This window comes from Streptomyces sp. NPDC033221 (assembly GCF_055577005.1).
This window is the reverse complement of sequence record NZ_JBVIQN010000021.1, coordinates 1-54957: the sequence shown is the minus strand read 5'-3', so window position 1 is coordinate 54957 and position 54957 is coordinate 1. Positions and strand designations below refer to the sequence as shown.

The window sequence follows — 54957 nt, the reverse complement described above, 5'->3', positions numbered from 1 at the left end:
AGCCCTCCGTGGGGGGACCGGCCGGCGGCTCCGGTGGGGGAGTGGTGCCGGTCGGCTGGATGTTGCTCGTGGTGTCCGAACTCAACGGTCTTCCTTTGCGGCGCGTTCCAGTGCCTGCTCCAGGTCGGCCACGAGGTCGGCCGGATCTTCGAGCCCGATGGACAGGCGGATCATGTCCTTCGGGGAGGTGCTGCCCGGCCCCTCGAAGGTGTAGCGGTGTTCGACCAGACTTTCCACCCCGCCCAGGGACGTGGCCCGGATGAAGAGTTCGCAGTTCTGCGCCGTACGCAGGGACCGCTGCCAGTCCCCGGCGACGTGCAGGGACAGCATCCCACTGAAGCCTCCGCTCATCTGCCGGGCCGCGACCGGGTGGCCGGGATCGCTCGGCAGCCCCGGGTACGCCACCCGGCTGACGTGCGGATGGTCGGCGAAGTGCTCGGCCAGCGCCTGCGCGGTGGCCGATATCTGCCGCATCCGCGGGAAGAGCGTACGGATGCCGCGCATCAGCAGGTACGTCTCCAGCGGACCGAGGATCGGGCCGGTGAGCCTGCGGTGCAGCCGCAGCCGCTCCCACAGCGCCTCGCGGGCCTCGGCCGCGGCGTCGTCCGCCCCCTCCGGCTCCGGCGCGGCGACGAGGAAGCCGGCCACCACGTCGGTGTGGCCGTTGAGGTACTTGGTGCCCGAGTGCATGATCAGGTCGGCGCCGAGCGTGAACGGCCGGGCGTGCACCGGCGTCGGCACGGTGTTGTCCACGGCAAACAGCGCCCCGGCACGGTGCGCGATCTCGGCACAGGCCGCGAGGTCGGTCACCAGCCAGGTCGGGTTCGCCGGGGACTCCGCCCACAGCAGCGCGGTCGGCGCCGCCGCCACCGCCGCGGCCACCGCGTCCAGGTCGTCCATCGGTACCCGTACGACCTCCAGGCCGCGCGGACCCCCGAACTCGGCGAGCCACTTGGTGAGCCCGAAGTACATGGTCTGCGGCACCACGACCCGCGCCCCGGCCGGCAGCACCTGGAACACCGCGGTCGCGGCGGCCATCCCGGAGGAGAACACCAGCGCGTCCCGGCCCCCTTCGAGTCCCGCCAGCACCTGCTCCACCTGCTCGTATCCGGGAGTGCCCTGGTCGCGAAGGTAGGCCAGACCGGCCGGCGAGCGGTACTGCTCGTCCCGCGCGAACGTCGCCCCCAGCTCGATGGGCGGCGGTATCGATCCGGTGGCCGGCGAGCGCCAGCCGTCGCCCTGGGCGGCGCGGGTCGCCGGGCGGTACTCCTGCCGCCAGGGGGTGAAGGTGTCACGGACGTTCATCAGGGCCTCGCAGTCAGAGGGTCGAGAGCGGTACGCAGGGCGAGTTCGGCGTCCATCAGCGCGCGCGAAGGAGCGCCGGGGGACGGAACGTAGTGGTTGTAGTAGCTGGAGCCCTCGGTGTGCGGACCGAGGAAATACAGCCTGGGCTGCACGGTTCCCGCGGGGTCGATGCCGCGGCCGTCCCGGGTGACGTGCAGGCCCGTGGCGCTGCCGCCGTGCCGGGCGAGGGTGGCGACCCGGCCGGCCGCGACGAGCGTGCCGAGCAGCGAGCCGGGCACCTGGTCGGCGGGCGGTTCGGCGACATGCGCCGCCACCACGTGGTCGACCTCGACGGTCTCGGGCCGCTCCAGGCAGGTCGACTCCAGACGCCACGACGCGGCGTTGCCGGACGGCGCGAGCACCTTGGGCCGCGGCCCGGGCCCCAGCCGCAGCACGCCCGCGTCGAGCAGCGAGAGCAGTTCGGCGGAGCGGTCCAGCTGCGGTCCGATGACCAGGCGGTTGACGGTGGAGGTGAACGCACCGAAAAACCGGTCCAGCGAAGCCTCGTCGAGGCCCGGCGGATCGACGGCCGCCCGCAGCACGTCCCGGTGGTCGCGCAGCACCTCCAGGGCTTCCTTGCGGGGGCTGCGGCCCAGTCCCGTACGCGCGTCGTCGAGATCCTCCGCGACCCGGTCCGCGAACCAGTCCGCGTACTCCTGAAGTCCCGCCCACTGACGCTCCGCCACCGGCCCGTCGAGCACACCGCGCAACGGGTACGGTCCATGGCGCTCGCGGGACTCGGCGAGCAGCGCCCGCCAGCCGACCTGCCCGGCGCGGCGCGCGAACTCGGCGCCCGCGGCGCCGAAGTCGTCCACCTCCCCGCCCAGCACCGCACGGTAATAGGCGAGTTCCATCTCCGCCTCGACGAGCGGCAGCACGTCCGCGCCGAAATCCAGCCGCCCGCCGGGACGGACGGCACGCCGCGCGTCCAGCTCTTCCACGGTCAGCGCGAGCGGTACGAACCGCAGCCGGCCGGGATTCAGGTACGGGCGGCTGCAGGACGGCAGACCCGTACGGTTCGCGAGCACGATCACCGGCTCACGCCCGCCGGCCACATACCGCAGCCGCCCGCCGCGCACCCCGTCACCCGCGCCCCCGCTCCCGTCCTCGGCCACCCGCTCGTGCCGGCCACCGCGCCCCAGCGTCAGCGACGCGATGACGTCCATGGCGGTCAGGCCCATGCCCAGAACGGCGACCCGCTCACCGGGCGCGATGCCGTCCAGCACATCGGGCAGCGGGTACGGCCGGGAAACCAGGCGCGGTTCCGCGATGGCCTGTTCCGGCTGGTACAGGGAGTGGTGCCCCACGGTGACGAAGACCGCGTCGGCGTCGATGACCGTACCGTCCGCGAGCAGCACACTCTCCCGCTCCGCGGCGCTCGGCCACACGTCCTGAGCCGGGGACCGGTGCCACACCAGCCGCATCCCGTCCGGCGCCGCGGCACGGATCCGGTCGGTGGCCCAGGCGAGGTAGTCGTGCAGCAGCCGCCGGGGCAGATAGTCGTTCGGTTCGATCTCCCGGCCCTCGCCCGCCCGTACGGTGTAACCGTCGGCGCCGATGCGCAGGTCCCGCGAGCGGCACCACTCGTGCAGACCGGGACCGGTCAGCACGGTCGGGCCGTCCACCATCCGCGGGTCGGCGAACGCGGTGACCTGCGCGCACACCGTGTTCAGCAGGAGATGGTCGGGCTGGTCGGCGAGATGGAAACCCGGGCCGGGCGGCCGCGGATCGACCAGGTGGACGGTGACCGGGAACGGCCGCGCCGCGCAGTGGCTGACGAGACGTTCCAGGACACCCAGCCCGCGCGGGCCGACACCGACGACCACGAGGACGGGCGGGCGGCTCGGATGCTCGTGGCTCACCATCGGCGGGTCTCCCCGAAGAAGTTGGGCACGCTGACGGCCGTACCGTCGGCGCGTGCCTGCTGGAGGGCGAACGCGCCCACGGCCAGATCGAGCACGCCGAGACCGAACGGCGAGAAGATCACCGGGCGGTCCGCGGTGAGCCGCACCTCCTCGTTCAGCACCCCGGCCAGCGTCCCGGACACGAAGTCGCGGTTGCCGGTGAGCTGTTCGGCCAGGTGGGGTGAGGTGTTGGCCTTCATGCAGTGCTCCACGTCGTCGAGCACGTTCTGCGCGCCCAGCACCACTTCGGGAGCGAGGTCGCGCAAGGAGACGTTCAGCACCACCTGGCCGGCCTCGAACTGCCGGAACACATACGGCTCCAGAGCGGTCGTGGCGAACACCACCGTCTCCGCCTCCAGCGCCGCACCCAGGTCGCCGGTGACGCTCGCGGGACGCTGCTGGGTGTCGCGCACATGCGCGGCGAGCGCCTGCGCCGACGGTTCGTGCAGGTCGTGGACGACGTACGCGTCCGGCGCGCAGCCCGCGGCGTGCAGATAGTCGCAGATGTTCCGGGCGATGACGCCGCCACCGACCACGGCGATACGACTGCCCGCGTAGCCGCCCGGACGCAGGGCCGTCGCCGCCACCGCGGCGGAGGCGGCGGTCCTGGCGGCGCTGATGTTCGCCGCCTCCAGGACCGCGATCGGATAACCCGTCTCGTAATCGTTGAGGACGAGCACGGCCGAGGCGCGTGGCACCCCGTTCCCGGTGTTGCGCGGAAAGCTGGAAATCCATTTGATGCCGGCCAGTTGGACATCCGCTCCGATGAAGGCGGGCAGCGCGATGATCCGGGAATCCGGCTTCTCGGGAAAGCGCAGGAAATAGCTGTCCGGGTTGACCGTCTCGCCGGCCTCGTGGCTGCGGTAGGTCCGGGCGACGATGTCCAGGACATCGCCGCGCCGGCTCTGCAGCGTCTTGAGTACGGAGTCGCCCGGCACCACGTCGAATGTGAACATGCTGAAGGTCCTGTTCTCAGGCACGCGCCTGGTCCATTTCCGGTTCCGGGCCGATGAGATGCGGCCAGCGTTCGGCCACCCACGCGTCGTCGTAGATGCTCTCCAGATACCGCTCCCCGAAATCCGGGGAGAGGGCCGCCACGACGCTGCCATCCGGAATGTCTTTCGCCGCGTTCCGTACCGCGGCCAGCACGGTTCCGGTGGAACCGCCGAGCAGCAGTCCGCGCTCCTCGGCGAGCACCCGGCACATTTCCACGGCATCGGCCTCCGGGACGAGCACGACGTCGTCCACATACGCCTCGTCCAGGATTTCCGGACGGCGGCTCGTGCCCAGCCCCGGAATGTGCCGACGGGACGGCGGCCCCCCGAAGGTGACCGAGCCGAGCGCGTCGACGGCGATAATCCGCGTCGCCGGACTGTGCTCCCGCAGGAACCCGGCGCAGCCCATCAGCGTCCCGGTCGTCCCGGCGCCGATGAACACGTAGTCGATGTGGCCGAGCGCCTCGACCAGGGCCCGGCCGGTACGCTCCCGGTGCGCCCGCGGCCCCGCCGGATTGGCGTACTGGTTCAGCCAGTACGTGTTCCGCTCACGGCGCAGGCGTTCGCGGATGTAGTTGATGCGGGACTGCAGATAGCCGCCATTGCCGTCCCGTACATCGATCACCACGACCTCGGCGCCGAGCGCCTCCATGAGCCGTATGGACTGGGAGTTGGCGTTCGGATCGGTCACACACGTCAGCGGATAACCCTTCGCCGCGCACACCATGGCGAGCGCCACCCCGAGATTTCCGGAGGTCGACTCGATGAGCCGGGTGGCGGGAAAAGGGCGTCCGGTGTTCTCCGCCTCGGCAACCAGCGCCACGGCCGTCTTGAGTTTCACCGAACCCGCGGGATTGAGGCCCTCGATCTTCAGGAAGACAGAGCTTCCAGGGACCAGTTGGTCGGCCCGGATGAAGAGATCATCCAGGATGAGGTCGTACACTTCTTCTGCTATCACTGGAATCCAAGGTGATGGAAAGTGGGCATACGCAGTGACCGGATCCGTCCGGCGACAAGGTATGCGGAGTCGAGTCACACGCGGTGATCAAGGCACGCAGAAGAGATGAGAAGTTCCCCCGTTCGTATCCCCCGTTGGCCGCCTCGTAGTCCCCCGTAGAACCGTGACGGCGATGCCTGCTCGGAAAGATACCCGTTGGGACAAGATCCTTCCAGCATCCACGGTATGTGAAAGCTCAACAGAGCTGAACTCCCGCCCCGGAATTATCCGTTCAGCCGGGGAGGGGAGCCCCCGCTTCCCACCCCGGCAACAAGCGGAAGTCCCCGTCCGGCACCGGAAAACACCGGGTTCCGCCACCCCACGGGCCGCACCCGTACTGCAGCGGCGGCCCCGGCCGCGGACGGCGGAACTCGGCCAGATTCTTTGCATGTTGTTGACACACCCGCGCCGGTCGTATCCGCACGGGCGGCGGCCACGGGCGGCGGCTACACTGGCCGGGAGCCGCGGAACCGCCGGAGCAGTTCACGGGCGGGAGGGCTGTCCGGATCGAAGCCCTGGATCCCGCCCTGCCCGGCGGGAACGTCCGGGCCCCACAGGCGGGCGCCGTGGCAGTCGTAGCAGAAGGCCACCTGGAAGAGCAGGCCGGTGGCGCCATGCGCTCTGATGCCCCAACCCGGGACGAAACAGCGGTACACGTCGCCGTGCGGCAACGCCTCGATCAGCGCCACGGCTTGGGCCACCTGGTCCGCCTCCCAGATGGCCACCTCGTCGCCCAGCAGATCCTCCGCGCTGATGTGCCGCGCCGGGTCGGTGATGCGGACGACTTCGATCAGCGCGGCCTTCTGGGCCTGGGGGAGCAGCATGCGCACAGGGTCGCAGCTCAAAGCGCCCGGGCGGGCTGTGGGAGCGGCGGAGTGGCCGGGAAGGCCGCCGAGGGATATCCGTGGCCGTGGTCGGTGTACGGATGGCTGCCGGGCGGGAACCCCGAGGCGGGGGCCTTGAGAGCCTGTGCTGCTGGCCGAGGACCTGGCCGGGTTCGTGGCGGCGATGCGGAGCGTCACCGTGCCGGGCGCGCCGCGGGCCCACCGCGGCGGGCCGATCGCCGCGCTCGATGCGGAGACCCGGTCGGAGATCGGGGAGCTGCGCGGCATCTCGGAGGAAGGCGTCGACTGTGATGCGGTGACCGCCGTGTGGGAGGACGCGTTGTCGGCACCGGACTGGGAAGAGGGGCCCGGAGCGGGCGGTGGGCGGATCGGCGTTTGCCTCGCCCGTCCGTCGCGGCCCCCGGCGGACGATGCCCGCGGGCGGGGGACGGCGTGCGTGGACGGGCAAGGCCGAGCGGCTGTGCCGGAACCGCTACGGGGTCAGCAGCTCAGGTTGCCGCCCGTGGACGTGCCCAGGATCTGGGTGAACGCCTTGAAGCTGTTGATCCGGCTCTGCACCTGGCCGGGGTTGTTTCCGTTGCACTCCATGCTGCCGTTGATGCTGCGGATCGTCTCGCCGAAGCCGCGGTCGTTGACGATCGCCTCGTGCGGCGTCATCGTGCCGGGGCCGCGCTGGGTGTTCCAGTACCACAGGCCGGTCTTCCAGGCCACGGCCGAGTCGTTCTGCACCAGGTTCGGGTTGTGCAGCAGGTCGATGCCGAGGGCGTCGCCCGCCGCCTTGTAGTTGTAGTTCCAGCTGAGCTGGATCGGCCCGCGCCCGTAGTACGCGGCCTGGCCCGCGGGACAGCCGTAGGGCCGGTTCCGGTCGCAGTAGTGCGGGTAGTTGTTCGTGTCCTGCTCCACGACGTGGACCAGGCCGCCGGTCTCGTGACCGACGTTGGCGAGGAAGGCGGCGGCCTCCCGCTTCTTGATGGTGTCACTGCCCGTGTTGGCGAACCCGGGGTACGCGCTGAGCGCCGCCTTGAGACCGCTGTACGTGTAGAACCGGTTTCTGTTCGGGAACATCTGGTTGAACTGCGCCTCGCTCACGACGAAACCGGAGGGGTTGGTGCCGCCACCGCAGTTGTACGGCTCCCAGAACCAGGTGCTGATGACCGGGTCGTAGCCCGGGTTGTCGTGCGTGGCGCGGTAGTACTGGCCGTTCGTGTACTTGACGATGTCCCCCGTGCGGTACGCCTTGCCGGCGGTCCACACGGTGAAGTTGCAGCTCGCGGCGGGTGCCGCGGTGCCGGAGGAGGGGGCGGCCGTGGCCGGCGGCGCCGTGACGGTGAGAGTCGCGGCGCAGGCGGCGGCCGAGAGCACGGCGGCTATCCGCTGCTTCAGCATCATGTGATCACTCCTCAGTGCGGCTGGGCCGCGTTCGATCGGCGACGGACCGTCCGGCGCGCGACGAGCACCACGGACCGCGCTCCGGTTCGCAAGCGCGATCACAGGTTGGGGGTACTCAACTCGCCTGGTCTGTACCAGTCAAGAGGGCATCGGTCCAGATTCCGGAACGGTCAGCAAGCGGTCACCGTCGCACGCGAAACGGGCAGTCGGGGCGATATGTTCGGCCCGCCTCGACCAGTCGCCGGGCCCTTCGGGCGGCGGAGTCAGGTGAGGAGGCGGAACAGGTGCGCGCACGCCGCCGCTTCGGTCGGGTGCCGGCTGATGACGTGCCGGGCGCCGCGCTCGTACGCACCGGTCTCCCACGCCCCGTCCGGCGCCCGGCGCAGGAACAGGAAGTCCGGGGGCGTGGGGGCCGGTTCGTGAACACCTTCGATACGGTAGTGGCCGTCGGCCACCCCCGCTGTGCGCAGCGCGGCCCGCAGCGCGCGGCGGTCCGAGGGCGCGTCGAGGGGGAGGGGCATGGGGTGCAGACTGCCACAGACTGCCATGCCGACCAGATCGTCATGGTGACCGCGGTGTGATGGCGGTCAGATCGTCATGGCGGTCACATGCCCGGACTTCACGTCGTCACGCTGTTCACGACGTCGTCACGGCGTTCCCGCCCTCACGGCCCTCACGTGGCCACCGGCGTCAGGAAACCTTGCTCCACGAGCCACTTGACGTTCAGCCGCCGGCCCTGCCCCGGGTCCAGGAACACCGCGTCCAGCTTGATCTGCTGCCCGCCGCCGGGCTGCTCGAACCACGGGGCGATGCTGCCCTGCCACACCCAGAACGGCTTCGCGACCTTGTACACGTGGTAGTCGCACGGCGCGGTGGCCTCGCGGGTGTTGAGGTTCTGCGGGGGCAGCGACCGCTCGGCGTACGCGTCGCCCGCCGGTGCCAGGAACCCGCCGAACTCGGAGCCGAACCGGTCGAGCCGCTGGCCCGGGCGCAGCTTGGCGGGTTCCTTGTCCACCGTGCCGTTGACCTCGCCGAAACCGTCGTTGGGCGGGTACTTCCAGCCGCCCGAGTCGGCGGGCCCGTCCCAGTACTTCTTCAGGAAGGCGGAGGCCGGCAGTTTCCCCGTCCGCCGGTAGCCGTTGAGCAGCGGGCCGACGGGTGCCTGCTGCTTCTCGGGCAGCCACTTCGGGCCGAGCCGGGCGTCACCGTGGAACTTTCCGGTGCACGGTTCGTGCCGCGCGGCCGCGGCCGGTACGGGGCCGGTCCGGTCGTCCGGCTGCGGTGCGGCGCTGGCGGCCGGGGCCGCCAGCAGACCGGCGGCGAGGCCGAGGGCGGCACATACGGTACGTATTCGGTTCACGTGGGAGTCCCTTCACCTGCTGATGACCCACCAGGACGGTCCGCACAGTAGACGTACGGTCTCGGGAGGTGACATGAGCACCTCCCCTTCCGGCCACTTTCGGACAGGGTGGGCAGCCGGCGGCTACGCGCCGGACTCCGGGGCGAAGGCATGGTCCAGGAGGCCGGGTTCAGGGTCGTCAGTGGTCATCGCGCGCTGTTCCGCTCCGCGCTGATGGCCCGCAGCACCTGCTGGGTCAGCTCCCACAGCGCGTGATACACGGTCGTCTGCGCTTCCTGCACGCGGTGGACCGAGGAGGAGGGGATGGCGAACAGGTGGCCGAGCCCGCCGAGTCCGGCCAGCCGGCCGCTGTCGTGGCCCGCGAGCGCCACCGTGACCATGCCGCGCCGGTCCGCCTCCTCCAGCGCCTGGACGACGTTGGCGGGCCCGCCGCTGGTCGACAGGCCCACCGCGATGTCGCCACGCCGCCCGAACGCGGCGAGCTGACGGGCGAAGACCACGTCGAAGCCGACATCGTTGGACAGCGCCGTGACCACCGCCGTGTCGCTGGTCAGCGACAGCGCGGGCAGCGGTACGGCCTCGGGCAGCACCCCGGCGGGTGGCTGCAGGAACGTGGTGACCAGGCCCTGCGCATCCGTCGAGCTGCCCCCGTTGCCGAAGGCGAACAGCCGGCCGCCGGCCGCGAAGCACTCCGCCATGCGCACGGCGCAGCCGGCGATCCGCGATGCGTACTGCTCCGCGACCCGCTGCCGCAGTCCGGTCGTCTCCGCGACCTTGTCCCGGGTGGACCGGACCACCTCGTCGGCCAGGTCGTCCCCGGACGCCCGGCCCGCCGCCGCGTACGGGAACGGGTACGGATACGGAGCCCGTACACCCTCCGGTACGTCAGCCATCGGCGTCTGCCGTCGCGGTCGGCGGCGCCGGCGCGATCGCCTCTCCGGCGTGCACCAGGACGAGGTCGCCGGGAGCGGCCCCGACGAGCGCCACACTGATCTCCACGTCGCGGCCGCCCGCGCCACCGCTCTCCTCGCGGGCCAGCGCCAGGCCGCCCGGCAGCAGCCGCCGCACCCGCATCGGCCGTGCCGCGTCGGAGCAGGTCGCGCACGCCGCACCGTGGACCGGGGACTCCTCGCGCCCGCCGCGCCACGGGCCGAGCCGGTCGAGGAAGACCTGCGTCAGCTCCCACACCAGGTGGTACGCCGTCACATGCACCTCCTTGGCGACCAGCGGGTCCGTACCGCCGAGCACCAGCACGTGGTCCGCCGGCGGCGCGTCCGCGCGGGCGCCGCCGCACAGGACGAGGGTGAGCAGCCCCGACTCCCGCGCCTGGGCCAGCGCCCGGCGCACATTGGGGCAGCGGCCGTCCGGCGAGACGCCCAGCGCGATGTCCCCGGGACCGGCGAACGCCCGCAGCTGATGGGCGAAGACCTCGTCGAAGCCCTGCCGGGCACCGACACCGCTGAGCGTCGCCGAGTCGTTGCCGAGCGCCAGCGCCGGAAGCGCCCGCCTGCCCGCCACGACCGGGTGCATGAACTCCACGGCCATATGGCTCGCGCCCACCCCGGACGCGCCGTTGCCGAACACGATCAGCTTGCCGCCGACGGCGAACCGCCGGGCCATGTCCTGGCAGGCCGCGGCCACCCGCCCGGCCGCCCCGGCGAGGTCGCGGGCGGCCGGGACGCGGCGGGCGAAGACCTCGCGTACGGCGCTCTCGCCGATGACCGGGTGGCTCATCGGCACGCCCCCGGCGGGCTGCCGGACGGCAGGTTGACGGGCATCGTGTTCAACTCCCCACGTGGAGGACGATGACGCAGGTGTCGTCCTCCGGATTGGTGTGCAGGACGGACAGCAGTGTCCGCAGGTGTTCCTCGGGACTGCCGGCGGCTCCGCGGCGGGCGGTGGACAGCAGCAGGTCCTCGCGGTCGCCGGCCCGGTCCGCGCGGCGTTCGACCAGGCCGTCGGTGTAGAGGATCACGCGGTCGCCGAGGCGCAGGGGCAGCGTCTTGCAGACGTACCCCGGGTCCAGGCTCGCGCCGAGGGTGGTCCCGTCGTCGTTGACCAGTTCGGTGGACCGGCCGCCCCGTACCAGCACGGGCGGCGGATGGCCGGCGCGGGCCCAGGACAGCGTGCGTCGCCGCGGGTCGAAGTGCCCGACGAGGGCGGTCGCCGTCAGCGACTCGTCGTGGCCGTGGAAGGCGACGAGGTTGAGGCAGTCGAGGATGCGGGCCGCGTCGGCGCCGGTGTACGCGATGCCGAGCAGCGCGTTGCGCAACTGCGCCATGCCCGCGGCGGCCTGGAGCCCGTGTCCGAGCACGTCGCCGATGGCGATCAGTACCCGGCCGTCGGGCAGCGGGGTGGCCTCGAACCAGTCGCCTCCGACGCGGGCGCAGTTCTCGGCGGGCTGGTAGCGGATGGCCGCCCGCAGGCCCGGCAGGGCGGTGTGCACCCGCGGCAGCAGGGCCAGTTGCAGCTCCTCCGCCATGCGCAGCTGCCGGCGTTCGGCCTCCCGCCGGGACGCGTCCAGCGCCGCCTCCATCCGCCGTACGCGGGTGACGTCCTGGACGACACCGCGCAGCGCCACCAGGTTGCCGAGACTGTCGCGGTGCAGTTCGGCGTTGACGCTCACGTGGCGCGCTTCGCCGGCGGCACGCGTACGGACCTCGAACCACACCGGGCCGTGGTTGCGGGCGAGTGACTGCACGGCCCGGACGACGAGGGGCAGGTCCTCCTCGGCGACGTGCTCGGACAGCGTCTCCAGCGGCAACGGCCCGCCGTGCGGGTCGATGCCGAGGATGTCGTACATCCGCCGCGACCAGGTGGCCTCGCCGGTGGCCAGGTCCCACTCCGCCCAGCCCAGGTCGACCAGCCGCTCGGCGTCGTCGATCCGGGCCGTCAGCCGGGCCTGCTCGTCGTGGAACTGCCAGCTCACCAGCAGTCCGCCGCCCACCCGCCGGGCGCGCACGCTCAGCACGGCCGATTGCAGCACGCCCCGTAGCGGCTCCTCGTACGAGGACGGCCCCCGGTCCAGCGGGACACCGGTCTCCAGGACCGTCACACAGGCGTCGAAGATCCCGGAGAGGATCATGCCGGGGAAGGTGTCGAGCAGACGGCCGCCGGTGAGCTGCTCGGGCGTACGGCCCAGGAGGTCGGTGGCGTGCGGGTTGCAGCGGTCGATGATGAACTCGACCACCCGGCCCAGCGGGCCGCGCACCGGGAAGAGCAGCGCGGCCGGTACGGGAATGGCGTCGACGACCGCGCCCAGCCAGGCCGCCCGTACGTCGTCGTCCGGCAGCCCCAGGGCGGCCAGACCGCGCAGCCGCTGTCCGGCACCTGCGGTCAGGGCCTCCAGGCGGCCCCGGGCCGCGGGGGCCTGCGGCGGGAGACCTGACCAGATGACGGTGACCACGCACACCACGGCATCGGCGCCGGACCCTGCCTCGGCTCCGCCGGCGGACTCCGGGGCGCCGGCGGGGCGGGGCGCGCCCGGCGCGTCGCTCCTGGCCGAGATCCAGGTGAGCGCCCGGTCACCGGCCTCGTCGTCGAGCCACACCTGCCGGTCCGTCTCGGCCGTGCGGGCGAGCGGGAGTACGCGGTGGAGAGGGATCTGCGGCCAGTCGCCGGCCGTCTGTGCCGCGGAGCCGGCGACTCCGCTCATCCGGAGTACGCCATCCATGTCCAGGACCGCCAGCAGTACCGCCGTGGCGCCCGTGGACCCGACCTGCTCGTAGAGCCGTTGCGCCAGCTCCACCGGGCTGCGGGCGGTGGTCAGCGCCATGGCGCTGTCGGAGGGGCCGGGGCCGTGCGGGGCCGATACGGCACGGCGGTCCGGCCCGGCGGTCCGTGTGGCGCGTTCTTCGGCACCGCCGGTCAGGCTGCCGGCGCCGTACACCGTTCCGGCGGGGGCGGAGGTTCCTTCCCCGGGCGTGCCGTTCCCGGACCTGCCGGGGGTACCGAGGCTTCCCGCCAGGGGCACCGGCAGGCCGGGGACGGCCGCTGCGGGGGCCCCCGCTCCGCCAGGCCCCAGCAGCCCGTGCGCGCAGGCGCGGGCCTGCGCCGTGTCGCAGCCGAGATGCCTGATGAGAAGCTCTTCGACGCGTGCGGCACTCATCGCGGTCCCCGTCGTCGGCCCGGGCCCCTGCCGGGGACCGCCCTCCTCCGGCCGGGGACCGGCAACACCGCTGTCGCACCGGACCATGGCACCTCGTCGCCTCTTCGAAGGCACCTGTGCCCGCCCACGGGTTCTCCGGGCGGCGCACGGAAGGCGTACGCGCGCGGCCGGTCGGGGGAGCCTGCCTCATGACGGACGATATCTAACAGTGGCCACTCGATCACCGTGAGAAGTGGCCGGTAGTGCCCGAAGCCTTTGCCGCACTGCTTTCCAAAGCAAGAAGACGAGCGGTGGCTGATCGTTACTGATCGGCACGGAGTGCTGCCGGAAGAGGCGGTCACGGCCGTGGATCTTTCGGTCGGGCGGAGGTCCGGAGGTCGGGACGCCGGCGCGGCGACTCGCTCTGCGCCCCAGCGACATCACGCAATATGTGTTAACAATGCTGGGAACTTCTGCTAACAATGCTGCCTGCTGACCACCGTCATCCACCCGATGACGCCCGCCGATCCCGAGGGACGCCCGCCCATGCCCGCTCCACTGCCCGCCCACGTACCCGCGACCATGCGCGCCGCCGTACTGCACGCGCCGAAGGACCTGCGGATCGAGGAGCGGCCCGTGCCGGCCCCCGGCCCCGGGCAGGTACTGGTCCGCGTCGAAGCCGTCGGCATCTGCGGCTCCGACGTGCACTACTACGAGCACGGGCGGATCGGCGACTTCGTCGTCCGCGCCCCGATGGTGCTCGGCCACGAGCCCGGCGGCACGGTCGTCGCCCTCGGCCCCGGCGCCACCCGCCACCGGACGGGACAGCTGGTCTCCCTCGAACCGGGCGTCCCGTGCGGCACGTGTACGCAGTGCCGCCACGGCCGCTACAACCTGTGCCCCGACGTGACCTTCTACGCGACCCCGCCGGTCGACGGCGCCCTGTGCGAGTACGTCGCCATCGACGAGCACTTCGCCCACGCCGTCCCGGACACGCTGACCGCCGAGACCGCGGCCCTGCTGGAGCCGCTGTCCGTCGGCGTGTGGGCGGCGCGCAAGGGACGGATCGGCACCGGCTCGCGGGTGCTGGTCACCGGCGCCGGGCCGATCGGGCTGGTCGCCGTCCAGACGGCCCGCGCCTTCGGCGCCACCGAGGTCGTCGTCACCGACATCGCACCCGAGCGGCTCGATCTGGCACGCGCGTTGGGGGCCACCGCCACCGTGGACGTCCGAACCACCCGGCTCGCCGACGCCGGGTACGTCCCCGACGTACTCCTGGAGTGCTCCGGCGTCCCGGCCGTCGCCGACGAGGCGATCCGGACCGTCGGCCGCGCCGGACGGGCGGTGCTGGTGGGGATGGGCGGCGACACCGTGCCGCTGCCGCTGGCCCATGTGCAAAACTTCGAGATCGAGGTCACCGGCACCTTCCGGTACGCCAACACCTGGCCGGCCGCCATCGCGCTGGCCGCCTCGGGAGACGTGCGGCTCGACCCGCTGGTCTCCCACCGGTACGGCCTGGAGGAGGCGGAGCAGGCGCTCACCGCGGCCGCCCGTGACCGTACGACCATCAAGCCCGTGGTCCGTCCGCTGCCCAGCTGACCGCCCCGGGCGCGCAGGGGAAGGAACGCCGGATGCCCGCCAAGGCACGGCTGTCGCAGGCCGCCGTCGAAGAACGGCGGCAGGCCGTCCTGGCGTACGTCGCCGACCGGGGCGCCCTGCGCATCGACGCGCTCGCCGACCGCTTCGGCGTCAGCCTGATGACGATGCACCGCGACCTCGACGACCTCGCCGGACGCCATCTGCTCCGCAAGGAGCGGGGGCGGGCCGTCGCCTTCCCTGCGCTGACCATGGAGACCGCCACCCGCTTCCGGGAGAGCGCCGGACTGGCGGCCAAGACCGCGCTGTGCGCCGCGGTGGCCGGCCGGATCACGCCGGGCAGCACCCTGCTGATGGACGACTCCACCACCCTCTACCCGCTGGCCGGCCTGCTGGCCGGGCAGGACCGGGACGCGCGGCTCACCGTGGTCACCAACTCCATCGGCCTGGCGCAGCGGCTGGGCGGAGCGCCCGGAGTGGACGTCACCCTGCTCGGCGGCCGGTATCAGAGCGAGTTCAACTCCTGCACCGGCCCGGAGGTCACCCGCGGTCTCGCCCGGCTGCACGCCGACCTGGTGCTGATGTCCGCCACCGCCGTCCTGGACGGGCGGCTCTTCCACCCGCTGCGGGAGTACGCCGAGGTCAAGGAAGCCATGCTGGCCGCCGCCGACGAAGCCGTGCTGGTCGTGGACCGTGCCAAGTTCGGCAAGCGGGCCACGTACGAGTACGGCACCACCGCCCGCTACGGGACGGTCGTCACCGAGACCGCCACCCCCGCCGCGGAACTCGCGGCCCTGCGGGCGACGGGCGCCGCCGTCCAGGTCGTCGAGCCCGGCGCGGACTGAGCGGGGCGCCCGGTCAGACGCCGTCCGGGGGCAGGGCGGCGACCGTGTCGAGGAGCCGGTTGACGTCGGCCAGGGCCTGTCGGCCGGTGTCGGAGTCGCGCTGCCCGGGGTCGTCGAGGACGTCGGCGGTACAGGCCAGCAGCTGGTACATGGCGCCGATGGGCTTCAGGCCCCAGGAGGCGCTGAGCAGGATGTGGGTGATGACGGCGCCGGTGAGCCGGCCGCCGTTGTCGTCCCGGGCGAGGACCAGCGCCAGGGCCAGGTTGCGGTCGGCGTCGTCCGGCTGCCACGGCCCGCCGAGGTCGCGGGCGAGGGTGGTGGCCTGGGACCGGATGTCGGATGCCGCGTTCATGGTCCGACGGTGCCACACCGCGCCCCGCTTCCGGCGGGGGCGCCACCGGGCACGGCGGGCACGCTTCGTGTGCGCCCGCGGCTGCGTCACTCCGCCGGGTGAAGACGGCCGCCGTCCGGCGTACGGCGGCGCGGTACCGGGCAGTTCCCTGGCGCGCAGGGCCCGGCGGCACCGAAGCGGTCGGGAAGCCGGGACCGCCGCGCGGAGAGGGGAACACCATGGAAGCGGACACCGGGTACGAACCACCCGTGGTGCAGGAGGTCGGTGACTTCGCCGAGCTGACGCTGGGTTCGAACGCCGGCACGTTCTTCGAGGGCGGCTATGCCCCCTGGTACTGGCAGATCCCGCCGACGGGCTGACCGGACTTGACCGGAGAAGTGTGGTTCGCGGTCCTTCCCGACGGCGAGAGCGGACTGGCCGCGGCGAGCGTGCTGCGGTCCGGCGCGACCGAGGTGGTCTCCCACCACTCCGGCCGCCCGTGGCTGGTGGGCAGCTGGCCGGCCGGCCAGGTGGTGACCGCCGCGGCGGGGGACGCGCGGCTGGCGGTGATCGGGCGGTGCCCGGTCGCCGCCGACGCGCTCACGGACCGGTTGCGCCGGCTCCGGGACGTCACCGCGGCCGAGGACGCGCTCGCCGGGCTGGCGGGGAGCTTCCACGCCGTGGTCTCCGCGGGTGGCCGGGTCCGGGTGCGCGGCAGCGCCTCGGCCGTACGCCGGGTCTTCCACGCCCGGATCGGCGGGGTGACGGTGGCGGCGAGCCGGGCCGACATCCTGGCGTCGGCGCTCGACGCGTCCGTGGACGAACGGCAGTTGGCGCTCCGCCTGCTGGCGTCGCCCCCGCCGTACCCGCTCGCCGACGGCGGCTGCCTGTGGCGTGGCGTCCATGCCGTACCCGATGGGCACAGCCTGCTCCTGGAGGCGGACGGGCGGGCCACGGCCCGGCGGTGGTGGACCCCGCCGCGCCCCGAACTCCCGCTGGCGCAGGGGGCGGACGCGGTACGGCAGGCACTCACCGCCGCGGTGGACACCTGCACCGCCGACCGCAAGACCGTCAGCTCGGACCTCTCCGGCGGGATGGACTCCACGAGCCTGTGCTTCCTCGCCGCGCGCGGCCCGGCCCGGCTGGTCACCTTCCGCTGGGAGAGCGTGGACCCGTCGAACGATGACGCCACCTGGGCGGCGCGGGCGATCGCCCGGCTTCCCGGTGCCGAGCACGTCCTGCCCGACCGCGCCGGCGCGCCCCTCTGGTTCAGCGGTATGAGCAGCCGGCGGTCGGCCGGGGACGAGCCGGGCGTCTGGGTCCGGGACAGCGCCAAACTCGCCACGCTCGCCGGGCTGATGACCGCGCGCGGATCGGCACTGCACCTGTCGGGAGGCGGCGGGGACGAACTGTTCGCCGCGCTGCCTCCGTACCTCCACGACGTCGTGCGCAGCCACCCGAGGGCCGTGCCCGGCCGCGTACGCAGGCAGCGGGCGGCTCAACGCCGGCCCCTGCTGCCGCTGCTGCGCGGGCTGGCCGACCGCAGCACCTTCAGCCGGTGGCTGACCGCCTGGGCCGACCACCTCACCCCTGACCCGGCGAAACCGCCGCCGGCCCGCTTCACGGCCGCGACGGCCTGGGGGACGTTCTCGCCCATGCCGCCGTGGGCCACCCCCGCGGCGGTCCGCGCGGCCCGTACCGTCCTGCGTGCAGCGGCCGCCGAAGCTCCGGAGGCGCTGGCGGCGCAGCGGGGCCAGCACGCCGCGCTGGCCGGAGTGCAGATGTGCGGCCGTGCGTTCCGGCAGGTCGACCAGGCCGCATCCGGTCTGGGACTGCCGTACGCCGCACCGTTCCTGGACGACAGCGTGCTGGAAGCCGCACTGTCCGTACGGATCGCCGACCGCGGCGCCCCCGGCCGCTACAAGCCGGTCCTCGCCACCGCCATGCGGGGAGTCGTCCCCGAGACGCTGTTGTCGCGGACCACGAAGGGCGAGTACACCGCCGACTTCTACTTCGCGCTGCGCCGCAACCGGGCCGCCCTCGCGGACCTGTTCAACGAGTCACGCCTGGCCCGCGCCGGGCTCCTGGACACCGCGGTCCTCGCGGCCAACCTGGCCCGCCCGCATCTGCCGCCGGACGTGATACGGGCCCTCGACAACACCCTGGCCTGCGAGGTGTGGCTGCGTTCCGCGATCAGGCCGGCCGGCGGCTGACCGCACCGGCGCGCGCCCGTGGCGCCCGCCGGTGCGGCATCGCGGGTTACGGCTTGGGCAGGACGCAGCCCGGCCGGCCCAGGTCGAGCTTGTTGCCGGTGCCGAAGCACTTGGGTATCTCGTACGTCTCCTGCGCGTAGCCGATGCCCCGGCGGACGCTCACCTTGCCGTTGGTGTCCACCTCGCACGGGTTGTTCATCGTGCAGCGCTGGCCGCTCTCATTGATCGTGTTGTTGACGGCCGCCACCTTGCCGGAGGCCACGTCGATCACCGGCGACCCGGAGGTGCCGCCGATGACCTTGCACGGGGAGGTGTAGCGGACCGAGTCCTTCCAGGTCCAGTCACCCTCCTTCAGCCGGTGCGCGAAACCGTCCACGTTGCAGTTGTAGGTCTTCTTCCAGTAACCGGAGACGACGCTGATCGCGGCGCCCTTCACCGGGTGCGTGGTGGCCATGTCCAGCGCCTTGATGCCGTAGCGCTGCTTTATCTGGGCGTAGGTGGAGGAGAGTTCGTAGAGCGAGACATCGGTGTCGGTCATCGTGCCGTAGACGACCTTGGTGGCACGGACCGTGCCGAGGTTGCCCGCCGAGGCGCTGAGCACGGTGAAGCTGCGGCTGGAGGGCTTGTCGACGATCACCTCGCCCGCACCGGGCATGCCGCTTTCCAGGCAGTGTCCGTTGGACAGGACCAGCGCGGGATCGTTGTCGGTCGAAGTGGGCATCCGCACGATCGATCCGGAGCAGTTGCTGAGCGCCACCGTACCGGCGAAGGACACCGCCCGGGGAGCCGCCGCATCGGCTCCGGCAAGCGTGGTGTCCGCCGTGCGCTGGAGCGAGGGCGCCGTGGTCTGCACGGCGGCGTCCGGTGGCGTGGCGGCACCGGCGGTTCCGGCGGCGCCCACGAGGGCCGCGGTACCCAGGACGGCCGTGGCCAGGGCACCGACGAGAGGGCTTCTCATGTGGGGGTCCTCTCAGGATCTGTGGCCGAAGTTCCTTCGGCTTTGACGTGCGCATTGTTGGTGCAATCGAGGCTGCTGGCAACAACTTCGCCACAACCGGCGGAAAGTTGGTCGGATCTTGGCAAGAGTGAGCAGCGGGGCCGGGGCCGGCCGCGGTCCGGAGCGGGCGCCGACCGGTCACCCGGGGGCGGACCTGGCGCGGCGAGACATTTCCCGGCCGTCCGGTTGGCCGATGTGCCGGTTTCTCATGCGTTTCTCACAAAAGCGGACCCGGCTGTCCCGCCATAAGCCGTTGGCCTGCACCGCAGCCGATTTGGGGAGATTCCGTGCACCGTGTGGACATGGGGCCGGTGAGGTGTCGTACGCTAAACTCCGCGATCCGTTCGCGCATTTTCCGCTGTTTACGTAAAACTCGGACACGTTGCCGTCGCACCGTCGTTAAGGAACCGGATGCTTTACGCTGCGCCCCCACACCCTCCTGGCCCGCAGGAAGAGGTGCGGCGGCCCAGACTCCGTGTCCTCGACGGACTGCGGCTGCTGGCCGCCCTGATGGTGCTGGCGTATCACTACATCACGCTGCGCGACGGCTGGGGGGACGATCCGCAGGCGTTCTCCCCGCTCGTCTACCACCTGTCGGAGTACGGCTGGCTGGGCGTCGAGGTCTTTTTCCTGATCAGCGGTTTCGTCATCTGTATGAGCGCGTGGGGACGCTCCCTCGGCGATTTCGTGACCTCCCGCGTCTCCCGGCTCTATCCGGCCTACTGGGTCGCCGTACTGCTGACCGCGGTGGTCCTGACGGTGTGGCCGAACGTCCGCAACGCGGACAACTGGGAAACGGTTCTGACGAACCTCACCATGCTCCAGCAGGGGCTCGGCGTGCCCGATGTGGACGACGCCTACTGGACGCTGTTCATCGAGCTGAAGTTCTACCTGCTGTTCGCGATCGTGGTCTTCCGCGGGGTCACCTACCGCCGGTGCGTGCTCTTCTGCGGCCTGTGGACCGTGGCCGGGGTGGTCGCGCTCAAGGCCAACAGCGACCTGCTCTCGGTGTGGGCGATCGCGCCGTACTCCCCGTACTTCATCGCGGGCATCGCCTTCTACCTCATGCACCGCTTCCGGCCCACCGTCCTGTTGTGGGCGATCGTCGCGGTGTCCTTCCTCCTGGCCCAGCACTATCTGCGCGGCCGGCTGGTGATGAACATCGGCGCGAAGGCGGACGGCGCGGCCGGCTGGCCGGTGCGGCTGGCCGTCCTGGTGGCCTTCGCGCTGATGGCCGCCATCGCGCTCGGGTGGTTCGACAAGCTCCAGTGGCGCTGGCTGTCCACGGCCGGATCGCTCACCTATCCGCTCTACCTTCTCCATATGTATGTCGGTTTCACCCTGATCGACCTGCTGCGCAGCCGGGTGCCCGCACTCGTGCTCCTGCCGGCGATCGTGGTCTTCATGCTGGCCCTTTCCTGGGTGGTGCACCGTTACGTGGAACGGCCGCTGGGCAAGAAACTCCGGGTGTCCATGCAGAAAAGCGTGGAGGAAATGCGATTCCACTCGCGAGGGAAAGTGAATGCTTCGTCCCACGTGCCGACGGAAAAGCGCAGAGAAATCGTGCGGGAGGAACGAAAGCCGGATCCGGAATTGCTGCACTGACGGTCCGGCGTTCCGGCGCGACCCGCGGAAGACTCCCGCCCCACCCACCCCGTACGCCTTCCAGGCCCCTGCCGCACCCTTGCCCTGTCTCCATTCCCCGCCACCGTTTCGCTTTCTCCGGCCGCTCGTTGAAGTGGGTGCGGGCCGTACCGGACGAAGAATGCCGGTGCCGGCCGGCATTCCCCGCGCGACGGAGGGAAGACGTCAGGGATGAGCGGTGAGATGTGGGCGATCGTGGTGATCCTGGCGGTGCTGCTCGCGGCGATGGCCGGCGCCGCGATCGTCCTGCTGGTCAAGGTGGTTCGCGCGCGCCACGCCCTGCGGGACGCGGGCGTACCGATGGAGAACAAGATCGCGTACTGGGGCGCGCTGCTCTACGTGATCTCCCCGATCGACCTGCTGCCGGACCCGGTCCTGCTCGACGACATCGGGGTGCTCCTGCTGGCCCTGCGCTCACTGCAGGCGGCGGCCGACGCCTCGGGCGTAGGCAGGGGGAAGCGGTCCACGGGGTCGCCGGAGGTCGAGGCGGGGGCGTGACATCGTCCGGCGTATGAGGTCTCCGGCACGGACGTGAAGCCGTCCGGCGCATGAGGGGCCCGGGTGTCACCTCATGCGGTGGCCCGCCGCGCGTACACCTCGATCTCGATCTTCATCCGGGGGTCGGCCAGACCGCAGACGAGCATCGTGGCCGCCGGCCGGACCTCGCCGAAGGCGCGGCGCAGAACCGGCCAGCAGGGCTCGAAGTCGGACCGGTCGGGCAGCAGATAGCGCACCCGCACCACATCGGCGAACGAGCACTCCGCTTCGGTCAGCGCGGCCTCGATGTTGCGCAGGCACTGCGCGGCCTGCTCCACCACGTCGTCGGAGATCGTCATGGTGGCATAGTCGAATCCGGTTGTACCGGACACATGCACCCAGGTGCCGTCGACCACGGCACGGGCGTAACCGATCTGCTCCTCGAACGTCGAGCCGCTGAGGATCGCGCGTCGCTCTGTCATGGGCCGGACGCTAAGTGATCAGCGCGGAGGGGCGCAAGGCGGATGCCGGGCCGGGCGGAAGCCCGGGTACGGCGAGCCGTCGTGGACGCCGCGCGGGCCCGGCCGGGCTCAGTGCGCGGTGAGTCCGCCGTCGACCACGAGTTCCGAGCCGGTGACGAACGAGGAGTCGTCACAGGCGAGGAAGAGCATCGCGGCCGCGATCTCGTCGGCGCGGCCGGCCCGGCGCATCGGGGTGCGCCGGATGTCCGGCTGCTGGTCACCCTGCTCGTCCAGCAGGTCCTGGATCATCGGCGTGGCGATCACCCCGGGGTGCACCGAGTTGACCCGTACCCCCTGCCGCGCGTACTCGACCGCGGCGGTCTTGCTCAGCAGGCGCACCGCGCCCTTCGACGCCTGGTAGGCCGCCGCCGCGCCGCTGCCCACGAGCCCGAGCACCGAGGACGTATTGACCACCGAAGCGTTGCCGCTCGCCCGCAGCAGCGGCATCGCCGCCCGCATCCCCAGCCAGGTGCCCTTCTGGTTCACGTCGATGACGCGGTCCCACGCCTCCTCGCGGGTGTCCTCGATGCCCGGCCAGTCCACGATGCCGGCGAGGTTCACGAGCACGTCCAGGGCCCCGAACCGGTCGCGTACGACGCCGATCACCTCGTCCCACTCCCGCGCCGAGGAGACGTCGAGCCGGGCGGCGACGGCCTCCGAGCCGTCTGCCCCGACCCGGCGGGCCAGGTCCCGCAGGGGTCCTTCGGCGACATCGGTGAGCACCAGCCGGGCGCCCTCCCGGGCGAAGAGTCCGGCGGTCGCCGTGCCGATGCCGCCGGTCGCGCCGGTGATCAGCGCGACCTTGCCGTCGAGTCGTCCTGTTGTCATCGAAGTGCCCTCGCTACTCGGTGTTCTGTGGATGTACGCGCAGGTTTCTGCAGACGTACGCAGGCCGGGCACGCGGCGCCGAGTCGCTCCTGGCCGCAGCACCCCCCGCTTTCCATTCGGTACGGCTTCGCCCTGCCCACCGAGTCTGTGCAGGTCACCGGCCACCCGGCCAGGACGTCTGCTGCCTGGGTGCACCACACCCAGGCAGCGCTCCGGGCCGCCGCCTAGCCTGAGCCCATGGACGACAACCACCTGGGAGACTTCCTCCGCGCCCGCCGCGCCGGACTGCGACCGGAGGACGTGGGCATGGCGAGCTACGGGACCCGCAGGGTCGCCGGACTGCGCCGCGAGGAGGTCGCCGTCCTGGCCGGCATGAACGCCGATTACTACACCCGCCTGGAACAAGGACGTGAGCGCAACCCCTCACCGCAGGTGATCGACGCCCTCAGCCGCGCGCTGCGCCTCGACGCGGACGCCCGTACGCACCTGTACCGGCTGGCCGGGGCGACACCGAACGACCAGCCTTCCGCCCGCTCTGTCGAACAGGTCAGCCCCGCGCTGCGTCAGTTGCTGGACGGATACCCGAACACCCCGGCATTCGTCCTCAGCCCGACCCTGGACTTCCTTGCCTCCAACGCCCTGGCCGACGCCCTCTTCGCCCCGTTCGCCCCGGCGGACAACCTGGCCCGCATGGTCTTCGCCGACCCCGCGGGACGGCAGTTCTACGCGGACTGGGACCGGGCGGCCGAGGCCACCGTCGCCAACCTGCGCCAGGCCGCCGGGGCCGGCCCGGACCACCCGAGGCTGCGTGAACTCGTGCGCACCCTGACCGGACACAGCGCCGACTTCGCCCGCCTCTGGAACGCACACACCGTGCGCGGCAAGACCCGGGACGCCAAGCACCTCCTGCACCCGGATGTCGGCCCCCTCGACCTCACCTACCAGGCTTTCGACGTACGCGACGCCCCCGGCCAGCAACTCGTCATCTACCACGCCGAACCGGGCAGCCCCACCGCCCAGGCCCTCAACCTCCTCGGCACCCTCCACGCCACCAACCGCCGGACCGAGTCCCCTCGCCATCCCTAGGGGCTGTGGCGCGCCGACGTCCCGACGCAACGTACGAAGGCGTGCGCGCATCCCGAACCGCGTCCGCCACGGGTGCCACAGGGCCCGGAGCAGGTGCCGGGCAGGGATGGCCCGGGCGCAGCGCCGATTCCCCGGTGCCCCTCACGCCCCCTTGCGCGCCCGGGCGACCGACTCCCGCTCCACGAACTCCGTGGGCAGCGTGAGGTGTTCGGGAGGCTGGGTGCCGCCCTGGACGCGGTTGACGAGGGCGTGGACCGCCCGGGCGCCGAGTTCCTGGACGGGCTGGGCGACGACGCTGACGCGGGGGCGTACGGCGCGGGCCCAGTCGGTGTCGTCGAAGGTGATCACGGACAGGTCTTCCGGGATGCGCAGGCTCAGCTCGCGTGCGGCGGACAGGACGCCCAGGGCGATCAGGCTGTCGGTCGCGAAGACGGCGGTGGGCGGCTCGGGGGAGTCCAGCAGGTCGCGGGCGAGGAGGGCCGGGTCCTGGCCGTGGAAGGCGCCGGTGCGCAGATAGGTGTCGGTGTCGTCGATGCCCGCTTCGTGGAGGGCGGCGCGGTAGCCCGCCATGCGGGCGAGGCCGGTGGAGCCGGGGTCCACCGGGTCGTCGGTGGCGTCGTTGCCGACCAGGCTGACCAGGGCGATGCGCCGGTGGCCCATGGCGAGCAGGCGGCGTACCGCGTCCTGGGCCGCGCCGTGGTTGTCGACGGTGACGGAGTCCAGGCCGAGGCCGGGTACGCGCCGGTCGAGGAGGACGACCGGGCAGCCGCCGGTGTGCGCGGCGGTGAGGTGTTCGGTGTCCGTGGTGGAGGCGGGGGAGACGATCAGGCCGTCGACGTGCTTGTCGCGCAGGGTCTTGACGGCGGCCCGTTCGGCCGCCGGGTCCTCGTCGGTGTTGGCCAGCAGGATCTGGTAGCCGGCGGCGCGGGCCGCGTCGGTGATGCCCCGGGTGACGCCCGCGAAGAACGGGTTCTGGATGTCGGCGATCACCGCGCCCAGGGTGTGCGTACGGCCAGTGATCATGGACCGGGCGAGCTGGTTGGGGCGGTATCCCAGCTTCTGCGCGGCGGCGCGTACGCGTTCGCGGGCCTCGGGGCTGACGGAGCCGTAATCGGCGAGGGCCCGGGAGGCGGTGGACCGGGAGACGCCCGCCTCGCGGGCGACGTCGGGGATCGTGGCGGGCCGGTGCGGGCCGCTGCGTCGGTTCGTCGTCATGGCGTCGTCAGGCTATCGGCTGTGCACGGGTATTGACGCCCTGCCGAAGGGGGTGGGAAGGTTCCCAGCATTCCCGCTGGGAACGTTCCCACGCCTGCCGCGAGGGGCGTTCCCGCACTACATTGGGAACGTTCCCAACTCCGTTCCCCACCCCCGCTCGGAGAGGATTCGCGTGACCACCGCAACCCTGCCCCTCAAGCCCATCACCGAGGACTTCAAGGAGGCCGTGTCCTTCGCCCTGGGCCAGCACGAGCGCGCCCGCGCCTTCGTGGACGAGGTCGTCGGCGCCGGACTGCGCAATGTCTTCCTGGTCGGCTGCGGAGGCTCGCTCACCGCCTCCTACCCGGTGCACTTCCTCCTGGAGACCCGCGCCCGGTTCCCGGTCTTCCAGATGAACAGCGACGAGTTCAACCTGCGCAGGCCCGCGCTGCTCGGCGAAGGCTCCCTCGTCCTCGTCTCCTCGCACACCGGCACCACCAAGGAGACCGTCGCCGCCGCCCACTACGCCCGCTCCACCGGCGCCAAGGTCGCCGCGCTGACCCGCGACGCCGACAGCCCCCTGGCGCAGGCCGCCGACATCGCCTTCACCTACCGCAGTGAGGACACCGTCGTCGCCCCCAAGGGCGTGCTCTTCGGTCAGCTCGCGTACGCGCTGCTGGAGAAGACCGGGGTGGCGGGCGACTACGCGGCGGTACGCAAGGCCTACGAGGCGCTGCCCGACGCCCTGTACGTCGCGCAGGAGGAGGGGGAGGAGCTGGCGCACTCCATCGCCACCGCGCTGGCCGACGAGCCCGTGACGTACGTGCTCTCGGCCGGCCCCAACTACGGCGCGGGCTACGGCTTCACCATGTGCTACCTGATGGAGATGCAGTGGAAGCACGGTGGCAGCTACCACGCCGGCGAGTTCTTCCACGGCGCCTTCGAGGTGGTCACCGAGGACCAGCCGGTGATCCTCTTCCTCGGCGAGGACGCCACGCGCCCGATGGCCGAGCGCACCAAGGTGTTCCTCGACAAATACACCCGCAAGGCGCATCACGTCGACTCCCGGATCTTCTCGCTGCCCGGCGTGCCGGAGGAGGTGCGCGGCGACATCACACCCATCGCGCTGGACGTCTTCGGCACCCGGCTGGTCCGCCACTACGAGTCCGTACGCGGCCACGACCTCGACAAGCGCCGCTATATGTTCCAGGTCGAGTACTGAGTCCGCGCCGCCGCGTTCGCCCGGCCCGGCGCGCGTCGGCGTGCCGGGCCGACCCCCACCGGAGCCAACTGGAGGAAAGAGCGGTATGCGCATCTGCGGACTCGGCGACAACGTCGTCGATCGCTACCCCGGGCGCGGACTGATGTATCCGGGCGGCAACGCCCTCAACGTGGCCGTGCACGCGGCCCGTTGCGGTGCCGAGGCCGCGTACCTCGGCGTCACCGGCAGCGACGCGGCCGGCCGGCACGTACGGGCGGCGCTGGCGGCCGAAGGCGTATCGACGGAACGGTCCCGTATCGCCGAAGGACCCAACGCCTATGCCACCGTCCACCTCGACGCCGACGGCAACCGCGCCTTCGGCGACTGCGACGAGACGATCTCGCTGTTCACCCCGGACGACGCCGACCTGCGCTGGCTGCGCGGCTTCGACCTGGTGCACACCGGCGACTGCAGCGGCATGGAGGAACAGCTGCCGCGGCTGGCCGCCGCCTGCCCGGTGAGCTTCGACTTCTCGGACCGGCCCTGGAGTTACGCCGAACCGCTGCTGCCCTTCGTACGCAGTGCCGTGCTGTCCCGGCCCGACGCGGACGGCGCCGAGGCCGCCGGACTGCTGGCCGCCGCGCACCGCCTCGGCGCGAAGCTGGCGGTCGTGACGCGCGGCGCCCGGGGCGCTTTCCTGTCGTACGAGGGCACCACGCACCACCAGCCGGTCGTGCCCGTCCGCGCCACCGACACCCTCGGCGCCGGCGACTCCTTCACCGCCGCGCTGCACCTCGCCCTCCACCAGGGCCGCCCGCTCGCCGACGCGGCCGGATACGCCGCCACGTACGCGGCGGCGGTGTGCACGCAGCCCGGCGCCTTCGGCCGCCCCCTCGCCCTCGATGGCACGCCTCCCCGCGACCCGTCCCGATGTCCCTGACCGACTCGCCCGAACTCCCCGCCAGGAGAGAGCCGATGCGCCGCACACCCGCCGCCGTCGCCGGCTGCCTGCTCGTCACCCTGCTGACGCTGCTGGTCAGCGGGTGCGGCCAGGCCCCCGTCCGCGTCACCCCGAACGACTTCGCCCTCGACGGGCCGCCGCGCGGGCACCTCACCATCCTGGAGAAGTGGGCCGACCCGGAGTACGCCCCGTACTTCAAGGAGGCGGTCCGCGCGTACGAGCGCCGGAACCCGGGCGTCAGCATCGACCTCCAGGCCGTCGGCGACCAGCCGTACAAGGACCGCATCGCGGTGCTGGCCGCGTCCCGGGAGCTGCCCGACATCTACTTCTCCTGGCCCGGCCAGTACGCGCGCAAGTTCGCCGACGGCAAGCTCGCCGCCGACCTGTCGGAACCGCTCAAGGGCACCGCGTGGGGCCGGACGTTCGAGGCGGACGCGCTGGACGCGTTCACCTTCGGCGGGCGCCGGTACGGCGTGCCGTTGGACATGGACGCCAAGGTCTTCGCGTACAGCACGGAGACCTTCGCCCGGGCCGGGGTCGAGCGGGCACCGCGCACGTTCCCCGAACTGCTCGAAGCCTGTGACCGTATCTCCGCGGCGGGCCACACCCCACTCGCCTTCGGCAACCAGTACGGCTGGCCCGCCGGGCACCTGCTCACCCAGTTCAACGCCATGGAGGTACCGGCCGCCGTGCTGGCCAGGGACTACGACGGCGAGGGCGGCACCGGCGCTTTCACCCACCCCGGCTACGAACGGGCCTTCGAGGACCTGGCGCAGCTCAAGAAGCGCTGCATGGGCCCGTCCGGTACGAGCATGAGCCACGAGTCCGCGCAGACCCGGCTGCTGTACGGGAAGGCCGCGATGCAGTACCTGGAGACCCTGGAATTCTCCTACCTCAGCACCAAGGGCGGCGCCCCGGAAAAGTTCGCGAAGGGCTGGGACTTCTTCACCATGCCCGCCATACCGGGCGCAGCGGGTTCGGCCCGCGCCGTCGCCGGGGGAGCGGACGGGCTGCTCGTCGCCGACTCCTCCCCGAACAAGGCGCTCGCCGTCGACTTCCTGAAATTCCTCACCGGCCCCGACCAGGCCCGCAAGCTGGTGCGCGACCTGGGCTGGCTCAGCGCCGTCAAGGGCACGGCGGACGCGGCGCGCCTGAAGGGGCTGCCCAAGGCGCAGCGCACGCTCGCCGGGAAGGACATGGCGCTCTGGCTCGACACCCGGGCCGGCGACAAGATCGTCAACCCGTACCTCTCGGCGGCCGAAGCCGTCCTCGGCGGCCGGGCCGACGCCGCGCAGGCGGTGCGCCAGGTGCGCGAAGGCGCCCGGCAGGCCCACCGCTTCCGCGTCCGCGACTGACACCCGTACGCCCCGACGTCCTGAAGGAGGTGCCGCCGCCATGCAGCGACGCCGGTTCCGCCACGCCCTGTACGCCGCCCCCGCCCTCGCCCTGATCGCCCTGTTCGTCTATTACCCGATCGTGGAGAACATCCGGCTGAGCCTCTTCAAGTTCAGCGTCTTCCAGCCCGGTATGCGCTACGTCGGCCTGGAGAACTACCGGCAGGCCCTCCAGGACCCGGTCTTCTGGAAAGCCCTGGCCAACAACCTCTGTTACGCCGTCACCTCGGTGGTCTTCCAGGTGGGGGCGGCGCTCGTGCTGGCCGCGATCCTGGAGGCGGTCATCGGACGGCGGCTGCGCGGGCTGCTGCGTACGGTCTACTTCATCCCCGCGGCCGTCTCCATGACGGTCGCCGGACTGCTCTTCCAGTTCCTCTACCAGCCCGACGCCGGCCTCATCAACAGCGCGCTGGACACCCTTGGCCTCGGCCGCTTCGCGCACGACTGGCTGGGCGACCCGGCCACCTCCATCTGGGGCGTCGTCAACATGAGCCAGTGGCAGTCGTTCGGCTACACCACGATGCTGCTGACGGTCGCCGTCCAGCGCATCCCGCGCGAGCTGTACGAGGCGGCGACGGTGGACGGCGCGGGCCGCGTCCGCACCTTCTTCGCCGTCACCGTCCCGATGGTCCGCGAGATGACGACCCTGCTCGTCATCCTCACCGTCTCCGGCGCGTTCCTCGTGTTCAACGAGGTGATGGTGATGACCGGCGGCGGTCCCTCCAACTCCAGCCAGACACTGGGCACCTGGCTGTACGCCAGCGCCTTCACCGGGGACGACATGGGGTACGCCGCGGCCATCGGCACCGTCCTGTTCGCCATCACCTTCGTGGCCGGCGCCGTCCAGCTCCTCCACTCGCGCCGGAAGGCGGTAGCGGCATGACCCTGACCCTGCACAAGCCCGCCCCCGCGGATGCCTCACAGGCCGCTCCCGCCGGGCGCCGGGGGTCCGCCCGCTCCGGCTCGGTCCTGCTGCGCGTGCTCACGTACTGCGGACTGGCCGCGCTCGCGGTCGCGGTCGTCTACCCGCTGTGCTGGATGGCCCTGTCCGGCCTCAAGACGAACGGGGAGATCTTCTCCGACCCGTGGGGGCTGCCCGCGCACCCCGACTGGGGCACGTACGCCGACGCGTGGCACCAGGGCGTGCTGGGCTACCTGCTCAACAGCGCGCTGGTCACCGCCGCCAGCGTCCTCGCCGTCGTCCTGATCAGCGCCTGGGCCGCGTACGGGCTGACCCGGCTCGCCATCCCGTTCTCCCAGCCGGCGCTGCTGCTCGTCCTCGGCGCCATGATGCTTTCTCCGACCGTGGCGCTGGTCCCGCTGACGCAGCTCCTCCAGGCGCTGCACATCTACGACACCTATGGGGCGCTGATCGTTCTCTACACCGCGTTCAAGGTGCCGTTCACCACCTTCCTGATCCGCGCGTACCTGCTGGGCCAGCCGGTGGAGGTGGAGGAGGCGGCCCTGATCGACGGGGCGAGCCGCTGGCAGACCTTCTGGCGCGTGGTCGTCCCGATGGCCCGTCCGATCCTGGTGTCCGCAGCGCTCCTCCAGGCGCTCTTCTCCTGGAACGAGTACGCCTTCGCGCTCGTCTTCATCACCGACGACCACCTCAAGACGCTGCCCGTGGGGCTCGCCGACATGGCCGGGCGTCTCAACTCCGACTGGCCGATGCTCTTCGCGGGCCTGACCATCGCCGCGCTGCCGATGATCGTGATCTTCCTGGTCGCCCAGCGGCACTTCGTCCGCGGGCTGTCCGAGGGGATCGGCAAGTGAGCGGGGGAGGGGAGGCGGGCCGCCGGCGCCGGTGATCGTGCGGGAGCGGCGGCACCGTTGCAGGATGGCTCCATGCTGCTGGCCCGTCTCGCTCATGTGTCCGGGGAGGTCGCCGCCACCTCGGCGCGGTCCCAGAAGATCAAGCTGCTGGCCGAGCTGTTCCGCCAGGCCGAGCCCGACGACGCTCCGGTGGCCATCGCCTACCTGGCGGGGCGGCTGCCGCAGGGCCGTATCGGGGTCGGCTGGAGCGTGCTGCGGGACCCCGTGCCGGCCGCGGAGACCGCCACGCTGACCGTGCTCGGTACGGATGCGGCCCTGACCACCCTGGCTGCCGTCTCGGGCCCCGGCTCGCAGGCCGAGCGGCGCCGTCTCGTACAGGAGCTGCTGGGCGCGGCGACCGCGGAGGAGCAACGTTTCCTCACCGGGCTGCTGACCGGCGAGGTACGACAGGGCGCCCTCGACGCCGTCGCCGCCGAGGTGATCGCCGCGGCGGCCGAGGTGCCCGTCGCGGACGTACGGCGGGCCGTGATGCTGGCCGGGTCCCTGGAGGAGGTCGCCCGCGGCCTGCTCGCCGAAGGACCCGCGGCGCTGGCCGACGTCCGGCTGACGGTCGGACGCCCGGTCGGGCCGATGCTGGCGCACGGCGCGAAATCCCTGGCCGAGGCGATCGACAAGGCCGGGCGGTGCGCCGTCGAGGAGAAGCTGGACGGCATCCGGGTGCAGGTGCACCGCGACGGCGCGGACGTACGGATCTACACCCGCACCCTCGACGACGTCACCGACCGGCTGCCCGAGATCACCGAGGCCGCGCTCGCCCTGGACGCGCCGTGCTTCGTCCTGGACGGCGAGGTGATCGCGCTCGGCGACGACGGGCGCCCGCTGCCGTTCCAGCGGATCGCGGGCCGCTTCGGCTCGCGCGTGGACGTGGCCGCCGCACGGGCCGCGCTGCCGCTGTCCCCGGTCTTCTTCGACGTGCTCGCCGTGGACGGCCACGACCTTCTGGACCTGCCCGGCGACCGGCGGCACGCGGAACTGGCCCGGCTGGTCCCGGAGGAACGGCGGGTACGCCGGACGGTGGTCGACGACCCGGCCGACACCGCCGCGCGCCGGGCCGCCCAGGACTTCTGGGCGCAGACGCTGCGCCGCGGCCACGAAGGCGTCATGGTCAAGGCGCTGGACGCGCCGTACAGCGCGGGCCGCCGCGGCGCCGCCTGGCTGAAGGTGAAGCCGGTGCACACGCTCGACCTGGTCGTACTGGCCGCCGAATGGGGGCACGGCCGCCGCACCGGCAAGCTCTCCAACCTCCATCTCGGCGCGCGCGGCCCGGACGGCACGTTCGTCATGCTCGGCAAAACCTTCAAGGGCCTCACCGACGCCCTGCTGGCCTGGCAGACGGAACGTCTGCGCGAGCTGGCGGTGGACGAGACCGGTTACGTCGTGACCGTACGCCCCGAACTGGTCGTCGAGATCGCGTACGACGGCCTCCAGACCTCGACCCGCTACCCGGCCGGTGTGACGCTGCGCTTCGCCCGGGTGCTGCGCTATCGCGAAGACAAGACGGCCGCCGAGGCGGACACGGTGGAGACGGTCCTCGCCGCGCACGACCGGCCGGTGCCGGACGCGGCCGGCGGACCGGATGATCCGGCCGGGCCGGATGCCTCCTGGGAGCCGGGGCGCGGCGGTTGATCCACGCGCCCCGCGGGGCCCGCCGGAGCCCGCGGCGCCCCGGATGCCCGCGTCGCCCGATTGCTCTGGCACTATGACGGGACAGGGCCTCGATCGCTGGTCAGGGCCTTGGACGGCGGCAATGCCGCCGTGAAATCGATTACCCGACCGTGTCGAAGGGGAGGTGCCCGGTAGCACCAGCCGTGCCGGCCCCGTTCCGCCGCGCAGGTGCGCCGCCGTCCGTCCGCGCTCTTTCGGTACCAGCCCTTCTGCTGTGCACCAAGAGATCCACTTCAACACCTTCAGCTGAGCAAAGGGGCTCTTCCGTTGGCCAGAAAGATCATTCTCGACTGCGACCCCGGGCACGACGACGCCATCGCCATGCTCCTGGCGTACGGCAATCCCGACATCGACCTGGTCGCCGTGACCACCGTGGTCGGCAACCAGACCCTGGAGAAGGTCACCCGCAACGCGCTGTCCGTGGCCCGCATCGCCGGTATCACCGGTGTGCCGTTCGCGGCCGGCAGCCCGCGGCCCCTCGTCCGGACCATCGAGAACGCGCCCGAGATCCACGGCGACACCGGACTGGACGGCCCGGACCTGCCCGAGCCGAACTTCGAGCTCGACCGCCGGCACGCCGTCGACCTCATCATCGACACGGTGATGTCGCACGAACCGGGCGAGATCACCATCGTCCCGACCGCCGGCCTGACCAACATCGCTCTCGCCGTGCGCAAGGAGCCCCGGATCGCCGAGCGCGTCCGTGAGGTCGTCCTGATGGGCGGCGGCTTCCACGAGGGCAACTGGAGCGCGGTCGCCGAGTTCAACATCGTCATCGACCCGCACGCCGCGCACATCGTCTTCAACGAGGGCTGGCCCGTCACCATGGTCGGCCTCGACCTGACGCACCAGGCGCTGGCGACCCCCGAGGTCACCAAGAAGATCGCCGACGTCGGCACCAAGCCCGCCACGTTCGTCCTGGAACTGCTGGACTTCTTCCGCGACGCCTACCGGGAGAACCAGGGCTTCGAGTTCCCGCCGGTGCACGACCCGTGCGCCGTCGCCTACGTCATCGACCCGGACGTGATGACCGTACGCAAGGCCCCGGTGGACATCGAGCTGACCGGCGGCCTGACCATGGGCATGACCGTCACCGACTTCCGCTGGCCGATCCCCGAGGACTGCCGCACCCAGGTCGCCGTCAAGCTCGACCACGAACGGTTCTGGAACCTCGTGGTGGACGCCCTCGAACGCATCGGCGACGTCGAGGCATGAGCGCGCCGCACACCACCCGGCCCGCCGGGACGGCGGGTCCGGGCCGCACCGTACGGATCGGCGTGCTGGTCACCGCGCTGCTGACGGCCTGTGTCGCCTTCCAGCTCAACGCCAGCATGCTCAGCCCCGCGCTGAAGAGCATCGAGGACAGCCTCGGCGCCACCTCGGCCGAGATCGGGCTCACCCAGACCGCGTTCTTCACCTCCGCGGCGCTGTTCTCGCTGTTCCTGCCGCGGCTCGGCGACATCATCGGCCGCCGCCGGGTGCTCGCCGGGATGATGGCCCTGATGGTCGTCGGCTGCATCGTCGCGGCGCTGGCGCAGAGCGTGCCGATGCTGTTCGTCGGCCGCGTCATCCAGGGCGTGTCCGGGCCGACCGTACCGCTGTGCCTGATCATGCTGCGGGTCGAGGTGACCGAACCCAAGCGGTACGGCACGCTGCTCGGCGTGATCACCGCGGTCAACGGCGGCATCGCCGGCATCGACTCGCTCGCCGGCGGCTACCTCGCCGACCGGCACGGCTTCGCCGCGGTCTTCTGGGCCATGGCCGTCGTCGCCGCGATCGCCGCCGCCCTCGTCGCCGTCATGGCGCCGGAGTCGAAGGCACCCGACAGCCACCGGATGGACTGGCCGGGCGTCGTGCTGCTGGTGGTGTCGGTCGGCTCGCTGCTGGTCGCGCTCAACGAGGCGGGCAAGCTGGCCGACGCGAACTGGCCGCTCATCGCGGTTCTGGTGGTCGTGGCGGCGGCCGCGTTCTGGCTGTTCTGGCGCACCGAGGACCGTTCCGGGCACCCGCTGGTCGCCACCCGGCACCTGCGGCAGCGCTCGACCTGGGCGACGCTGCTGACCACGATGCTGACGATGACGGGCGTCTTCGCCGTCATGAACGGGCTCATCCCCGCCTTCGCACAGGACGCGCAGGCCGGACTCGGCATGTCGGCCGAGCAGTCCGCGTGGTGGACGCTCACGCCGTACGCCATCGCGGGGCTGGCCATGGGCCCGATCGCCGGCCGGCTCGCGGCGACGTTCGGGTACGGGCGCATCCTGCGGATCGGACTCGTCGGCGCCGCGGCGACTGTCGTCCTGATGATCGTCACGCTCTCCGCCCACTCGCGGGGACTGCTGCTGGCCGCCTCCGTCCTGGTGGGCATCACCTACGCGGGCGTGGCGAACATCGTGCTCAACGGGCTCGGCATCGTGCTGTCGCCCAAGGAGAACCCGGGCTTCCTGCCGGGCCTGAACGCCGGTGCCTTCAACCTCGGCTCCGGCCTCAGCTTCGCGGCCCTGTACGCGGTCAAGACCGCCGTACCGGCCGACGACCCGTCGTCCGCCTCCGGCTACACGGCCGGCATGATCGCGGGAGTCGTCATCATGGCCGTCGCCCTCGCGGCGTCGTTCCTGATCCCGAAGCCGGTGGAAGCCGAAGCGCATGAGTGAGCGCCGCTGAGGCTTACGGGCCGCGGCGGCTTCCACGGACCGGCCCCCTTCCCACCATCCGGGAAGGGGGCCGGTCCGCGTCGTACCGAGGCGGACTGCGCGGATGCGGACGGCGTCAGCCCGATACGACGGTTTCGGCGATCCGGCCCAGCAGCTTCGCCAGATCGGCGGGCGCCGACAGGAAGGGGGAGTGGCCGGTGCCGATCCGTTCGACGCGGGTGGCGTTCGCGGACATCTTCGCCTGCAGCGCGGGCGGGAGCGCCTGGTCGTCCTCGCAGATCACATAGGTGGAGGGTACGGTCCGCCAGGCCGCGCGGGTCACCGGCTGCTGGAACGACCGCCGGCTCTGGTCGACCAGCTGCCGCACGGCCTGCTCGGCCAGGTCGTCGGGCACGTCGCCGTACAGCGCCGTCCGCGGGTCGGCGAAAACGAGAGGGGCGAGGCCGACGAGGTCCTCCTCCTCGTGCGGGGCGCCGCCGTGGATGCTCCTCAGCGACTCGTTCTCCGCCGGCATGTAGGCCGTGAGATAGACGAGATGGGCGGCGTTCGGGAGATCGGCGGCTGCTTGGGTGACCGGGGCGCCCGCGTAGGAATGGCCGACGACGATCACCGGGCCGTCGATCTCGCGCAGCCGCGCGGCTATCTCCTCGGCGTCGTCGAACACGCCGGCGGTCGGGGTGCCTTGCGGGCCGGAGCTGGGCAGGTCGACCGTGTGGGACCGCCGGCCGTCGGCGGCCAGCGCGTCCTGGAGGGCGGACCAGCAGGTGGACCGGTGCCAGGCGCCGTGGACGAGGAGGAAGGACGGGCGGGCTGAGGTGGTGGACATGCGGGTGAGTCTCCCGGTGATCGGACGAAGGTGACGGCCGAGGACGAAGGTGACGGCGACGGCCGAGGCGGCAGACGTACGGAGTGCGCGGCCGCTGGGCCGGACGGAACCGGAAGCGAACTCCCGTTCCAGTGCGGCCCTCGACCGATCATGGAACACGACGCGGGATGCCGTACGCCAGCACGTTTCGCCTACGCGGATCCGACATCGTGCACGGCCTGACACTCCTTTTCGACACTCCGGCCGCCAGCGGTTCAGCGCACCACCGCCGTGTCCTCGACCACCATCGCGACGAAGTCCGTGGCGGCTCTGCGACGGGCGAAGGGGCTGCGCAGGGGCCGGGAGGGCGCGGCCGCGGGAGCGGAGACGGACTTGTGCAGGCGCAGGGCTTCCTCGATCACCGGGTGCCATCGCGGAGCGAACGCCTCCAGGGCGTAACGGCCCGCGGCGCCCTTGGAGATGATCTCCCCGGTGGCCGCCGTGCGGTGGAGGCGGCTGACCCCGAGCACGCCCCAGGCCGGTACCCGTCCGCCCAGCGCGGCCAGGCTCGTCAGCGACAGCGGCCTGCGGTGCGCGAGGTGCCAGCGCCGCCAGTAACCGTCCAGATTGCCCAGCGTCCAGGCGCGCAAGGCGGCCGCGTCGGTGGCGACCTCGAAACCGCCGGGCACCGGGCCGCGCGCCGAAACGGCGTTCTTCGCGAGGACGGACCAGGTCACCGGGTTGACCTCGAAGGCACGGTCCGTACGGAACCTTCCCAGAAGCGTGTACGGAACGGCGGGACAGGAGGCGAACCCGGCGGCGAGGTCCTGCCACGTGACGTGGATGCCGTCGAAGTGCGGGCGCGCCTGCTGGGCGTGCGTCGCGGCGTGCGCCTGCCGCAGGGCCGCGACATCGGCCGCCGAGAGGCGCCGCGCGGTGACGGCCACGAAGTCGATGTCGCTGCGCCCCGGCCGGAAGTCGCCCAGGGCGATCGACCCGGTCAGATACAGGCCTTCGACCAGGCCGGGACACAGCCGGTCAACGCGCGTGAGGAAGCCGCGCACCACGGCTTCCACCGAAGGGTGCACCACACGCTTGCGCGTGCTGCCCGATTCACCGTGCATGGCTCTGTGTCCTCTCGTCCGCCGGCCGTTCCGGCGAGGGTGTCCCGGACGGCTGAGCGTGGTGTCCCGTGTCACGCGTGTGACGGGTGAACGGTTCCGGTACGGAGCCGACCCGCCCATCGGCCTGCCTCCTCCCCGGCCGTCCGCGGTCAGCGGTGGCAGTACGAGTCGGACGACGCGTCGCCGCCCTGCAGGCGGGTCTGGTGGACGCGCAGCCCGCGGAAGTCCTCGCCGTGCGGGAAGAAACGGGGATCGGGCGTGAGGCCGCCGTGCTCCGGGTCGGCGTCGAGCTTGGCGAGCCAGGGGTGGATGCCGTCGGGGTGGAACTGGTCGTCCCACGACCCGTACAGGGAGTTGGTGAGGTACACCCGGCGCCCGTCGCGGCTGAGTTCGACCATCTGCGGGCCGCCGGTCAGCGGCAGGCCCGGTGCCGCCGGGTGCGGTTGGCGGGCCGTGATGCCGCCCAGCCGGACGGACGCGGTCCTGCGGGGGTGGAAGGGGTCACTGACGTCGAACTGGAACAGTTCGCCGGTGCCCCAGGCGGACACGTACAGCCAGCGGTCGTCCACCGACAGGTTGATGTCGGTGACCAGCGGCGGCACGGCGCCGAACGGCCGGAGGATCTCAGGCAGTTCATCCTCCTTGGCGGGTTCCGCCGGGATCGTGATGACTTTGTGCGCCGAGAACCGGCCACCGTCCTCGCGGTGCCACAGCCACACGGACGCCGACAGGTCCGCCACGCTGACCACGACACCCGCGAAGCCCCACGTCGCCGCCGGGTCGTGGGCCGGCCGCAGCTCCAGGACCATCTGGTGCTCGTCGCCCAGGTCGACGCGTTGCAGGTGGCGGCCGGAGTCCAGCTCCCAGAAGTGCAGCGCGTGGCCGTACGAGCGGCCGAGCAGCAGGTCCGGGTCGACGCCGTTCTCGACCATCGACGGAGTGCCCCACTCGCTGGTGACGGCGATGTTGTGCCGGAGGTGCCACCAGACGTCGTAGGCCAGCCGCTGCGGGCCGCGGTCCGTCTCCCAGGCGCGCAGTACGTCGAAGGTCTCGTGGTCGAGGAGCGCGACGCCGCCCGGGCCGTCATTGCCGTGTGCGCCGCCGAGGCAGGAAAGCAGGACACCGCCGGGCCCGCAATGCAGGGTGTGCGGCCGTGAATAGCCTGCCGCGTCGGCCAGTTCGGCGGGCTCGATCACCTTCACGAGGCGGGGGCGGGCCGGGTCCGGCCGCGTGTCGAACACGTGCAGCCGGGAGGAGCGGAGCCCCGGCACCAGTAAGTAGCGCCGTTCGGGGTGGTGGTGTCCCTCGTGGGCGAGGGCACTGGAGCACGCGTTCCAACCGAAGTGGTGCAGTTCGTCCCCCAGGCCGGGTACATCGGCGACATGCAGCACCCGCCCGTACGAACTCGACGCGGGGTCGGTGTCGACCACGATCAGCGCGTCCGGGCGCTGCGCGGAGCGGTCGAAGCCGACGAGATAGGCGAGCTTCTCCGGGGGAGCGGCGACGGCGTCGGAGGGCGTGCGGTACAGGGTGGGATCGGGGTGGCCCGGGTGGCGGGAGGTGCTGTCGGAGTGCTCGGCGTGAGAGGTCCGAGCGGCCTGAGCGGCATGATCAGAAGCAGTCATCTTGAGGCTCCTCGGCTCCGTGGCCGGCTCCTCGGCCCGGCCAGCCGGCCGGGCGACGAGCCGCGCCGGACTGTCCGTAACAGGCGGCCGTATCGGCATTCGTACGAACCGGCGCCGGCGGGATGGCACGCACCGGCCCGGTTCCACCGTGGCTGCGAGCCTCGCACAGGGGCCTCGGGCCGCCAAGGGCGCACCGGTCGCGGACGACCGGACGGTGGCTGAAAAGCGACGCTCAACTGTCCGATTGTCAGACCCGTGCGCAATGATCGCTCGTAGGGACCGGCCGGATCCGCCCGGTCGGACCACGGAGTGAACAGGCCACCGAAATACGGTGGTTGCAACGTGAGCAACGAGATACGGGGTAGCACATGCGACGTTTGGGCACGGTGCTGACCGCGGTCGCGCTGGCAGGCGCGGCGGTGGCGGCAACGGCGGTGTCGGCGACGGCAGCACCGGCGACGGGGGCCACGACGGCCGCCGCGCCGCTCGCCACGTGCGACACCGGCGGTTGGGGGAGCGCCCTGAAGTCCGCCGACGCGCGTGACCACAAGCCGCTGAAGACGATCAAGACCGGTCAGCACGCCTGCTACGACCGGATGGTCTTCGAGGTGCCGACCGCGGGCGGCAAGCCGGTCGGATACCGGGTCGGCTACGTCAAGGAGCTGCACCAGGACGGTTCCGGCGACCTCATCAAGGTCGGCGGCGGAGCCATCCTGGAGATCCGGGTGGCGGCGCCGAGCTACGACCCGGAGACCGGCAAGCCGACGTACCCGGGCAAGGCCGGCAAGCCGCTTCCGGGGGTCGACATCAAGGGGTACCGGTCCTTCAAGGACACCCGGTTCGCGGCCAGCTTCGAGGGTGACACGCAGATAGGCCTGGGGGCCGCCAAGCGGCTCCCGTTCCGTGTCACCCAGCAGAAGAACCAGCTCATCGTGGATGTCGCCCACTCCTGAGCGGTGGCCGACGCGCGGTCGCCGCACGGTGATCCGCGGGTGACCCACTGACCGGGGGTGGTGCCGGGCCGGGGGCGGTGAGGACGCGTCCCCGTACGGCGTGACCGCTCATGTGCGGCCGCGCGGTACGGGGTGTCCCGTCGCCCCCGGTTCCGTCCGGTACCGCGGCCCCTCCGCCTCCGGGGGCCACGGACCCGCCTCCGGGGGCCACGGTGCCCCGGCTCCCTCACCCCGACGGCACGATGCGCGTCACCACCGTCTCCACCAGCTTGTCCAGCTCGGATTCCGCGAGCATGTCGGGCAGCGTGAAGTGCTCCAGCAGCACCCCGGTCATGGCGAGGTAGAGAACCAGTACGGTGTCCGCGTCGCCGGGCAGCCCGGAATCCAGGTGGAAGCTGACGCTCTCCTCGAAGGCGGCGCGTACGGCGCGGTTCAGCTCGGCCTGGAGGGCCGGGCGACGGGTGGCCTCCAGGCGCAGTTCCAGCATGGCCAGATAGCCGGTCCGCTCGTCGGTCATGCGGCGCACCAGCCACTGCATCAGGCCGGTGACCAGCTCCCGGCTGGGCTCGGGACGCATCGCCTCGCCGACCAGTGCCGGGTCGGGGGTCATCCGTACGTGGATGCGGCTGCCGGCCTGGGTGAACAGCTCGTCCCGGTTCGCGAAGTAGTTGGACGCCGTGCCGACCGGGACGCCGGCCTGGGCGTCGACCGCGCGGAAGGTGAGCCCGCGCGCCCCCTCGCGTGCCAGCACCTCGATGGCGGCGTCGACGAGAGCCGTTCTGCGCTCCGGGTTCCTGGCCATGCGTCTTCCTCCTTGCGATCCCCCGCCGGTGTGTCCGGGACAAAAGGCTTGCGCAACCACTGCGCTTGAAGCACTCTATGTGAAGTGGTCGCGGCGGGGAACCTGCCCGCGCCGTCACCACCCCACCCTGTCCGCGATGCGCCCGCCGCATCGCCAGCGGAAACGAGGACCGCCTTGCGCAAGCTCACCTACTTCGTGGCCTGCTCGATCGACGGCTTCATCGGCGACCCGAACGGTGACGCGTCGTCGATGATGCAGTACGTGAACGAGGAGTTCCTGGACTTCCTCAAGACGCAATACCCGGAGACCGTCTCGGTCGAGGGCCGCGCCGCCCTGAACTTCCACGACGCCGAGAACCAGCGGTTCGACACGGTGATCCAGGGACGCGGCAGCTACCAGGTGGGCCTGGACGCCGGCGTCACCAGCCCGTACGGCCACCTCCGCGAGTACGTGGCCTCCCGCAGCCTCGGTACATCGCCCGACCCGAACGTGCACCTGATCACCGACGACCTCGTCGGCGCCGTCCGCGCCCTCAAGGCCGAGGAGGGCGACCTGGGCATCTGGCTCTGCGGCGGCTCACAGCTCGCGGGCGAACTGCTCGACGAGGTCGACGAACTGGTGATCAAGACCTACCCGCAGGTGTACGGCAGGGGCATGCCGATGTTCGGCACGGACTTCACGGTCACGGACTTCACCCTGGACTCCGTCCGCACCTTCGACAACGGCGTCCTCGTACGGACGTACAGCCGCAGGCGCTGAGGGCCGCCGCACCCGCACCGGACCGGGCGAAACGATCCGGCTTACCGGTACCAGTCGTCCCCGTCCGCCGTCAGACACCGCTTCAGATAGTCCCCGAGGTCCCGGGCGGCCCACCGCCGGCTGTCGTCCTCGTGCTCCCAGACGAAGACGTCCGGCCGCTCCGGGGTACGGACGAAGGCGAAGTGGTCGCCGCCGCCGTTGTCGCCGAAGAAGAGCAGCGGGTCGAACGGCATGTACAGCTCGGCGAACGCCGGGTCCGTCCGGAAGCCGAGGTTCTGTTCGACGATGCGCTCCAAGGGCCACACCGTGTCGACCCCGTCGGGCCCCACGATGCCGTCGCTCTCCTGAAGCAGCGCGGCCAGGCCGGGCGGCAGGGCGCACCCGAGGCGCCGCTCGGCGTCCGTCAGGGTGGTGAGGCCGACGGGTGGCCGGAACTCGGCGCCCGGCCACCCGGCGCGGGCCGTGTCTTTCCACATGCACGCAGCGTAGAAGGCCACGACGGGCCCAACCGGCCCGGGGTGCTTACCTTGCGGACACTCATTGACCGCAACGCTTCCTAGCCTGCCCGTATGGAACCGAGCACGGCGATCACGCCCTTCCGTATCGACATTCCGCAGGCCGATCTGGATGACCTGCGGGACCGGCTGCGCAGGACCCGCTGGCCCGACGAACTGCCCGGTGTGGGCTGGGATCACGGCGTCGCCCTGCCGTATCTGCAGGACCTCGTCGCGTACTGGGCCGGCGCGTACGACTGGCGGGCGCACGAGGCCGCGCTCAACGAGGTGCCGCAGTTCACCACGGACATCGACGGGCAGCGGGTGCACTTCCTGCACGTCCGCTCGCCGGAGCCGGACGCCACACCGCTGATCGTCACACACGGCTGGCCGAGTACGGTCAACGACTTCCTGGGCGTCCTCGGACCGCTCACCGACCCCCGCGCGCACGGCGCCGACCCGGCGGACGCCTTCCACGTCGTCGCACCCTCCGTGCCCGGATTCGGCTTTTCGGGGCCGACCCGGGAGCAGGGGTGGGGGACCCGGCGCATCGCCCGCTGCTGGGACGAGCTGATGCGGCGCCTCGGCTACGACCGGTACGGCGCCCAGGGCGGCGACTTCGGCGCCCTCGTCTCGCCCGAACTCGGCCGCGTCGCCCCCGACCGGGTCATCGGCGTGCACGTCAACGCGCTGGCCAATGCCGCGACGGCGATGGAACCGGGCGAGCTGGAACGGCTCTCCGCGGCCGACCGCGCCCGGGCCGAGGAGAACGAGGCGTGGTGGTACGGGCACTGCGGCTACGCCACCCAGATGGCCACCCGCCCGCAGACCGTCGCGTACGCGCTCAACGACTCACCGGCCGGTCAACTCGCCTGGAACCTGGAGTGGTTCGTCGGCCATGACCCGACGCGGACCCGCCAGACCCCGGTCGGCCGGGACGCGGTCCTGACCGATGTGACGACGTTCTGGCTCACCGCCACCGCGGGCTCCGCCGCCCGCCTCTACCTCGAAGCGGGCGCGGACGGCTGGACGCGGGCCACGCCGTCGGGCGTGCCGACCGGGGTGGCCAACTTTCCGGGAGACCGCGCGGTCCGCGGCCTGGCCGAGCTGTCGCACCGCGTCACACGGTGGACGGAGTACCCGAGGGGCGGGCACTTCGCCTCGCTCCAGGCTCCGGACCTGCTGGTCCGGGACGTACGGGAGTTCTTCCGCGACCTGCGGAAGTGAGGGCGGTGCCTACCGGGCGTACGGCCGTACCGGGCGGCCTCCGCAGGCCTTGGGACGGCTGTGCGCCTTCACCGGCCTCCGGGCAGCCGCCCGTCTCCGCAGGTCTCAGGATGGCCGTGCCGTCACGATGCCGATCGTGACCAGGGCCAGCACCACCCAGGAGAACCAGAGCCAGCCACTGCTGCCCAGCGCCACGGTGTAGGCCGTCGCCACGACCAGCCCGCCCACCGTGCACGCCGCCATCGCCTTAGCGGATCCGGGCATCCCCGCAACCTCCTCACGACGGCCGGTGGCCCAACGCCACGGGCCGCGGCCTTTGAGGACATCGTCCCCGGCCGCGGCCCGTACCGCTAGCTGTGTGCGTGACCTTTGGTCAATGGCCGGTCACCCTGCGCCGCCGCTCTGGCCACGGGCCTGGAGGGAGGCCAGGTACGCGTTGTACGCCGCCAGCTCCTGGTCGCCGTCCCGGGCCGCCGCGCGGTCCTTGCGCTGGTTCTGCCGCTCCTCGGACTTGTACCACTGGTAGAGGAGGGCGACGAGGACCAGTACGGACGGGATCTCGCTGAAGGCCCAGGCGATGCCGCCGGCCGCGCTCTGGTCGCTCAGCGCGTCGATGCCCAGGGACGCCGGCGGGTTCTCAAACGTCTTGATCATCGTCTCGGTGCCCATCATCAGCGCGATGCCGAAGAACGCGTGGAAGGGCATCCCCGCGAACAGCTCCAGCATCCGCATGACGTAGCCCGGCCGGTGCGGCCCGGGGTCCACGCCCATGATCGGCCAGAAGAAGACCAGGCCCACCGCCAGGAAGTGCACCATCATCGCGATGTGCCCGGCCCTGGACTGCATCAGGAAGTCGAAGAGCGGCGTGAAGTACAGCGCGTACAGGCTCGCGATGAACATCGGGATGGTGAACGCCGCATGGGTGATCACCCGCATGTAGCGGCTGTGCAGCAGCGCCACCAGCAGCTCACGCGGCCCCTTGCGGCCCCGCCCGGCCGCCGGCAGCGCCCGGAGAGTCAGGGTCACCGGCGCGCCGAGCAGCAGCAGGATCGGCGACAGCATGCTGATCACCATGTGCTGCACCATGTGCACGCTGAACATGGCCATGCCGTAATCGTTGAGCCTGGTGCACATCACCAGCGCCACGGTGAGCACGCCGACGACCCAGGCGACCGTCCGGCCCACCGGCCAGTGATCACCACGCCGCCGCAGCCGCAGCACCGCCCATCCGTACAGAATCAGCCCCACCAGGCAGCCGACGAGGAAGAACGGATCTCCACCGAACTCCATGCCGCGCCCCAGCGTGAACGGCGGCAGATCCATGTCCATGCCGTGCCCGCCGTGATCCATCCGCTCGCTCCTGATTCGTACCGATACTCCGCGACCAGACTAGAACCGCCCCCGGCCGGGGCGTCGGCCGGGGGCGGTCAGCGGGCCGCGTGGCGGACCGTACGCGCTACAGCACGCACTCCGACTCGGCGTACCGCTCGCCGGGCACCGTCTTCAGCGTCTCCACGGCCTCGGCCAGCGGCACCAGCGTGATGTCCGTACCGCGCAGCGCCGTCATCATCCCGAACGCGCCGCGGTGCGCCGCCTCCACCGCGTGCCAGCCGAAGCGGGTCGCCAGCACCCGGTCGTACGCGGTGGGCGTGCCGCCCCGCTGCACATGGCCCAGGATCACCGCGCGGGCCTCCTTGCCGAGCCGCCGCTCCAGCTCCAGGGACAGCTGCCGGGCGACACCGGCGAACCGCTCGTGCCCGTACACGTCGGTGCCGCCCTCGTCGAAGGCCATCGAGCCCTCGCGCGGCTTGGCGCCCTCGGCGACCACCACGATCGCGAACTTCTTGCCCGCCTCGAAGCGCGCGCCGACCGTACGGGTCAGCTCCGCCACGTCGAAGGGGCGCTCCGGTACGACGATGGCGTGCGCGCCCGCCGCCATCCCGGAGTGCAGCGCGATCCAGCCCGTGTGCCGGCCCATGACCTCCACGATCAGTACCCGCTGGTGCGACTCGGCGGTGGTCTTCAGGCGGTCCAGTGCCTCGGTGGCCACCCCCACCGCCGTGTCGAAACCGAAGGTGACGTCGGTCGCGGCGATGTCGTTGTCGATGGTCTTGGGCACCCCGACGATCGGCAGGCCCGCGTCGGACAGCAGCCGGGCCGCCTTGAGCGTCCCCTCACCGCCGATCGGGATGATCGCGTCCAGGCCCAGGTCGGCCACGTGTCCCCGGGCCCGCTCCACGCCGTCCCGCAGCTGTGCGGGCTGCACCCGGGACGAGCCCAGGATGGTGCCGCCGCGGGCCAGGATGCCGCCCACGGCGTCCAGGTCCAGCTTGCGGTAGTCGCACTCCAGCAGGCCCTTCCAGCCGTCCCGGAACCCGATCACCTCGTCGCCGTGGTCGGCGGTGGCGCGGTGGACGACGGAGCGGATGACGGCGTTCAGACCGGGGCAGTCGCCGCCGGAGGTGAGCACACCAATACGCATGTTTTCGCAGACCCTCTGCATGAGCAGAGCCTGTCCGCCGGGCCCCGGCCGGGCGCGGGCACAGACTCTCAGCCGGACGCCCGGACTCCGTCGTCCGGTTGGATGGCGCTCACCCTACAAGCGCAGGGGGCCTGCGGCACACGTACGCCCGCAGTGCGGACACCGCGGGCGTACGGGACGGCGGGGAAACGTTACGCGGGCTGCGTCGCCGCGGCGATGCGCTCCTGCCGCAGCGCGTCGTACCAGCGGTCGTCGGCCGGCGGCAGCGCGTTCACGTCCAGCGCCAGCTTGATCAGCAGGTCGGCGATGTGCGGGTTGCGCGCCATGACCGGGCCGTGCATGTACGTACCGAAGACGGTGTCGTTGTACGCGCCCTCATAACCGTCGCCGACGCCGTTGCCCTTGCCGAAGCGGACCCGGGCGAACGGGCGGGCCGTCTGCCCCAGGTGCGTCACGCCCTGGTGGTTCTCGAAACCGGTCAGCGGCGGCAGGTTCAGCTGCGGGTCGATGTCGGCCAGCACGTCACCGACGCACCGCTCGCCCTCGCCGCGGGTGCTCACCACGTCCAGCAGCCCCAGGCCCTGCTCCCGCTCCCCGAGGTCGTTGATGAACTCGTGGCCCAGGATCTGGTAGCCGGCGCAGACCGAGAAGACGATCGCGCCGTTGGAGACCGCGCGGTTCAGGCCGCCGTCGCGGCGCAGCCGCTCGGCCGCCAGCCGCTGCGGCCGGTCCTCGCCGCCGCCGATCAGGTAGATGTCGCCGGAGGTGGGGATCTGCTGGTCGGAGCGGACGTCGAGGCGCTGGACGTCCAGGCCGCGCTGGCGGGCCCGGCGCTCCACCACCAGGGCGTTGCCCTGGTCCCCGTAGGTGCTCAGCAGGTCCGGGTAGATCCACACCAGCCGCAGGCTGTTGTCACTCATGCTCGCTCGTCCTTGTCGTGAAGGTCGCTGGTTCACGTCAGTTCCCCACGCGCCGGCGGAGGTCCTGGAAGGCCGTGTAGTTGGCGATGACCTCGATACGGCCCGGAGGAGCCGACTGCACCGCCTCGTCCACCGTGTCACACACCCGGAAGTCCAGGCCCGCGACCTCCAGGCGGACCGCCAGGTCCAGCTTGCGGTCGCCGATCACGAAGATCGGGTGACCGGCCAGCCGGGTGTAGTCCACGTCCCACAGCCACGAGGTGTCCGTACCGTCCGCGCCGCGCGCGTTCACCGACAGGATCACCGGCGTCGGCGGCGGGTCGATCAGCGAGAACGTCTCCAGCCAGCCCGCCGGGTTCTTCGCCAGCAGCAGGCGCAGGTCACGCTGCAGGAACGAGACCACGTCATAGCGGCCCGCGACCGCCTGGACGGAGTACATCCGCTCCAGGGCGACCTGCGGCGGCACACCGAACGCCGCGGCGACCGCGGCGGACGTCGTGGCGTTCGCCTTGTTCGCCCGGCCCGGCAGCTGGAGCCGGATCGGCCAGGCGCTGCCGTGCGGGTCGAGCACATGGTCACCGGAGAGCGCCCAGCTCGGCGTCGGCCGGCGGAAGCCGCACTCGCCGCAGAACCAGTCGTCGCCGGGGCGCTGCATCACACCGCCGCAGGACGGGCAGGACCAGGCGTCGTCCTTCCACTCCTGGCCCGCCGCGACCCACACCACGTTCGCCGACGACGAGGCCGCCCACACGATCAGCGGGTCGTCGCAGTTGGCGATGATCAGCGCCTTGGAGCCGGAGAGCCCCTCCCGCCAGTGCTCGGCGAGCATCCGGGTCTCCGCGGCGCGGTCGAGCTGGTCGCGCGAGAGGTTCAGCAGCGCTATGGCCTTGGGCGTCACGTCCCGCGCCACGCCCGCCAGGTACTTCTCGTCCACCTCGATCACGCCGAAGCGGGCGTCGGAGCCGCCGGCCAGCGCGGAGGTGATGCCCGCCGGCATGTTGGCGCCGAGCGCGTTGGAGACGACCGGGCCGCTGGCCCGCAGCGCCTCCGCGATCAGTCGCGTCGTCGTCGTCTTTCCGTTGGTCGCCGACACCAGCACCACGTCCAGGTGCCGGGCGAGCCGGGCCAGCAGGTCGGGGTCGAGCCGGAGCGCCACCTTGCCGCCGATCACCGATCCGCTGCCGCGGCCCGCCGCGCGCGACACCGCCGCCGCGGCCTTGCCCGCCGTCACGGCCAGTTTGGCCCGCGGCGACAGCGGCTCCGTGTTGCCTGCCATCGTCCTTGATCCTCCTTGCATCCGGCGCCCTCCCGCCCTTGGGGCTGCCGGTGGAACGCCTCCTCCGGAGCCGATGACCGGCCGGAGGCTTCGGTCGGGGATCAGCCTATCGAGATCCGGCGGCGGCCCCGAATCCCGCTACCCGTGCCGTGACCTCCGCAACCCGCGACGACCTGCGTCGTCACATGTTCCAGAACGTACGCTTACCCCCATGCGTTCCCGCTCGATCCCCGGCAGCTCCGGCCGCCCGCGCCCCTTGCGCCTGCTCGGCGACCCGGCCCTGGCCGCGGCCTGCCGGGACGTCACCGACTTCGACGCCGGCCTCGCCGCGCTCGTCGAGGACATGTTCGCGACGATGTACGCGGCCGACGGGGTGGGCCTGGCGGCCAACCAGATCGGCGTACCGCTGCGGGTGTTCGTCTACGACTGCCCGGACGACGACGACCGGCGCCACCTCGGACACCTCGTCAACCCGCGCCTGGTGGAGGCCGACGGTGTCCTGGTGCGCGGCTCCGAGGGCTGTCTGTCGGTGCCGGGCATCGAGGCCGGCACCCCGCGGTACGACCACGCGGTGGTGGAAGGTTTCAGCGTGACGGGCGAGCCGCGCACGGTGTCCGGCACCGGGTTCTTCGCCCGCTGCCTCCAGCACGAGTGCGACCACCTCCGGGGCGGCCTCTACCTCGACCACCTCACCGGCCTGCGCCGCCGCCGGGCCCTGCGGGCCGCGGCCCGCGCGCCGTGGGCGGGCCGCGAGCGGGCTACGGGCTCGTAGGGGCCCGCCGAACCCGTACCCGTGGGCCTCGGAACCCGTACTCCCGGGCCTCGGAACCCGTACTACCCCCGGGCCTCAGAACCCGGGTCCGCCGAGCCGGTCCCCGGCCGCCGCCAGCCGCCCCCACAGCAGGTCGGCCAGATGCTGTACCAACTGTGCCCGTGAGCAGGGCCGTTCGCGCAGCCACCAGTCACCGGCCGCGTGCATCATGCCGACGATCCCATGGCCCCAGACCCGGGCCAGCTCCTCGCCGCCCGGCCCCAGGTCCAGCCGGTCGCCTATCACCTTCGCCAGCTCCTCGCCGAGCCGGCGCAGCAGCGGGGCGGAGTGCCGGCCGACGTCGAAGCCGGTGTCCTTGTCGGCGCTGTGCCCCTCGTCGGCGGGGTGCATCAGGAACCGGTAGACCTGCGGGCGGGTCTCGATCGCGGTCAGGTACGTGTCGAGGGTCGCCTCGACCCGGTCCCGGCGCGGTACGGGCGAGTCCAGCGCCGCCCGCAGCCCGTCCAGCAGGGCATCGGTGTGCCGTACGGCCAGGGCCCGGTAGAGCCCGCCCTTGTCGCCGAAGTGCCGGTAGAGGATCGGCTTGGTGATGCCGGCCTCCGCCGCGATGGCGTTCATCGAGGCGTCCGGGCCGTCCCGCAGCACCACCCGGTCCGCGGCCTCCAGCAGTTCGCGGCGCCGTCGTTCGGTGGCCGTCTGCTGCCGCCGGACCGTGTGCGGCGGGCCCGCCGCGGCGCCGTGCCCAGCGGCAGGCTGCTCCACCGTGGTGGCCTGCTGCCCGCTGTCGTGCTGGGTGTTTTCCATGTCCCACTCCCCGCCCTTGTGAATCCGTGCCGCTCGCGCAACGTAACACCCGCACTGCTGGGTGATTGCGGGCCTGGGGGAGTTGACATCCCCTACTGACGGGTAACAGACTCAGGTTACCGCAAGTAACATCCTGGGGTGCGTCACCCGGGAAGGCAACGCTGGAGGGGTCATGGCCGAATTCACCATGGAGCTGAGTGACGGGCAGAAGGAGGTCCGGGACTGGATCCACGGCTTCGCCGCCGACGTCATGCGCCCCGCGGCCGCCGAGTGGGACGAGCGCGAGGAGACCCCCTGGCCGGTGATCCAGGAAGCCGCCAAGATCGGGCTGTACTCGCTCGACTTCTACGCACAGCAGTTCTTCGACCCGACCGGCCTCGGCATCCCCATGGCCATGGAGGAGCTGTTCTGGGGCGACGCCGGCATCGGCCTGTCGATCGTCGGCACCGGCCTGGCCGCCGTCGGCGTACTGGCCAACGGCACCGAGGAGCAGATCGGCACCTGGATCCCGCAGATGTACGGCGACGCCGCGGACGTGAAGGTCGCCGCCTTCTGCTCCTCCGAGCCCGACGCGGGCTCCGACGTCTCCGCGATGCGCACCCGCGCCGTCTACGACGAGGCCAAGGACGAGTGGGTGCTCAACGGCACCAAGACCTGGGCGACCAACGGCGGCATCGCCAACGTCCACGTCGTCGTCGCGGTCGTCGACCCCGGCCTCGGCCCCAAGGGCCACGCCTCCTTCATCGTCCCGCCGAAGACCCCCGGCCTGTCCCAGGGCCAGAAGTTCAAGAAGCACGGCATCCGCGCCTCGCACACCGCCGAGGTCGTCCTGGAGGACGTCCGGGTGCCCGGCCACTGCCTGCTCGGCGGCAAGGAGAAGCTGGACGAACGCCTGGCACGGGCCCGGGAGCGGGCGAAGAACCCCGGTGGGGAACGCCTGAAGAACGCCGCCATGGCCACCTTCGAGGCGTCCCGCCCGGCCGTCGGCGCGCAGGCCGTCGGCATCGCCCGCGCCGCGTACGAGGTCGCACTCGACTACGCCAAGACCCGCGTCCAGTTCGGCCGCCCGATCATCGACAACCAGGGCGTCGCCTTCCAGCTGGCCGACATGCGCACCCAGATCGACGCCGCCCGCCTCCTGGTCTGGCGCGCCTCCTGGATGGCGACCGCGGGCAAGCCGTTCACCTCCGCCGAGGGCTCCATGTCCAAGCTGTTCGCCGGCGAGACCGCCAAGAAGGTGACCGCCCAGGCGATGCAGATCCTCGGCGGCAACGGCTACACCCGCGAGTACCCGGTCGAACGGATGCACCGGGACAGTTCGATCTACACGATCTTCGAGGGGACCAGCGAGATCCAGCGGCTGGTCATCGCAAGGACGGTGGCGGGGGTGCCGATCCGCTAGGCACGGCCGGCACTCCGGAGCGGGGACGGGCGTACCCGCTCCGGAGGAGTCACCGTACGCTGACCGGGCGGCGCTCCCGTCCGGTCAGGCAGCGGCCTCCTGCCGTGGCACGACCTTGAATACATCGCCGTGTGCCGAGTACACCACATGCACGTCCTCACCTGCGGCGCGCAGCACCTCCACCACCGCGTCCAGCATCGGCAGCGACCGGGCGCTGCCCGCGGGCAGCTGGCGCGGTAACGCCACGGCGGGCGCGCGAAGCGGTTCCTGAACGACGTTCATGACATCAGCCCCATCTCGGCACGGAACATCCCCCGTCGGCACCACCGTGCCGTCGGCGTAGCCAGCTTCGGGCACGGCGATGAACAGAAGCTCAACGACTCGTGCGACGGCGTCAATCGACGCCGCCCGGCCGGTCAGGCGAGGGACGCCGGGCCCGCGTCCGCCTCCGGTGCCAGGGCCGCCGCGACCGCGCGGACGTACGCCTCCGGGTTGTCCAGCATGATGTTGTGCCCGCAGTCGGGCACCTCCACCACCCGCACACCGGCCACCGCCAGTTCGCCGGCGCCGGGCAGCGGGCCGTCGTCCGCGGGCAGCAGAAACGTACGCGGAACGGGCAGCTTCATCAGCAGCTCCCGCATGACCGGTTCGCTGCCCCGGGTGAGGTGCACCGCGCTGCGGTGCAGCGCCTCCAGCCCGGCCAGCCGCATCGTGGACCACCAGTGCGCGCCCACGGCGTCCCGTATCCGCTCCCAGCCGCCCGCGAGGAACTCCTCCTCGGAGAGCGCGGCGATGCCGCCGCTGCCCGGCGCGCCCCGCCGCGGCTCGATCCGGTCGAGGTTGGCGTCGATGAGGACGAGCCGCGCCACCAGATCCGGGTGCCGGGCGGCGAGTACGATCGCCACCGAGCCGCCCATGCTGTGCGCGACCACCTCCGCCGCGCTCACCCCGGCGGCGCGCAGGGCCGCGGCGACGGCGTCGGCGTGTGCCTCCAGGGTGTACGGGAAGCCGGTGGGCCGGTCGCTGATGCCGAAGCCGAGCAGGTCCAGGAGCAGCGAGCGGCGGCCCGCCAGGAGCCGGTGCGCGGCCGTCCCGGCGAAGTAGGCGGGCGAGGTGGCGCCGAGGCCGTGCAGGTATACGCGGGCCGGTTCCGCGCCCGGCAGTTCGGCCCAGCGGATACGGTCGCCCTCGGGTGTCACCACGGCGTTGAGCACGGTCGTCTCTCCCACTCGTCGGGCCCGGGCGGAGAGCCCGGGGCGGTGCGGACGCGGGCCCGGCCGTGGCATGTCGCGGCTCGGACCGGCCCGGGCACACCTTTGCAGGCCCGTGAATTCGCCGGCGAGGTGGGTGCCGATGGCGTCAGCATGGCCGGTGATGCAACCCACGACACACATTCTGGTCCTGTGCGGCGCCGCCGGGGTCGGCAAGTCCACGACGGCGTACGAGATCTCCCGCCAGCTCGGCCGTGCGGACGTCCCGCACGCCCTGCTCGACACCGACCAACTGGACCAGGTGCACCCCTGGCCGCCGCCCGGCCTCGGGCCGAGCGAGCTGTCCCGCCGCAATCTCGCCGCGGTCTGGGCCAACCTGGCGGGCGTGGGGCACACCCGGCTGATCCTGACGGGCGTGTTCGTCACGCTGGAGAAGGAGTCGGCGTGGATCGCCGATGCCGTACCCGGCGCCGACATCACGGCCGTACGGCTGACCGCCGACGTGCCCACCCTGGAACGCCGGGTCCGCCGCCGCGAGATCGGGTCCGGGGCGGCGGACCAGCTTGCCCGTACGCTCCGGCAGCACGCGGAGCTCGGACGCCCGGAGCCGCCGGGTACGACGGTGATCGACACCACCGGCCGGACCGTGGCAGCGGTGGCGTCCGAGGTGATCGCCGTGTGGCTCGGCGGGGGAGCGGAAACGGGAGCGGGTGCGGGCCGGGCGGGCGGTGAGCGGTCCCGGGGCGCCGCCTCGTAAACCGCCCCGTAAAGCCGCTTCGCAGACCGCCCCTAAGCCGCCCGCCGTCTCGTCATCAGCTCCTCGCACTCGTACGGATCACAGGCCCGCGCGAGCCATGAACAGGGACCGCAGGTGGGCCAGGCTCCGCTCGGTCAGGGGGCGCAGCGCGGGGGCGGCGGCCAGGGTGTCGGCCCGCAGCCGGGCCGTGGCGTCGGGGCCGAGGGCGTCCGCGGCCTCGGTGGCGAAGGACGGCTCGGCGAGCCACTCGTCCAGGAGGCCGGGTGTGACCTCCAGGTGGAACTGGATGCCCCAGGCGGCCGGCCCGGCACGGAAGGCCTGGCACTCCGTGGTGCCGGTGCGGGCCAGGACACGGGTACTGGGCGCGGGCACGATGCGGTCGCCGTGCCAGTGGAGTACGGCGGGGGCGTCGGCCAGCGGGCCGACGACCGGGTCCCCGCGGTCCACATCCTGCAGCGCCGACCAGCCGATCTCGCTGTCGCGGCCCAGCTCCGCTCCGGTCCGTACGGCCAAGCCGTGCGCGCGGGCGAGGAGTTGGGCGCCCAGGCACACGCCCAGCGTCGGTACGCCGGACCGCAGCGCGTCGGCCAGTAGATCCCGCTCCACCTTGAGCGCCGGGTGCCCCGTCGTGTCGTCGGCGTTCATGGGGCCGCCCATGACGACCAGCCCCGCCAGGTCGGACAGTGGCGGCAGCTCGTCCGCCGAGGCGCCCGGAGTGCTGAGCAGGTTGCGGATGTCGACGTGGAGGCCGCTGCCGTCCAGCGCGTCCAGGATCAGGCCGGGCTTCTCGACCTCGACGTGCTGGAGGATCAGGACGGTGCGCGCGGGCATGGAGCGGTCTCCTTGGTGGGGCAGGGGAGCGGAAGCAGAGCGGCGCACAGCTTAACGTGCCTGGTCACGGCCGGTTCTGGCCGAAAGGGGCGGGGGCCCGGGTCGGAGGCGGCAGTGGTCCGCTCCGAAGTACGGCCGACGAGCCGGGCGCCTTCATCGCCTCCTCACCGGCAGCCCACGCAGCGCCGCCGGGCGTTCCACTCCCTCCACCCCCAGCCCTTCCGTCCACTCCGTGGCGATCCCTTGACGGCTGAAGGGACGCGCTCTACTTTCTTCCGTACTTCCGCAAAGCAAAACAGAGATTCCATGATGCGGAAGTTGCAGAGTGCAGCTCACGCTTCCGCCCCCTTCCGGGGCGGAGCGCGATCCCGACAGGCCGACGCAGGAGTACTCGATGCCTCGAATGACCGCCGCCCGTGCGGCTGTGGAGATCCTCAAGCGCGAGGGCGTGACCAACGCGTTCGGCGTGCCGGGCGCGGCGATCAACCCCTTCTACGCCGCGCTGCGCGCCGGCGGCGGTATCCACCACACCCTCGCCCGCCACGTCGAGGGCGCCTCCCACATGGCCGAGGGCTACACCCGCGCCCACCCCGGCAACATCGGCGTCTGCATCGGCACGTCCGGGCCCGCCGGCACCGACATGATCACCGGCCTGTACTCCGCGACCGGCGACTCGATCCCGATCCTGTGCATCACCGGCCAGGCGCCGACCGCGGTGATCCACAAGGAGGACTTCCAGGCCGTCGACATCGCCTCGATCGCCACGCCCGTCACCAAGGCCGCGACCACCGTCCTGGAAGCCGCCCAGGTCCCCGGCGTCTTCCAGCAGGCGTTCCACCTGATGCGCTCCGGCCGGCCGGGCCCGGTCCTGATCGACCTGCCGATCGACGTACAGCTGACGGAGATCGAGTTCGACCCGGAGACGTACGAGCCGCTGCCCGTGCACCGGCCGAAGGCCACGCGCAAGCAGATCGCCAAGGCCCTCGCCATGCTGAACGCGGCCGAACGCCCGCTGCTCGTCGCGGGCGGCGGCATCATCAACGCCGACGCCTGCGACCTGCTCGTCGAATTCGCCGAACTGACCGGCGTCCCGGTCGTCCCCACCCTCATGGGCTGGGGCACCCTCCCCGACGACCACCGCCTGAACGCCGGCATGGTGGGCCTCCAGACCTCGCACCGCTACGGCAACGCGACCTTCCTGGAGTCCGACTTCGTCCTCGGCATCGGCAACCGCTGGGCCAACCGCCACACCGGCAGACTGGACGTCTACACCCAGGGCCGTACGTTCGTGCACGTCGACATCGAGCCCACCCAGATCGGCAAGATCTTCGCCCCGGACTACGGCATCGCCTCCGACGCCAAGGCCGCGCTGGAACTGTTCGTCGAGATCGCCAAGGAACTGAAGGCCGCGGGCGAACTGCCCGACCGCGGCGACTGGGCCGCCTCGGCCCGGCACCGCAAGGCCACGCTCCAGCGCCGTACGCACTTCGACAACGTGCCGCTCAAGCCGCAGCGCGTGTACGAGGAGATGAACCGCGCGTTCGGGCCCGAGACCCGGTACGTCACCACCATCGGCCTCTCACAGATCGCCGGCGCGCAGATGCTGCACGTCTACAAGCCACGCCACTGGATCAACTGCGGCCAGGCCGGACCGCTGGGCTGGACCATCCCGGCCGCGCTGGGCGTCGCCACCGCCGACCCCGACGGCAGCGTCGTCGCGCTCTCCGGCGACTACGACTTCCAGTTCATGCTGGAGGAACTGGCGGTCGGCGCCCAGCACCGCATCCCGTACGTGCACGTGCTGGTCAACAACTCCTACCTCGGCCTGATCCGCCAGGCCCAGCGCAACTTCGACATGGACTACCAGGTCACCCTGGAGTTCGAGAACATCAACACCCCCGAACTCGGCGTCTACGGCGTGGACCACGTCAAGGTCGCCGAAGGACTGGGCTGCAAGGCCATCCGCGTCACCGAACCGGGCCAACTGCTCCCCGCCTTCGAGGAGGCCAAGAAGCTGGCCGCCGAGCACCGGGTCCCGGTCGTCGTCGAGGCGATCCTGGAGCGGGTCACCAACATCGCGATGAGCGGCACCGACATCGGCAGCGTCAACGAGTTCGAGGACCTGGCCACCGAATCCGGCCACGCGCCGACGGCCGTCGTGCCGATGAGCTGAGCCGGGCCGGGCGGGGACCCCGCGCCCCGCCCGTTCCGCTTCCGTACCCCGCTCTACGAAAGGACGGCTCCGAGATGGCCTTTACGGACGCGCGTTTCAACGTCAACCTGTCGATCCTGTTCACCGAGCTGCCGCTGCTGCAACGCCCGGCGGCGGCCGCGGCCGCCGGTTTCGATGCG

The 54957-nt window shown here is 71.9% G+C and carries 53 protein-coding genes and 2 pseudogenes (1 of these 55 only partly in view); 24 read left to right on the top strand and 31 right to left on the bottom strand.

Going from position 1 to position 54957, the window contains the following annotated elements:
• The 6 genes from ACZ53K_RS25640 to ACZ53K_RS25615 form a co-directional block, all read right to left on the bottom strand.
• Positions 1 to 85: the beginning of a benzoate/H(+) symporter BenE family transporter gene (locus ACZ53K_RS25640; protein WP_468840819.1), read on the bottom strand. It extends 1217 nt beyond the left edge of the window; 85 of the gene's 1302 nt are visible here — the first part of the coding sequence; the start codon lies at positions 83 to 85; its stop codon lies beyond the left edge, outside the window.
• On the bottom strand, positions 82 to 1305 hold the full coding sequence (locus tag ACZ53K_RS25635) for a trans-sulfuration enzyme family protein (protein WP_468840817.1): 1224 nt from the start codon (positions 1303 to 1305) through the stop codon (positions 82 to 84). Before ACZ53K_RS25635 ends, ACZ53K_RS25640 begins: the two co-directional genes overlap by 4 nt.
• Entirely contained in the window at positions 1305 to 3209 is a 1905-nt protein-coding gene (locus ACZ53K_RS25630; RefSeq protein ID WP_468840815.1) for an FAD/NAD(P)-binding protein, read from the bottom strand. Before ACZ53K_RS25630 ends, ACZ53K_RS25635 begins: the two co-directional genes overlap by 1 nt.
• Entirely contained in the window at positions 3203 to 4204 is a 1002-nt protein-coding gene (gene sbnB, locus ACZ53K_RS25625) for a 2,3-diaminopropionate biosynthesis protein SbnB (RefSeq protein ID WP_468840813.1), read from the bottom strand. The genes ACZ53K_RS25630 and sbnB overlap by 7 nt, the downstream gene beginning before the upstream one ends.
• Before the next feature lie 16 nt (positions 4205 to 4220).
• Positions 4221 to 5201: a 2,3-diaminopropionate biosynthesis protein SbnA gene (gene sbnA, locus ACZ53K_RS25620; RefSeq protein WP_468840811.1), complete on the bottom strand. Its 981-nt coding sequence runs from the start codon at positions 5199 to 5201 to the stop codon at positions 4221 to 4223.
• Between the two features lie 485 nt (positions 5202 to 5686).
• A complete protein-coding gene (locus ACZ53K_RS25615) occupies positions 5687 to 6064 on the bottom strand; it encodes a hypothetical protein (protein WP_468840809.1) in 378 nt (125 codons plus the stop codon).
• Positions 6065 to 6121: 57 nt separating this feature from the next.
• Between ACZ53K_RS25615 and ACZ53K_RS25610 the strand changes: the two are divergent.
• Positions 6122 to 6434 (top strand): annotated as a pseudogene (locus ACZ53K_RS25610) (protein kinase family protein); the annotation flags it as partial.
• Between the two features lie 131 nt (positions 6435 to 6565).
• Here ACZ53K_RS25610 and ACZ53K_RS25605 read toward each other — a convergent pair.
• The 6 genes from ACZ53K_RS25605 to ACZ53K_RS25580 all read right to left on the bottom strand — a co-directional run bounded on the left by ACZ53K_RS25605 (position 6566) and on the right by ACZ53K_RS25580 (position 12942).
• Positions 6566 to 7471 carry a glycoside hydrolase family 19 protein gene (locus ACZ53K_RS25605; RefSeq protein WP_468840974.1) on the bottom strand — a complete coding sequence of 302 codons (906 nt, stop codon included), beginning with the start codon at positions 7469 to 7471 and terminating at the stop codon, positions 6566 to 6568.
• Positions 7472 to 7737: 266 nt separating this feature from the next.
• Positions 7738 to 7995 (bottom strand): hypothetical protein, encoded by a 258-nt coding sequence (locus ACZ53K_RS25600; RefSeq protein WP_468840807.1) that lies wholly within the window; start codon positions 7993 to 7995, stop codon positions 7738 to 7740.
• 152 nt (positions 7996 to 8147) lie between these two features.
• Positions 8148 to 8834 carry a TNT domain-containing protein gene (locus tag ACZ53K_RS25595; protein ID WP_468840805.1) on the bottom strand — a complete coding sequence of 229 codons (687 nt, stop codon included), beginning with the start codon at positions 8832 to 8834 and terminating at the stop codon, positions 8148 to 8150.
• Between the two features lie 185 nt (positions 8835 to 9019).
• On the bottom strand, positions 9020 to 9727 hold the full coding sequence (locus ACZ53K_RS25590) for a D-sedoheptulose-7-phosphate isomerase (RefSeq protein ID WP_468840803.1): 708 nt from the start codon (positions 9725 to 9727) through the stop codon (positions 9020 to 9022).
• Complete coding sequence (locus tag ACZ53K_RS25585) at positions 9720 to 10568, bottom strand: SIS domain-containing protein (protein WP_468840801.1); 849 nt, start codon at positions 10566 to 10568, stop codon at positions 9720 to 9722. Before ACZ53K_RS25585 ends, ACZ53K_RS25590 begins: the two co-directional genes overlap by 8 nt.
• 49 nt (positions 10569 to 10617) lie before the next feature.
• Positions 10618 to 12942, bottom strand: coding sequence for a PP2C family protein-serine/threonine phosphatase (locus ACZ53K_RS25580; protein ID WP_468840799.1), 2325 nt, complete (start codon positions 12940 to 12942; stop codon positions 10618 to 10620).
• A gap of 525 nt (positions 12943 to 13467) precedes the next feature.
• Between ACZ53K_RS25580 and ACZ53K_RS25575 the strand changes: the two genes are divergently transcribed.
• Positions 13468 to 14520 carry an NAD(P)-dependent alcohol dehydrogenase gene (locus tag ACZ53K_RS25575; RefSeq protein WP_468840797.1) on the top strand — a complete coding sequence of 351 codons (1053 nt, stop codon included), beginning with the start codon at positions 13468 to 13470 and terminating at the stop codon, positions 14518 to 14520.
• Positions 14521 to 14552: 32 nt separating this feature from the next.
• On the top strand, positions 14553 to 15362 hold the full coding sequence (locus ACZ53K_RS25570) for a DeoR/GlpR family DNA-binding transcription regulator (protein ID WP_468840795.1): 810 nt from the start codon (positions 14553 to 14555) through the stop codon (positions 15360 to 15362).
• 13 nt (positions 15363 to 15375) lie between these two features.
• Here the strand turns inward: ACZ53K_RS25570 and ACZ53K_RS25565 are convergent, their stop codons facing one another.
• On the bottom strand, positions 15376 to 15714 hold the full coding sequence (locus ACZ53K_RS25565; RefSeq protein WP_468840794.1) for a hypothetical protein: 339 nt from the start codon (positions 15712 to 15714) through the stop codon (positions 15376 to 15378).
• Between the two features lie 218 nt (positions 15715 to 15932).
• Between ACZ53K_RS25565 and ACZ53K_RS25560 the strand changes: the two genes are divergently transcribed.
• Both ACZ53K_RS25560 and ACZ53K_RS25555 read left to right on the top strand, forming a co-directional pair.
• Positions 15933 to 16073: a lasso RiPP family leader peptide-containing protein gene (locus ACZ53K_RS25560; RefSeq protein WP_468840792.1), complete on the top strand. Its 141-nt coding sequence runs from the start codon at positions 15933 to 15935 to the stop codon at positions 16071 to 16073.
• Between the two features lie 6 nt (positions 16074 to 16079).
• Positions 16080 to 17906 carry an asparagine synthase-related protein gene (locus ACZ53K_RS25555; RefSeq protein ID WP_468840790.1) on the top strand — a complete coding sequence of 609 codons (1827 nt, stop codon included), beginning with the start codon at positions 16080 to 16082 and terminating at the stop codon, positions 17904 to 17906.
• 46 nt (positions 17907 to 17952) lie between these two features.
• Here the strand turns inward: ACZ53K_RS25555 and ACZ53K_RS25550 are convergent, their stop codons facing one another.
• A complete protein-coding gene (locus tag ACZ53K_RS25550; RefSeq protein WP_468840788.1) occupies positions 17953 to 18864 on the bottom strand; it encodes a S1 family peptidase in 912 nt (303 codons plus the stop codon).
• Between the two features lie 495 nt (positions 18865 to 19359).
• Between ACZ53K_RS25550 and ACZ53K_RS25545 the strand changes: the two genes are divergently transcribed.
• Together ACZ53K_RS25545 and ACZ53K_RS25540 are read left to right on the top strand one after the other, a co-directional pair.
• Positions 19360 to 20508 carry an acyltransferase family protein gene (locus ACZ53K_RS25545; protein WP_468840786.1) on the top strand — a complete coding sequence of 383 codons (1149 nt, stop codon included), beginning with the start codon at positions 19360 to 19362 and terminating at the stop codon, positions 20506 to 20508.
• Positions 20509 to 20718: 210 nt separating this feature from the next.
• Positions 20719 to 21045 carry a YkvA family protein gene (locus tag ACZ53K_RS25540; RefSeq protein WP_468840784.1) on the top strand — a complete coding sequence of 109 codons (327 nt, stop codon included), beginning with the start codon at positions 20719 to 20721 and terminating at the stop codon, positions 21043 to 21045.
• Between the two features lie 71 nt (positions 21046 to 21116).
• Here the strand turns inward: ACZ53K_RS25540 and ACZ53K_RS25535 are convergent, their stop codons facing one another.
• Both ACZ53K_RS25535 and ACZ53K_RS25530 read right to left on the bottom strand, forming a co-directional pair.
• The gene (locus ACZ53K_RS25535) at positions 21117 to 21506 is read right to left on the bottom strand and encodes a RidA family protein (RefSeq protein ID WP_468840782.1); all 390 of its coding nucleotides are present in this window, start codon (positions 21504 to 21506) and stop codon (positions 21117 to 21119) included.
• 108 nt (positions 21507 to 21614) lie between these two features.
• A complete protein-coding gene (locus tag ACZ53K_RS25530; protein WP_468840780.1) occupies positions 21615 to 22373 on the bottom strand; it encodes an SDR family NAD(P)-dependent oxidoreductase in 759 nt (252 codons plus the stop codon).
• Positions 22374 to 22610: 237 nt separating this feature from the next.
• Between ACZ53K_RS25530 and ACZ53K_RS25525 the strand changes: the two genes are divergently transcribed.
• Complete coding sequence (locus tag ACZ53K_RS25525; protein ID WP_468840778.1) at positions 22611 to 23459, top strand: helix-turn-helix transcriptional regulator; 849 nt, start codon at positions 22611 to 22613, stop codon at positions 23457 to 23459.
• Positions 23460 to 23600: 141 nt separating this feature from the next.
• Here the strand turns inward: ACZ53K_RS25525 and ACZ53K_RS25520 are convergent, their stop codons facing one another.
• Complete coding sequence (locus ACZ53K_RS25520) at positions 23601 to 24674, bottom strand: LacI family DNA-binding transcriptional regulator (protein ID WP_468840776.1); 1074 nt, start codon at positions 24672 to 24674, stop codon at positions 23601 to 23603.
• Positions 24675 to 24846: 172 nt separating this feature from the next.
• Here ACZ53K_RS25520 and ACZ53K_RS25515 point away from each other — a divergent pair, with 172 nt between their 5' ends.
• The 8 genes from ACZ53K_RS25515 to uriT all read left to right on the top strand — a co-directional run bounded on the left by ACZ53K_RS25515 (position 24847) and on the right by uriT (position 34361).
• Positions 24847 to 25875: an SIS domain-containing protein gene (locus ACZ53K_RS25515; RefSeq protein ID WP_468840774.1), complete on the top strand. Its 1029-nt coding sequence runs from the start codon at positions 24847 to 24849 to the stop codon at positions 25873 to 25875.
• Between the two features lie 85 nt (positions 25876 to 25960).
• Positions 25961 to 26794 carry a PfkB family carbohydrate kinase gene (locus tag ACZ53K_RS25510; RefSeq protein WP_468840772.1) on the top strand — a complete coding sequence of 278 codons (834 nt, stop codon included), beginning with the start codon at positions 25961 to 25963 and terminating at the stop codon, positions 26792 to 26794.
• A gap of 35 nt (positions 26795 to 26829) precedes the next feature.
• A complete protein-coding gene (locus ACZ53K_RS25505) occupies positions 26830 to 28170 on the top strand; it encodes an ABC transporter substrate-binding protein (RefSeq protein WP_468840770.1) in 1341 nt (446 codons plus the stop codon).
• 40 nt (positions 28171 to 28210) lie between these two features.
• Positions 28211 to 29092, top strand: a complete 882-nt coding sequence (locus ACZ53K_RS25500) for a carbohydrate ABC transporter permease (RefSeq protein ID WP_468840768.1) — start codon at positions 28211 to 28213, stop codon at positions 29090 to 29092.
• On the top strand, positions 29089 to 29985 hold the full coding sequence (locus ACZ53K_RS25495; RefSeq protein WP_468840766.1) for a carbohydrate ABC transporter permease: 897 nt from the start codon (positions 29089 to 29091) through the stop codon (positions 29983 to 29985). The genes ACZ53K_RS25500 and ACZ53K_RS25495 overlap by 4 nt, the downstream gene beginning before the upstream one ends.
• Positions 29986 to 30057: 72 nt before the next feature.
• A complete protein-coding gene (locus ACZ53K_RS25490) occupies positions 30058 to 31671 on the top strand; it encodes an ATP-dependent DNA ligase (protein ID WP_468840764.1) in 1614 nt (537 codons plus the stop codon).
• A gap of 306 nt (positions 31672 to 31977) precedes the next feature.
• Entirely contained in the window at positions 31978 to 32925 is a 948-nt protein-coding gene (gene uriH / locus ACZ53K_RS25485; protein WP_468840762.1) for a uridine-preferring nucleoside hydrolase UriH, read from the top strand.
• Positions 32922 to 34361, top strand: a complete 1440-nt coding sequence (gene uriT / locus ACZ53K_RS25480) for a uridine transporter UriT (RefSeq protein ID WP_468840760.1) — start codon at positions 32922 to 32924, stop codon at positions 34359 to 34361. The genes uriH and uriT overlap by 4 nt, the downstream gene beginning before the upstream one ends.
• Before the next feature lie 115 nt (positions 34362 to 34476).
• On the opposite strand, the gene ACZ53K_RS25475 is transcribed toward uriT, so the two are convergent.
• The 3 genes from ACZ53K_RS25475 to ACZ53K_RS25465 form a co-directional block, all read right to left on the bottom strand.
• Entirely contained in the window at positions 34477 to 35187 is a 711-nt protein-coding gene (locus ACZ53K_RS25475) for an alpha/beta hydrolase (RefSeq protein ID WP_468840758.1), read from the bottom strand.
• 254 nt (positions 35188 to 35441) lie between these two features.
• Positions 35442 to 36290, bottom strand: coding sequence for a nucleotidyltransferase domain-containing protein (locus ACZ53K_RS25470; RefSeq protein ID WP_468840756.1), 849 nt, complete (start codon positions 36288 to 36290; stop codon positions 35442 to 35444).
• Between the two features lie 149 nt (positions 36291 to 36439).
• Positions 36440 to 37915 (bottom strand): selenium-binding protein SBP56-related protein, encoded by a 1476-nt coding sequence (locus ACZ53K_RS25465; RefSeq protein ID WP_468840754.1) that lies wholly within the window; start codon positions 37913 to 37915, stop codon positions 36440 to 36442.
• Positions 37916 to 38283: 368 nt separating this feature from the next.
• On the opposite strand from ACZ53K_RS25465, the gene ACZ53K_RS25460 reads away from it, so the two are divergent.
• On the top strand, positions 38284 to 38868 hold the full coding sequence (locus ACZ53K_RS25460; RefSeq protein WP_468840752.1) for an AMIN-like domain-containing (lipo)protein: 585 nt from the start codon (positions 38284 to 38286) through the stop codon (positions 38866 to 38868).
• 226 nt (positions 38869 to 39094) lie between these two features.
• On the opposite strand, the gene ACZ53K_RS25455 is transcribed toward ACZ53K_RS25460, so the two are convergent.
• Positions 39095 to 39670 carry a TetR/AcrR family transcriptional regulator gene (locus tag ACZ53K_RS25455; RefSeq protein WP_468840750.1) on the bottom strand — a complete coding sequence of 192 codons (576 nt, stop codon included), beginning with the start codon at positions 39668 to 39670 and terminating at the stop codon, positions 39095 to 39097.
• A gap of 174 nt (positions 39671 to 39844) precedes the next feature.
• Between ACZ53K_RS25455 and ACZ53K_RS25450 the strand changes: the two genes are divergently transcribed.
• Positions 39845 to 40429 (top strand): dihydrofolate reductase family protein, encoded by a 585-nt coding sequence (locus ACZ53K_RS25450; RefSeq protein ID WP_468840748.1) that lies wholly within the window; start codon positions 39845 to 39847, stop codon positions 40427 to 40429.
• Positions 40430 to 40470: 41 nt separating this feature from the next.
• Here the strand turns inward: ACZ53K_RS25450 and ACZ53K_RS25445 are convergent, their stop codons facing one another.
• Positions 40471 to 40905 carry an SMI1/KNR4 family protein gene (locus tag ACZ53K_RS25445; RefSeq protein WP_468840746.1) on the bottom strand — a complete coding sequence of 145 codons (435 nt, stop codon included), beginning with the start codon at positions 40903 to 40905 and terminating at the stop codon, positions 40471 to 40473.
• A gap of 93 nt (positions 40906 to 40998) precedes the next feature.
• On the opposite strand from ACZ53K_RS25445, the gene ACZ53K_RS25440 reads away from it, so the two are divergent.
• On the top strand, positions 40999 to 42150 hold the full coding sequence (locus tag ACZ53K_RS25440) for an epoxide hydrolase family protein (RefSeq protein ID WP_468840744.1): 1152 nt from the start codon (positions 40999 to 41001) through the stop codon (positions 42148 to 42150).
• 105 nt (positions 42151 to 42255) lie between these two features.
• On the opposite strand, the gene ACZ53K_RS25435 is transcribed toward ACZ53K_RS25440, so the two are convergent.
• The 5 genes from ACZ53K_RS25435 to ACZ53K_RS25415 form a co-directional block, all read right to left on the bottom strand.
• Positions 42256 to 42414, bottom strand: coding sequence for a hypothetical protein (locus ACZ53K_RS25435; protein ID WP_468840742.1), 159 nt, complete (start codon positions 42412 to 42414; stop codon positions 42256 to 42258).
• A 120-nt stretch (positions 42415 to 42534) separates the two neighbouring features.
• Entirely contained in the window at positions 42535 to 43500 is a 966-nt protein-coding gene (locus ACZ53K_RS25430; RefSeq protein ID WP_468840740.1) for a cytochrome c oxidase assembly protein, read from the bottom strand.
• A 106-nt stretch (positions 43501 to 43606) separates the two neighbouring features.
• Complete coding sequence (locus ACZ53K_RS25425) at positions 43607 to 44632, bottom strand: 6-phosphofructokinase (RefSeq protein ID WP_468840738.1); 1026 nt, start codon at positions 44630 to 44632, stop codon at positions 43607 to 43609.
• Between the two features lie 191 nt (positions 44633 to 44823).
• The gene (locus tag ACZ53K_RS25420) at positions 44824 to 45552 is read right to left on the bottom strand and encodes a type 1 glutamine amidotransferase (protein ID WP_468840736.1); all 729 of its coding nucleotides are present in this window, start codon (positions 45550 to 45552) and stop codon (positions 44824 to 44826) included.
• 37 nt (positions 45553 to 45589) lie between these two features.
• Complete coding sequence (locus ACZ53K_RS25415) at positions 45590 to 46828, bottom strand: MurT ligase domain-containing protein (RefSeq protein WP_468840734.1); 1239 nt, start codon at positions 46826 to 46828, stop codon at positions 45590 to 45592.
• A 211-nt stretch (positions 46829 to 47039) separates the two neighbouring features.
• Between ACZ53K_RS25415 and def the strand changes: the two genes are divergently transcribed.
• A complete protein-coding gene (def, locus tag ACZ53K_RS25410) occupies positions 47040 to 47600 on the top strand; it encodes a peptide deformylase (RefSeq protein ID WP_468840732.1) in 561 nt (186 codons plus the stop codon).
• 75 nt (positions 47601 to 47675) lie between these two features.
• On the opposite strand, the gene ACZ53K_RS25405 is transcribed toward def, so the two are convergent.
• Positions 47676 to 48404 carry a TetR/AcrR family transcriptional regulator gene (locus ACZ53K_RS25405; protein WP_468840730.1) on the bottom strand — a complete coding sequence of 243 codons (729 nt, stop codon included), beginning with the start codon at positions 48402 to 48404 and terminating at the stop codon, positions 47676 to 47678.
• A 172-nt stretch (positions 48405 to 48576) separates the two neighbouring features.
• Here ACZ53K_RS25405 and ACZ53K_RS25400 point away from each other — a divergent pair, with 172 nt between their 5' ends.
• Positions 48577 to 49806, top strand: coding sequence for an acyl-CoA dehydrogenase family protein (locus ACZ53K_RS25400; RefSeq protein ID WP_468840728.1), 1230 nt, complete (start codon positions 48577 to 48579; stop codon positions 49804 to 49806).
• Positions 49807 to 49890: 84 nt separating this feature from the next.
• Here the strand turns inward: ACZ53K_RS25400 and ACZ53K_RS25395 are convergent, their stop codons facing one another.
• The gene (locus tag ACZ53K_RS25395; RefSeq protein WP_468840726.1) at positions 49891 to 50088 is read right to left on the bottom strand and encodes a hypothetical protein; all 198 of its coding nucleotides are present in this window, start codon (positions 50086 to 50088) and stop codon (positions 49891 to 49893) included.
• A 134-nt stretch (positions 50089 to 50222) separates the two neighbouring features.
• On the bottom strand, positions 50223 to 51020 hold the full coding sequence (locus ACZ53K_RS25390) for an alpha/beta fold hydrolase (RefSeq protein ID WP_468840724.1): 798 nt from the start codon (positions 51018 to 51020) through the stop codon (positions 50223 to 50225).
• 160 nt (positions 51021 to 51180) lie between these two features.
• Here ACZ53K_RS25390 and ACZ53K_RS25385 point away from each other — a divergent pair, with 160 nt between their 5' ends.
• On the top strand, positions 51181 to 51774 hold the full coding sequence (locus ACZ53K_RS25385; protein ID WP_468840722.1) for an ATP-binding protein: 594 nt from the start codon (positions 51181 to 51183) through the stop codon (positions 51772 to 51774).
• Between the two features lie 78 nt (positions 51775 to 51852).
• Here ACZ53K_RS25385 and ACZ53K_RS25380 read toward each other — a convergent pair whose 3' ends face one another.
• Positions 51853 to 52605: a type 1 glutamine amidotransferase gene (locus ACZ53K_RS25380; protein ID WP_468840720.1), complete on the bottom strand. Its 753-nt coding sequence runs from the start codon at positions 52603 to 52605 to the stop codon at positions 51853 to 51855.
• Between the two features lie 394 nt (positions 52606 to 52999).
• On the opposite strand from ACZ53K_RS25380, the gene gcl reads away from it, so the two are divergent.
• Positions 53000 to 54778, top strand: coding sequence for a glyoxylate carboligase (gene gcl, locus ACZ53K_RS25375; protein ID WP_468840718.1), 1779 nt, complete (start codon positions 53000 to 53002; stop codon positions 54776 to 54778).
• Between the two features lie 74 nt (positions 54779 to 54852).
• Positions 54853 to 54957 (top strand): annotated as a pseudogene (locus ACZ53K_RS25370) (hydroxypyruvate isomerase); the annotation flags it as partial.

What these genes read in the sequence shown, in the direction of transcription:
- ACZ53K_RS25635 (WP_468840817.1), bottom strand. Translation starts at nt 1,305, where the DNA reads ATGAACGTCCGTGACACCTTCACCCCCTGGCGGCAGGAGTACCGCCCG.
- ACZ53K_RS25630 (WP_468840815.1), bottom strand. Translation starts at nt 3,209, where the DNA reads ATGGTGAGCCACGAGCATCCGAGCCGCCCGCCCGTCCTCGTGGTCGTC.
- sbnB (WP_468840813.1), bottom strand. Translation starts at nt 4,204, where the DNA reads ATGTTCACATTCGACGTGGTGCCGGGCGACTCCGTACTCAAGACGCTG.
- ACZ53K_RS25615 (WP_468840809.1), bottom strand. Translation starts at nt 6,064, where the DNA reads ATGCTGCTCCCCCAGGCCCAGAAGGCCGCGCTGATCGAAGTCGTCCGC.
- ACZ53K_RS25605 (WP_468840974.1), bottom strand. Translation starts at nt 7,471, where the DNA reads ATGCTGAAGCAGCGGATAGCCGCCGTGCTCTCGGCCGCCGCCTGCGCC.
- ACZ53K_RS25600 (WP_468840807.1), bottom strand. Translation starts at nt 7,995, where the DNA reads ATGCCCCTCCCCCTCGACGCGCCCTCGGACCGCCGCGCGCTGCGGGCC.
- ACZ53K_RS25590 (WP_468840803.1), bottom strand. Translation starts at nt 9,727, where the DNA reads ATGGCTGACGTACCGGAGGGTGTACGGGCTCCGTATCCGTACCCGTTC.
- ACZ53K_RS25585 (WP_468840801.1), bottom strand. Translation starts at nt 10,568, where the DNA reads ATGAGCCACCCGGTCATCGGCGAGAGCGCCGTACGCGAGGTCTTCGCC.
- ACZ53K_RS25580 (WP_468840799.1), bottom strand. Translation starts at nt 12,942, where the DNA reads ATGAGTGCCGCACGCGTCGAAGAGCTTCTCATCAGGCATCTCGGCTGC.
- ACZ53K_RS25575 (WP_468840797.1), top strand. Translation starts at nt 13,468, where the DNA reads ATGCCCGCTCCACTGCCCGCCCACGTACCCGCGACCATGCGCGCCGCC.
- ACZ53K_RS25570 (WP_468840795.1), top strand. Translation starts at nt 14,553, where the DNA reads ATGCCCGCCAAGGCACGGCTGTCGCAGGCCGCCGTCGAAGAACGGCGG.
- ACZ53K_RS25565 (WP_468840794.1), bottom strand. Translation starts at nt 15,714, where the DNA reads ATGAACGCGGCATCCGACATCCGGTCCCAGGCCACCACCCTCGCCCGC.
- ACZ53K_RS25560 (WP_468840792.1), top strand. Translation starts at nt 15,933, where the DNA reads ATGGAAGCGGACACCGGGTACGAACCACCCGTGGTGCAGGAGGTCGGT.
- ACZ53K_RS25550 (WP_468840788.1), bottom strand. Translation starts at nt 18,864, where the DNA reads ATGAGAAGCCCTCTCGTCGGTGCCCTGGCCACGGCCGTCCTGGGTACC.
- ACZ53K_RS25540 (WP_468840784.1), top strand. Translation starts at nt 20,719, where the DNA reads ATGAGCGGTGAGATGTGGGCGATCGTGGTGATCCTGGCGGTGCTGCTC.
- ACZ53K_RS25535 (WP_468840782.1), bottom strand. Translation starts at nt 21,506, where the DNA reads ATGACAGAGCGACGCGCGATCCTCAGCGGCTCGACGTTCGAGGAGCAG.
- ACZ53K_RS25530 (WP_468840780.1), bottom strand. Translation starts at nt 22,373, where the DNA reads ATGACAACAGGACGACTCGACGGCAAGGTCGCGCTGATCACCGGCGCG.
- ACZ53K_RS25525 (WP_468840778.1), top strand. Translation starts at nt 22,611, where the DNA reads ATGGACGACAACCACCTGGGAGACTTCCTCCGCGCCCGCCGCGCCGGA.
- ACZ53K_RS25520 (WP_468840776.1), bottom strand. Translation starts at nt 24,674, where the DNA reads ATGACGACGAACCGACGCAGCGGCCCGCACCGGCCCGCCACGATCCCC.
- ACZ53K_RS25510 (WP_468840772.1), top strand. Translation starts at nt 25,961, where the DNA reads ATGCGCATCTGCGGACTCGGCGACAACGTCGTCGATCGCTACCCCGGG.
- ACZ53K_RS25505 (WP_468840770.1), top strand. Translation starts at nt 26,830, where the DNA reads ATGCGCCGCACACCCGCCGCCGTCGCCGGCTGCCTGCTCGTCACCCTG.
- ACZ53K_RS25500 (WP_468840768.1), top strand. Translation starts at nt 28,211, where the DNA reads ATGCAGCGACGCCGGTTCCGCCACGCCCTGTACGCCGCCCCCGCCCTC.
- ACZ53K_RS25495 (WP_468840766.1), top strand. Translation starts at nt 29,089, where the DNA reads ATGACCCTGACCCTGCACAAGCCCGCCCCCGCGGATGCCTCACAGGCC.
- ACZ53K_RS25490 (WP_468840764.1), top strand. Translation starts at nt 30,058, where the DNA reads ATGCTGCTGGCCCGTCTCGCTCATGTGTCCGGGGAGGTCGCCGCCACC.
- uriT (WP_468840760.1), top strand. Translation starts at nt 32,922, where the DNA reads ATGAGCGCGCCGCACACCACCCGGCCCGCCGGGACGGCGGGTCCGGGC.
- ACZ53K_RS25475 (WP_468840758.1), bottom strand. Translation starts at nt 35,187, where the DNA reads ATGTCCACCACCTCAGCCCGCCCGTCCTTCCTCCTCGTCCACGGCGCC.
- ACZ53K_RS25470 (WP_468840756.1), bottom strand. Translation starts at nt 36,290, where the DNA reads ATGCACGGTGAATCGGGCAGCACGCGCAAGCGTGTGGTGCACCCTTCG.
- ACZ53K_RS25465 (WP_468840754.1), bottom strand. Translation starts at nt 37,915, where the DNA reads ATGACTGCTTCTGATCATGCCGCTCAGGCCGCTCGGACCTCTCACGCC.
- ACZ53K_RS25460 (WP_468840752.1), top strand. Translation starts at nt 38,284, where the DNA reads ATGCGACGTTTGGGCACGGTGCTGACCGCGGTCGCGCTGGCAGGCGCG.
- ACZ53K_RS25455 (WP_468840750.1), bottom strand. Translation starts at nt 39,670, where the DNA reads ATGGCCAGGAACCCGGAGCGCAGAACGGCTCTCGTCGACGCCGCCATC.
- ACZ53K_RS25445 (WP_468840746.1), bottom strand. Translation starts at nt 40,905, where the DNA reads ATGTGGAAAGACACGGCCCGCGCCGGGTGGCCGGGCGCCGAGTTCCGG.
- ACZ53K_RS25440 (WP_468840744.1), top strand. Translation starts at nt 40,999, where the DNA reads ATGGAACCGAGCACGGCGATCACGCCCTTCCGTATCGACATTCCGCAG.
- ACZ53K_RS25435 (WP_468840742.1), bottom strand. Translation starts at nt 42,414, where the DNA reads ATGCCCGGATCCGCTAAGGCGATGGCGGCGTGCACGGTGGGCGGGCTG.
- ACZ53K_RS25430 (WP_468840740.1), bottom strand. Translation starts at nt 43,500, where the DNA reads ATGGATCACGGCGGGCACGGCATGGACATGGATCTGCCGCCGTTCACG.
- ACZ53K_RS25425 (WP_468840738.1), bottom strand. Translation starts at nt 44,632, where the DNA reads ATGCGTATTGGTGTGCTCACCTCCGGCGGCGACTGCCCCGGTCTGAAC.
- ACZ53K_RS25420 (WP_468840736.1), bottom strand. Translation starts at nt 45,552, where the DNA reads ATGAGTGACAACAGCCTGCGGCTGGTGTGGATCTACCCGGACCTGCTG.
- ACZ53K_RS25415 (WP_468840734.1), bottom strand. Translation starts at nt 46,828, where the DNA reads ATGGCAGGCAACACGGAGCCGCTGTCGCCGCGGGCCAAACTGGCCGTG.
- def (WP_468840732.1), top strand. Translation starts at nt 47,040, where the DNA reads ATGCGTTCCCGCTCGATCCCCGGCAGCTCCGGCCGCCCGCGCCCCTTG.
- ACZ53K_RS25405 (WP_468840730.1), bottom strand. Translation starts at nt 48,404, where the DNA reads ATGGAAAACACCCAGCACGACAGCGGGCAGCAGGCCACCACGGTGGAG.
- ACZ53K_RS25400 (WP_468840728.1), top strand. Translation starts at nt 48,577, where the DNA reads ATGGCCGAATTCACCATGGAGCTGAGTGACGGGCAGAAGGAGGTCCGG.
- ACZ53K_RS25395 (WP_468840726.1), bottom strand. Translation starts at nt 50,088, where the DNA reads ATGAACGTCGTTCAGGAACCGCTTCGCGCGCCCGCCGTGGCGTTACCG.
- ACZ53K_RS25385 (WP_468840722.1), top strand. Translation starts at nt 51,181, where the DNA reads ATGCAACCCACGACACACATTCTGGTCCTGTGCGGCGCCGCCGGGGTC.
- ACZ53K_RS25380 (WP_468840720.1), bottom strand. Translation starts at nt 52,605, where the DNA reads ATGCCCGCGCGCACCGTCCTGATCCTCCAGCACGTCGAGGTCGAGAAG.
- gcl (WP_468840718.1), top strand. Translation starts at nt 53,000, where the DNA reads ATGCCTCGAATGACCGCCGCCCGTGCGGCTGTGGAGATCCTCAAGCGC.